This is a genomic window from Mycobacteriales bacterium, from assembly GCA_035995165.1.
Classification (GTDB): Bacteria; Actinomycetota; Actinomycetes; order Mycobacteriales; family CADCTP01; genus CADCTP01.
Map to the genome: position 1 here is coordinate 1 of DASYKU010000078.1, position 49,331 is coordinate 49,331.

The following is a 49,331-nucleotide window of genomic DNA, read 5'->3' on the forward strand; positions in this document are numbered from 1 at the left end:
CGTGCTGCTGCCGGGAACCTCGTTCCTGGAGAAGGACGGCACGTTCACCAACGCCGAGCGGCGGATCAACCGGGTCCGCCCGGTGATGGCGCCGAAGACCGGCAAGCACGAGTGGCAGATCGTCTGCGAGGTCGCGCAGGCTATGGGCTACCCGATGACGTACGAGCACCCGCGCGAGATCATGGACGAGATCGCGGTGACCACGCCGACGTTCGCCGGCGTCTCCTTCGACCTGCTGGACAAGGTCGGCTCGGTGCAGTGGCCGTGCAACGCCGCGGCCTGCGGGCCGTGATCGCCGAGCGGATGCCGGTCGGGGTCTGCTACACGACCTTCCACCACCCGGTCACCGGCGCCACCGTGGTCACCACCGAGCACTCGGACTGGGCCACGAACTGCCCCGAGTACAAGGTGACCGCGGTGCAGGTGGAGCTGGTCACCGCGCGGCAGCAGGCGGCTTCGGTACGCGCCGCGGTGCCGGTGGCGGGCGCGTGAGTCACCCGACCGTCCCGCCGGCGGTTCGCCTGGCCGGCGACATCGCCGCGCAGTTCCGGGGCGTCCCGGCCGAGGCGGGCGCGGCCGCGGTGGCCGGCCACATCCGGCAGTTCTGGGACCCGCGGCTGCGCCGGCAGCTGCTGGCGGAGGTCGCGGCCGGCACCGAGACCGACCCTCTCGTCGTCGCGGCGGCGGCCTCCTGCGCGCCTGAGAGAGTCGGGTCCCGCCGGCCGCCCCTGACGCCGGCGGCCGCCTCCTGCGCGCCTGAGGGAGTCGCGTCCGCCGTCGGTGTCAGGAGCGGCGGCGGACGAGGGGGAGGACGATGTCGTCGACGATCTCGAGGACGACCTCGTCCGCGACCGGCCGCAGGGTGAGCATCAGCTCGTTGCGGAGCAGGTCGAAGGCGAGCGTCTTGACCCGCGGGGTGAGGATGACCGGGTCGATCTCACCGCGGGCGACGGCCCGCTCGTAGACGACCTCCACCGTCGTCCGGCCGCCGATGATCTGCTCGCGCAGCTGGGCCGGCGTGGACCGGGTCTCGTCGAAGAACTCGGCCATCCGCATGCTGAACATCGCCGCGACCTCGGCCCGCTTGACCGACGCCTCGCGCAGGTAGGCGATCAAGTCCCCGCGCAGGCTGCCGGTGTCCGGTATCGCGACGGGGTTGCGCTCGCCGTAGTGCCGGACGGCGGCGACGGCCAGGTCCCACCGGTCCGGCCAGCGCCGGTAGAGCACGGGCGTGCTGGTCCGGGCCCGTTCGGCCACCGCCTCCATCGTGAACCGGCCGAACCCGGCGCTGGTCAGCTCGTCCCAGGCCGCGGTGAGCAGCGCGTCCTCCAGCGCGGCCCCGCGCCGGCGGGTCGCCGTCCGCTCGCTCATAAGACGTACTTCCGTTTCTTATTGACCTCGACCGTCCCCCGTTCTTAAGATGCGTACGCACATCTTAAACCTCGGAAGGTGGTGGCGGTATGGCTGGGACGCTGACCGGGGAGGCGCCGCGGGCGGGCGGCCCGCAGCGGCTGGACCCGGAGTTCGTCACGCTCGCGGCGGTCGTGCTCACCGGCGTCCTCGCGGTCGTGTTCGACACCACGATCGTCAGCGTGGCGCTGCGGACGCTCGCGGCCGACCTCGACGCGCCGATCGCCACGATCCAGTGGGTCACCACCGGCTACCTGCTCGCGCTCGGCATCGCCGTCCCGCTCACCGGCTGGCTGCTGGCCCGCTTCGGCGGCAAGCGGGTCTGGCTGGCCGCGCTCGCGCTGTTCCTGGCCGGCTCGGTCGCCGCCAGCCTGGCGCCGACCGCACCCGCCCTCATCGCCGCGCGAGTCGTGCAGGGCCTTGGCGGCGGCCTGATGCTGCCGGTGATGCAGACCCTGCTGGTCCGGGCGGCCGGCGGGCGCGGGCTGGGCCGGGCGACCGCGGTGATCGCGCTGCCGGCGCTGCTCGGGCCGGTGCTCGGGCCGATGCTCGGCGGGCTCATCCTCGAGCACGCCTCCTGGCGCTGGATCTTCTGGGTCAACGTCCCGTTCTGCGTCGCCGGGCTGCTGCTGGCCTGGCGGTTCATGCCCGCCGACGCCGGTGACCGGTCCCGCCGGCTGGATCTCATCGGCCTGGCGCTGCTCTCGCCCGGCGTCGCCGCGGTCCTCTACGGCCTGTCCCGGGTCGGCGTGACCGGCGGGTTCGGCGCCGCCTCCGTGCTCGTCCCGCTGGCGGCCGGGATCGCGCTGCTGGTCGCGTTCACGCTCTACGCGCTGCGGGCGCGGCGGCCGCTGCTGGACCTGCGGCTGTTCCGGGTCAGGTCGTTCAGCGCCTCGACCGGGCTGATGTTCCTGTCCGGTTTCGTCCTCTACGGCGCGCTGCTGCTGATCCCGCTCTACTTCCAGGACGTCCGCGGGCACGACGCGCTGCGGACCGGGCTGCTGCTGGCCCCGCAGGGGCTGGGCGTGCTGGCCAGCCGGGGACTGGCCGGCTCGCTGACCGACCGGATCGGGGCCCGCTGGATCGTGGTCGCCGGGCTGCTGGTGACGGCCGCGGGGACGGTCCCGTTCGCGCTGGCCGGCGCCGCCACGAGCGAGTGGGTGCTGGTCGTGGCGCTGGTCGTGCGCGGCGCCGGGCTCGGGGCGGTGACGCTGCCGATCTTCGCCACCGCGTACGAGGGGGTGGACCGGGCCCGGGTCGCGGACGCGAGCATCCTGACCCGGGCGGCCCAGCAGGTCGGCGGGTCCTTCGGCGGGGCCGTGCTCGCGGTGGTGCTGGCCGGGCGGCTGGCGGCCCACCCGGGCGCCGGGGCGTACCAGGTGACGTTCTGGTGGACGATCGGCTTCACGCTGGCCGCGGTCGTGCTCGCGTTCGGCCTGCCGTACCGGCGCCCGGCACCGTGAGCGGAGGTGCGGCGCGGCGGTGTCTGGACCGCAGCGCCCGCGGCGCCCACGGGTGGGGCGCGCAGGGAAGACGCCGCCGGGGGCGCCGGACCGGGAGCGAACCGACGACTCAGTGAGCGGAGGTGCGGCGCGGCGGTGTCTGGACCGCAGCGCCCGCCAGCGACCCGCGGCGCCCACGGGTGGGGCGCGCAGGGAAGACGCCCCCGGGGCGCCGGACCGGGAGCGAGCCAATTGGCGCGGTAGGGTCGCTGACCGCCGATCCCGGTGCCGGAGGTGGCCGTGTCGCTCGTCCAGATCGCTCAGCATGCCGACGACCTCGGCCGGTCGGCCGCGTTCTACACCGACCTCCTCGGGGCCGGTCCGACCGCCACGTACGACCCGCCGGGGCTGGTGTTCTTCGACCTCGACGGCGTCCGGCTGCTGCTGGACGCCGCCGCGCCGAGCGCGCTGCACTACTACGCGGTCGCCGACATCGACGCGACCGTCGCGCGGCTGCGGGCCGCCGGCGTCCCGGTCGAGTCCGAGCCGCACGTGATCTTCTCGCACGCGGACCCGACGCTCGGCCCGGCCGGCACCGACGAGTGGCAGGCGTTCGTCCGGGACCCGGCGGGCAACCTGGTCGGGCTGGTCGAGCTGCGCCCGGTCACCAGTCCGACGGCGGGGTGAACTGGCTCACGACGAACCCGGCCCCCTGCGGGTCGCGGAGCACCGCGGTCCGGGTCCAGGCGTCGTCGGCGGGCTTGCCGACCACGCTGCCGCCGAGCTTCTCGGCCGCGGCCACGCTCTCGTCCCGGTCGGCGACGGTGAAGGAGACCTGCCAGCGCGCGGTCCCCTCGGTCGCCGGGGACAGCCAGGCGATCGCGTCGGCGAACCCGGCCGGCGCGTTCGCCTGCCGCGTCCGGATCTCGGGGTCCACTGTGGACTCCAGGTGGTCGCCGTAGCCGGGCTGCCGCCAGAGCGCGCCCCCGCCCGTCTCGTCGGCGGGGTCGAGCTCCCAGCCGAACAGCGTGCCGTAGAAGGCCTCGGCCGCGGCCGGGTCGGTGCTGTCGAGGTGGCTGAAGTTCCAGCTGCCGGGGGCGTTGACGAGCTGGGCCCCGAGCCGCCGACGAGGCTGCCAGAGCCGGAACACCGCGCCCTGCGGGTCGGCGCAGGTCGCCCGGCGGCCGCCCGGGCCGGCGTCCTCGGGCTGGTCCACCACCGTGCCGCCCCACTCGGCCGCGCGGGTGGCGGTCGCGTCCGCGTCCGTCACGGCGACGTACGTGTTCCAGGCCGGCGGGCCCGTACCGGGTCCGATGGCGGCCACGTCCCGGCCCTCCAGGGTGGCGATGAGGTAGGTCCCCGGCGCCTCGGGCGGCATCGCGTCGGTGAAGGCCCAGCCGAACAGGCCGCCGTAGAAGGCCTGGGCCGCGTCGGTGTCGGGCTGCTCGGTGTCGATCCAGCAGGGGACACCGGCGGGATAGGTCCGCTGATCCGTCATGCCGGACGGCCTACCCATTCCGGGCGTGCTTGTCGCTCACAAGCGTACTGGAGAGGTCTCCGGTACGGTGGGGAACGTACTGGAGACCTCTCCACATAGCCCCTGGGAGCCGACGTGCGTTACGTGAAGCTGGGCAGGACCGGTCTGGACGTGTCCCCCATCGCGCTGGGCGCGATGACGTACGGGGAGCCGGATCGGGGGCACCCGGTCTGGTCGCTGGGCGAGGCGGAGAGCCGTCCGCTGATCCGCCAGGCGGTCGAGGCCGGGATCAACTTCTTCGACACCGCGAACATGTACTCGCAGGGTTCCAGCGAGGAGATCCTCGGCCGGGCCCTGGCCGAGTTCGCCGACCGCGACGACCTCGTGATCGCGACCAAGGTGCGGCACCCGATGCGTACCGGCCCGAACGGGAAGGGCCTGTCCCGCAAGGCGATCCTGACCGAGATCGACCACAGCCTGCGCCGGCTCGGCGTCGATTACGTGGACCTCTACCAGATCCACCGGCTGGACAACGGCACCCCGATCGAGGAGACGCTGCAGGCGCTGGACGACGTGGTCCGGGCGGGCAAGGCGCGCTACCTGGGCGCGTCCTCGATGCACGCGTGGGAGTTCAGCAAGGCGCTGCACCTGCAGCGGGAACACGGCTGGGCCCGGTTCGTCTCGATGCAGGACCACTACAACCTGCTCGCCCGCGAGGAGGAGCGGGAGATGTTGCCGCTGTGCGCGGACGAGGGCGTCGGCACGATCCCGTGGAGCCCGCTGGCCCGGGGCCGGCTGACCCGGCCCTGGGGCGAGGCGACCGCGCGCTCGGAGACCGACCCGTTCGCCGGGCTGATCTACACATCACCGGACAGCGACCGGGCGATCGTCGAGGCCGTCGGGAAGGTCGCCGCGGACCGGGGCGTCACCCGGGCCCAGGTCGCGCTGGCCTGGCTGCGGCACAACCCCGTCGTGGTCGCGCCGATCGTGGGCGCGTCCCAGGCGTCGCACCTGGCCGACGCGATCGCCTCGCTGGATCTCTCCCTGACCGCGGAGGAGGTTGCGGCGCTGGAGGCGTCGTACACGCCGAGGTACGACTTCCAGGGCATCTCCGAGGACGCCGAGCTCGCCCGTATCTCCGCCCGGGTCGGGATCCGCCCGGCTCAGTAGTGCTGCCGCAGGCGTGGTGGCACCGGCGTACCGGGGTCGCTGCGGGAGGCGGCCGCCCTTCGGGGCGGGCTCTACTTCGCCGCCGCCGGCGGGCTGCTGGCGGCGGTCCGGTCCGGTGGGACCGCGTTCGAGCACGTGTACGGACAGCGGTTCTTCGCCCACCCCGACGCCGACCCGACGAGGTGTTCGCGCCTCGATGTCGGACCGGGCCGAGTACGAGGCCCGGTCGGTGGTGGCCGCGTACGACATCGGTGGTCTGGCCGAGCTGGTCGACGTCGGGGGCGGCCGGACGGCATCGCCTCGCGGCACGCGGTCAGGATCCGGACCGACTCCGCGTCGCTCCGGTCGTGCAGGCTCCGGCACAGGACGTACGCGTCGCCGGGCGGGACCGCGGTGAAGAAGTCGCCCGTCTCCGCGGTCGGCCCGGCCGGCCGCGTCGAAGCGGGCGCGGGCCTGCGCGATCGCGGCCGACCGGTCCAGGAGGGTGCTTCTCACCGCGGGGTTCGCCCGCAGGATCGCGGTGAGCAGCACGCCGCCGGCCTGACGGTCACCCGGGTCCTCCACACCCCGTCACCCACCGGCCTCGGCATCGTCGAAGCGCGGTGACCAGGTCTTCAGTCTGAACTGGACAGCCCCAACTGTTCAATCTAGGCTGATCGTATGGCGGAGATCTCTGAGGGGGCGGTGCGGGTCGCGGGGGACCTGCGGGTGCTGGTGGGGCGGTTGCGGCGGCGGTTGCGGGAGGTCGCCGACGTCGGCGACCTGAGCCCGTCGCAGGTCTCCGTGCTCAGCCGGCTGGAGAAGGGCGGCGGCGCGTCGGCCAGTGACCTGGCCGCGCTGGAGCGGGTCCGGCCGCAGTCGATGGCGGCCACGCTGGCCGTGCTCGACCAGCACGGGTTGATCCGCCGCGACGCCGACCCCGGGGACGGCCGCCGGCAGCTGGTCTCGCTCACGGTCGCCGGCCGGGAACGGGTCGAGGGCACCCGCGCCGCCCGGGAGGAGTGGCTGGCCCGGGCCCTGCAGGACCGCTACACCGACGCCGAGCGGCGCATCCTGGTCGACGCGCTGGCGCTGCTCGACCGCCTGACCCAGCCGTGACCGGACCCGCGGACCGGCTGGGGAGCCGGGAGACCGGGCTCGCCGCCCGGCTGCGCCGGGACACCGGGGTCGAGGACGGGCCGCGGCGCCCGGACACCATGCCGGGGGTCGGGCTGCGGAGCCGGGACGCCGGCCCTGCGGACGGGGCGCACCGCCTAGACACCGGGCCTGCGGACGGCCCGGACGGCCCGGACCGTCCGGACCGTCCGGACACCGGGATCGCGGACGGGTTGGGGAGTCGGGACACCGGGCTCGCGGCACGGCTGCGCCGGCCGGGGGCCGGACTGATGGCGCGGGTGCGGGGATCGGGCGACGGGTTCGACCGCCGGCTGATCGCGCCGATGATCCTGGGCGCGATCCTCAACCCGATCAACTCCTCGATGATCGCGGTCTCCTTGATCCCGATCGGGATCGCGTTCGGGGCACCGCCGGCGGAGACGGCCTGGCTGGTCTCCGCGCTCTACCTCGCCACCGCGACCGGGCAGCCGGTCGTCGGCAAGCTGGTCGACGCCTACGGTCCGCGCCGGCTGTTCCTGATCGGCACCGCGCTGGCCGGGATCGCCGGCCTGCTCGGCACGCTCGCCCCGAACCTGCCCGTGCTGGTGGCCTCCCGGGTGCTGCTCGGCTTCGGCACCTGCGCCGGCTACCCGGCCGCGATGTCGCTGATCCGGCGCGAGTCCGAGCGCACCGGGATGGAGAGCCCGAGCGGCATCCTCACCCTGCTCGCCGCCTCCAGCCAGACCATCGCGGTGGTCGGGCCGACGCTCGGCGGGCTGCTCATCGGGCTGGGCGGCTGGCGGACGATCTTCGCGGTCAACATCCCGCTGTCGCTGGCCGGCATCGCGCTCGGCCTGCTGCGGCTGCCCCGGGCCACCGCGGCCGAACGGCAGAAGTCCACTGTGGACATACCGGGGATCGCGCTGTTCGCCGGGATGCTGACCGCGCTGCTGCTGTTCCTGATGGAGCTGCGGCCGGACCGCTGGTGGCTGGCGGTGCTGACGCTGGCGGCGGCGGCCGCGTTCGGGCTGCGCGAGCTGCGGGTGCCGGAGCCGTTCCTGGACCTGCGGGTGCTCGGCAGCAACGGCCCGCTGCTGGCCACGTACGGGCGGAACCTGCTCACCTTCATCGTGTCGTACGCGTTCCTCTACGGCTTCACCCAGTGGCTGGAGGACGGCCGCCGGCTGTCCCCGTCGCAGGCCGGGCTGGTGCTGTTGCCGATGTTCCTCACCGCGATCGTGGTGACCACGCTGACCGGGCGGCGCAAGGAGGTCCGGGGCAAGCTGGTGGCCGGCAGCACGGCCCAGCTCGTCGCGTGTGGACTGTTGCTGCTGCTCGGCCCGGCCAGCGGGGTCTGGCTGCTGGTGCTCATCGCGGTGATCGTCGGCATCCCGCAGGGCCTGAACAGCCTGGCCAACCAGAACGCGCTCTACCACCAGGCCGACCCGGACCGGATCGGCTCCGCGGCCGGGTTGCTGCGGACCTTCACCTACCTCGGCGCGATCGTGGCCGCGGCTGCCAACGCCGCGGTGTTCCCGCACGGCGCCGACAGCGCCGGCCTGCACCACCTCGCCGTCTTCGCGCTCGTCGTGTCGGGGCTGCTGCTGGCGGCCTCGCTGCTGGACCGCTCCCTGCGCCGGATCTGACCTCGCCTGGTAGGAAGCAGGGATGCGGGCGTGGGTGGTGCGGGAGCCGGGGCCGGTCGACGGCGGCCCGCTGGAGCTGGTCGAGCGGGACGAGCCCGAGCCGGGACCGGGCCAGGTCCGGGTCCGGGTCAGCACCTGCGGCGTCTGCCGGACCGACCTGCACCTGGCCGAGGGCGACCTGCCGCCGAAGCACCCGGCCCAGACGCCCGGCCACGAGGTCGTCGGTGTGGTCGACGCGCTCGGCCCGGGCGCGGTCCGGTTCGCAGCCGGGCAGCGGATCGGGGTGCCCTGGCTCGGCGGCACCGACGGCCGCTGCCGGTTCTGCCGCCGCGGGCAGGAGAACCTCTGCCTGGAGCCGGCGTTCACCGGCTGGGACGTCCCCGGCGGGTACGCCGAGGCCTGCCTGGTCCGGGAGGAGTACGCGTACGCGCTGCCCGACACCGTCTCCGACGAGCAGGCGGCGCCGCTGCTGTGCGCCGGCATCATCGGCTACCGGGCGCTGCGGGCGGCCGCGGTCCGGCCCGGCGGTGCCCTGGGCATCTACGGCTTCGGCGGCTCGGCCCACCTCGCGGCCCAGCTCGCGCTGCACGAGGGGATGCGGGTGCACGTGCGGACCCGGGGCGAGGCCAACCGCGCGCTCGCGCTGGAGCTCGGCGCGGACTCGGCCGGCGACTCGGCCGACCCGCTGCCCGAGCCGCTGGACGGCGCGGTCACCTTCGCCCCGGCCGGCGAGCTCGTCCCGGTCGCGCTGCGGGCGCTGGACCGCGGCGGCACGCTCGCCGTGGCCGGCATCCACCTCTCCGACGTGCCGGTGCTGAACTACGACCGGGAGCTGTTCCAGGAGCGGCGGCTGCGCAGCGTCACCGCGAACACCCGGGCCGACGGGGAGGAGTTCCTCCGGCTCGCGGCCCGGCACGGGCTCGTCTCCACCACCCACCCGTACGCGTTCGAGCGGGCCGACGACGCCCTGGCCGACCTCGCGCACGGCCGGTTCGCGGGTGCGGCCGTCCTGCACCTGCCCGGCTGACCGAACCGCCGGAATCCACCCGAACCAGGGACCCGCGGGACAGCCGCACGCTCTAGGCTGGCCGCGAACGTCCGGTCCGGGTGGAGGCGCGACGCAATGGAGCGTGTGCTGTCCCGGCGGACGCTGTTGCGGGCTGCGGGCGTGGCCGGTCTCGGCGTACCGCTGCTGGCCTCCTGCACGTCCCCGACCGCCCCGGCGAGCCCGGCCTCCCGGCGGACGGACCCGGTATCGGTGGCGATGCACCTGCACAGCTCGTTCAGCGAGGGCACCGCGAGCATGGCCGCGCACCTGGCCCAGGCCGAGCGGCTCGGCGTGGACGTGCTGTTCTGGACCGACCACGACTTCCGGATCTCGGCCCAGGGCTACCGCAGGCGGCTCGGGCTGGCCGGCTCGCAGGACGCCGAGCACGGCGTGCGCTGCGTCTGGCAGCAGCGGTACGAGGGCAATTCCGCCGGGGCGGTCACCTTCGCCGACGGCGCCGCCCAGCTGCGGGCCGCGGGCAGCGGCGCGCTCTGGTACGACGCGACCGCCTGGAACTCGACGTACAGCGCGTCGCTGGCCGACACCACGCTGGAGGTCGAGGTCCGGCCGGGGGTCGTCGGTCCGGACGGGTACCCGGCGCTGCAGATCGACCTGTCGTACCACCCGGCCAGCGGCGGCCGGCCGGCCGGGCAGTACCGGCTGACGTACCGGATCGGGGCGAGCGACCAGATCGGCTGGCGGGCCGACGGGCTGCAGGGGCAGGTCGACGTCCCGGCCCCGGCGGGCTGGTCGACGGTCAAGCTGCACCCGGTCGACGACATCGGCGGCCTCTGGCCCGACCTGATCGCCGAGGACAACTCGCTGCACCGGCTGCGGGTCGGCGTGGTCGGCACGGCCAGCCCGCAGTTCCGGCAGGTGACGATCGAGCGGGGCCGGCGGACCCGGCCGCTGGCGCTGATGCGCGACGTGATGTCCCGCTACGCCGACCGCTACCCCGACCGCCGGCAGTACGCGGCGCTCGAGGTGTCGCTGGTGCGTCACCTCAACTGGTTCGGCGGCCAGCTGGTGATGCCGAACTACGGCGAGCAGGCTCCGATCAAGGACGACTCGATCCCGGCCGCGGAGCAGATGGTCCGGCTGATCCACCGCTACGGCGGGCTGGCCTCCTACAACCACCCGCTCGGCGGCACCGCCGAGGCGACGGCCAAGCACATGGTGGAGACCAAGGCGCTCGGCGCCGACATCGTCGAGGTCGCCTACGCTGGACCGTCCACTGTGGACGCCATGCTGCACGTGCTGGACGCCTGCGCCCGCAACCTGGTCCTGATCACCGCGAACGGCGTCACCGACGACCACAGTGGCACGGACTGGTACTCCGACGCCAAGTCCAACTGGATCACCCGGCTGTGGGCCCGCTCGGACGAGCTGCCGGACCTGCAGGATGCGCTGCGCGCCGGGCGGGCCTGGGCGTACAAGCCGAACGGGTGGACCGGGGCGATGGAGATCACCGCGTCCGGCTCGCCCGGGATGGGCGGGGTCGCGGTGTCCGCGGACGCCGCGGTGCCGGTCACGGTGACCGCGACCGACCTGCCCCGGGACGGGACGCTGGAGGTGGTCACCGGCAAGGCCGACCGGGTCGCGCCGGAGCCGGCGATCGTCTCGACCCGGGCGCGCGGCGGGCGGCACTCGCTGGACCTGCCGGCGGGCAACTACGTCCGCGCGGTGGTCCGGGATGCGGACGGGCGCATCGTCGGGCTCGGCAACCCGCTCTGGGCGCTGCCCGACGCCACCGGCGTCCCGGCCGAGCGGCAGCTGCGGGCCTGAGCGCGCCCCGGGCGGCGGGCAGTGGTGCGCCTCACCGTGGTGACGCCGTCCGGGCCGGTCCCGGTGGGGGAGTATCCGAGGCGGAGTCACCGGACCGGACGGAGCTGATCGTGACCGACTGGCAGGAGCCCGGCGCGCACGAGGTCGCGGCGGGGATCTACCGCATCCCGCTGCCGCTGCCGATGGACGGCCTGCGCGCGGTCAACGTCTACGCGGTGACGCACGGCTCGTCCGTCACGATGATCGACGCCGGCTGGGCCATCGAGGAGTCCCGGGTCCAGCTGGAGCAGTCGCTGAAGCGGATCGACCTCGGGCTGGCCGACGTGGACCGGTTCCTGGTCACGCACGTGCACCGGGACCACTACACCCAGGCCGTCACCGTACGGCGGGAGTTCGGCACCCGGATCAGCCTCGGCATCGGCGAGCGCGGCTCGATCGAGGAGCTCAACGGCGACCGGCCGGAGGGCCAGGCCCAGGTCGACCTGCTGACCCGGTACGGCGCGAGCGCGATCCTGCCGGAGCTGGCCGCGAACGGCTGGGGCGGCAAGATCGATCCCACGTTCTGGGAGCCGCCGGACGACTGGCTGACCGACGGGCAGGACCTGCCGCTGGGCGACCGGGCGCTGCGGGCCGTGCACACGCCCGGGCACACCCAGGGCCACCTCGTGTTCGCCGACCTCGCGGCCGGGCTGCTGTTCGCCGGCGACCACGTGCTGCCGCACATCACCCCCTCGATCGGGTTCGAGGCCAAGGTCGGGGACTCGCCGCTGACGGACTACCTGCGCTCGCTGGCCGCCGTACGGGCCATGCCGGACCTGCGGCTGCTGCCCGCGCACGGGCCGGTCACCGAGTCCGTGCACGAGCGGGTGGACGAGCTGCTGGCCCACCACGAGGACCGGCTGGCGGCCTCGCTGGCCGCGGTGCGGGCCGGCGCGGCCACCCCGTACGAGGGCGCGCAGGCGCTGGGCTGGACCCGGCGCAACCGGTCCTTCGCCGAGCTGGACGCGGGCAACCAGATGCTCGCGGTCTGCGAGACCGCCGCGCACCTGCTCGTGCTGGTCGCCCAGGGCCGGCTGCGCCGGTCCACAGTGGACGGAGTCGAGCACTTCGCCGGCTGAGTTACCGTCGCAGCGTGACCGAGCTCTCGTACGAACCGCTGACGCCGGTGTCCTTCCTGGACCGGGCCGCCGCCGCGCACGGCGACCGGGTGGCGGTGATCGACGGCGACGAGCGGTGGACGTACCGGGAGTTGCGCGAGCGCTGCCGGCGGCTGGCCGGGGCGCTGGCCCCGCTGGCGGGCGGCAGGCCGGTCGCGGTGCTGGCGCCGAACACGCACGTGCTGCTGGAGGCGAACTTCGGGGTGCCGTGGGCGGGGGTGCCGCTGGTCGCGGTGAACACCCGGCTGTCCGCGGGCGAGGTGCGCTACATCCTCGAGCACAGCGAGGCGTCCGTCCTCGTCCACGACCCGGACTTCGACGCGCTGGTCGCGGTGGCCGCCGAGGGCCTGCCGATCCGGCGGATCCGGGCCGGGGAGGAGTACGAGGCGCTGCTGGCCGGGGCGGAGCCGTTCGCGGTGACGACCGACGACGAGCGGTCGCTGCTGTCGATCAACTACACCTCGGGCACCACCGGCCGGCCAAAGGGCGTGATGTACCACCACCGCGGCGCGTACCTGCAGGCGCTGGCGATGGTCGGGCACACCGGCCTGTCGCCGTCGGCGGTGCACCTGTGGACGCTGCCGATGTTCCACTGCAACGGCTGGTGCTTCCCCTGGGCGGTGACCGCCGCGGCCGGGACGCACGTCTGCCTGCGCCGGGTCGATCCGGCGCAGGTCTGGCGGCTGATCCGGGACGAGGGCGTCACCCACCTGAACGGGGCGCCGACCGTGCTGTCCATGCTCGCGTACGCGCCGGATGCCGCGCCGCTGGACCGGACCGTGCGGGTGGCGACCGGGGGAGCGCCGCCGTCGCCGGCGATCCTGCGCCGGATGGGCGAGCTCGGCTTCGACGTCACCCACCTCTACGGGCTGACCGAGACCTTCGGCCCGGCCATGATCTGCGACTGGCGCCCGGAGTGGGACGAGCTGGACCCCGATGCGCAGGCCCGCCTCAAGGCCCGGCAGGGCGTCGGCAACATGATCGCCTGTACGGCCCGGGTGATCGCGGCCGACGGGACCGACGTACCGGCCGACGGGCAGACCGTCGGGCAGATCGCGCTGCGCGGTAACAACGTCATGCTCGGCTACCTCAAGGACCCGGAGGCGACCGCCGCGGCCGCGCCGGACGGCTGGTTCCGCACCGGCGACCTCGGCGTGCTGCACCCGGACGGGTACGTCGAGCTGAAGGACCGCAGCAAGGACGTCATCGTCTCCGGCGGCGAGAACATCGCCTCGGTCGAGGTCGAGCAGGCCATCGCCGACCACCCGGCGGTGCTGGAGGTGGCCGTGATCGCGGTGCCGGACGAGCGCTGGGGCGAGGTGCCGGCGGCGTACGTCACGCTGCAGGACGGCGCCGACGCGACCGAGGCCGAGATCATCGAGCACGTGCGGGGCCGGCTGGCCCGGTTCAAGGCGCCGAAGACCGTCGTGTTCGGACAGCTGCCGAAGACCTCCACCGGCAAGATCCAGAAGTACCTCCTGCGCGACGCGGCCTGGGAGGGCACCGGCCGGCGGATCTAGGGATACTCGCCCGGTGCAGGAGACCCCGCGGTGGTTCCGCGCCGCGCTGGCCCAGGAACCCGAGCACCGCGACACCACGGTCGGCGGCGTGCCGATCCGGCTGCGCTGCTGGGGGCGGGAGGACCGGCCCGGGCTGGTGTTCGTGCACGGCGGCGCCGCCCACTCGGGCTGGTGGGACCACGTCGCGCCGTTCTTCGCCGGCACCCACCGGGTCGTCGCGCTGGACCTGTCCGGTCACGGCGACAGCGGCCGGCGCCCCGCGTACGGGATGGACAGCTGGGCCGAGGAGGTGCTGGCCGCGGCCCGGGCCGGCGGGATCGCCACGCCGCCGCTGGTCGTCGGGCACAGCATGGGCGGCTGGGTCGCCGTCACCGCCGGGGTCTCGTACGGGCCGGAGCTGGACGGGATCGCGATCATCGACTCGCCGCTGATCGAGCCGCCGCCGGAGGAGGAGGTGTTGCGGCGCCGCCGGCGCGGCACCACGGTCTACCCGACCCGGGAGGCGGTGCTGGCCCGGTTCACCACGCTGCCGCCGCAGGAGGTCCTGCTGCCCTACGTCCGGGACCACATCGCGGAGCAGTCGGTCCGCCCGGTCGAGGGCGGCTGGACCTGGAAGTTCGACCCGGGCCTGTTCGCGGAGCGGCCGCCGCTGCGGGATCTGCTGCCGGCGCTGCGCTGCCGGGCCGCGTTCATCCGGTCGGAGTTCGGGTTGGTGCCGCCGGAGATGGCCGGCACGATCGACGCGCTGCTCGGGCACCGGGTGCCGATCGTGGAGCTGCCGGACGCCGGCCACCACCCGATGTTCGACCAGCCGCTGCCGCTGGTGACCGCGCTGCGGATGCTGGTCCAGCAGTGGGCGGTGAGCTGACACCGGCTCATGAGGTGAACAGAAGGTGAACGGTATGGGACCGTTGTCCCATGACCTCGGGGTCTCGGCCTGACCGGATCACGGCATTGGCCACCGTCGGCTTGGTCGAGTCCCACCTCGACGCCTGGGCGGCCGAGTATGGGCTGGCCGGCGGCGCCTGGCAGCGGGTGTTCGGCCGGCTCAAGCCGGCGCGCTCGCCCTGGGCCGTGCTCGCGTACGAGGCCGCGGGCGGGCCGACGGTCCGGGTGCTGCTGCACGAGCCCGGTCCGGACGCGCCGGCCTCGGCCGCCGCGGCCGGTGTGCTCGGGCTGATCGAGATCGCCACCTGCGAGGCCGATCCGGCCCTGCCCGGGCTGCCGGACGTGCTGACCGCGCTCGACGAGCCGGCCGTGGTCCGCTACCGCCCCGGCAACCGGTGCACGGTCCGGGGCCGGACCGAGGACGGGGTCCGCTTCGTCAAGGTCATGTCCGAGGGGACCGACGACCAGCGCGACGCCCGCGAGCTCTGGGCCGCGACCCGGGACGGGGCGCTGTCGGTCGCGGTGGCCGAGCCCGGCGGCTGGCACCCGGCCACCCGCTCCAGCTGGTACGGCGTGGTTCCCGGCGGCCCGATCGCGTCCGACCTGCTCGGCCCGGACGGGGCCGAGGTCGCGCACCGGATCGGCGGCGCGCTCGGCGAGCTGGCGGTGGCGCCGCTGTCCCCGGTCGTCACCTGCGGACCCGAGGACCAGCTGGCCCGGACCGGGCGGGCGCTGGCCCGGACCGCGGCGGTCGCGCCGGCGCTGGCCGAGCGGCTGGACGAGGCCGGCCGGGTGCTGGCCCGGGCGCACGGCGAGCTGGCGGACCGGCCGCTGGTGCCGGTGCACGGCGCGCCGCACATGTACCAGTGGCTGGTCGACGACGGCCGCCTCGGTCTCGTCGATTTCGACCGGTACGCGCTGGGCGAGCCCGAGCTGGACCTGGCCACCTTCCTGGTCGAGCTGGAGACCGAGTCCGAGCGGGAGCGGCCGATGGCGGAGCTGGAGTCCGCGGTCGTGGCCGGGTTCCGGACCACCGGCGGCGACGTCGACGAGCGGCGGCTGGCCCTGCACACCGTGCACAAGCGGCTGGCCAAGGTGGCGCGGACGGCGGCGGCGCTGCGGCCGGACGCGGAGCAGCGCGCGACCCGGCACCTCGACCGGCTCCGGCCGGCGCTCGCCGCTCTCGCCTGAGCCCGCCACCACCGGGCTGCGGCCTGTGCCGGTCGCGGGGGTAGCCGCAGCTCTGCTGCTCGGGCCAGCGTGCGTGCCCCCGATCGGAGGCATCTCGTACTGGTGAGTTGTCCGGACAGCTGTGATCAGAGCGACAGCATGTCGTGTCGAGGAGAACCTGCTCCTCAGCACGGGTAATCTCCCCTCATGGTCGCAGGATCGCCCCGTCCGCCGTGTGCGGTCGGGCCTGCTCCGCGCTACCCGATCGAGTCGGTCGACAGCGCCCTGCGGCTGCTGCTGCTGTTCGCCGAGAGCCCGCGGATCCGGCTCACCGACGCCAGCACGTACCTGGGGGTGGCGTCCTCGACCGCGCACCGGCTGCTGTCGATGCTGCAGTACCGCGGGTTCGTCCAGCAGGACGCCACCCGCGCGTACGAGCCGGGGCCGGTGCTGCGCGGGCTGTCCGTCGCCGCGCACCGCCAGCAGGACCTGACCGGGGTGGCGCGGCCGGTGCTGGAGCGGCTGCACGCCGAGCTGGACGGGACCATCCAGGTCGGCCGGCTGGACGGCCGGGACGTCGTCTTCGTCGAGGCCGTGCACAGCGTCAAGGTCGCGCCCGGGCCGGCCTCCGCGCCCGCGCACTGCACCTCGCTGGGCAAGGTGATGCTCAGCCAGCTGGAGCCGGACGAGCTGCGCACGCTCTACCCGCAGGAGCGCCTGGACCAGCTCACCGCCCGGACGATCGCCTCCCGCAGCCGGCTGGAGGAGGAGCTGCGGATCGCCCGCCGCCGCGGCTTCGCGGTCAGCGACGAGGAGTTCCAGCTCGGGGTGACCTCGGTGGCGGTGCCGCTGCCGGGGCTGGCCGGCATCCGGTACGGCGTGACCGCGGCGCTGCCGGCCCGGCGGATGACGCCGAACACGCGCGGGGGAGCGGTGCGGGCCCTGACCGCCGGCGCCGCCGAACTCTCCACGCTGGTCTGAAACCTTGGGTGGGTCCCGGTCGTTCGGGTAGGTAGCAGGGACCTCGAGGAATAGGAGACTCCGTGGCCAAGAAGGGCCTCTTCACGGTGGCGGCCGCGTTCGCCGCGAGCCCGATGGGCCGGCGGCTGATCGGGCAGGCCAAGGCGTACGTGCAGAGCCCGCAGGGGCGGGCCAAGATCAACGACCTGAAGAACCAGGTGACCCAGAAGCGGACCGGCCCGGGCTCGACCGGGCAGACCGGGTCGACCGGGCGCTGAGCGCAGGGGGGTGGCCCGGTGCGGGCCACCCCCCGGCGCGCTACTTGCGGGTGACGGTGAAGGACTTGGTCAGGGTCGCCGTCGACGAGTCGCCGGCGTACAGCTCGATGGTCCCGGGCTCGACGACGAACTTGCCCGCGTTGTCGTAGAACCCGAAGTCGGACTTGTCGACGCTGAACGTGACCGTGCGGGACTGGCCCGGCTTGAGCGTGACCCGCTCGAACCCGCGCAGCCGGCGGACCGGCTGGGAGATCGACGCGACCGGGTCGTGCAGGTAGAGCTGGACGACCTCGTCACCGGCGCGGGTGCCGGTGTTGGTCACCTTCACCGACGCCGAGACCGACCCGTTCGGCCCCACCCTGGTCCGGTCGAGCCGGAGGTCGGTGATCGAGAACGTGGTGTAGCTCAGCCCGAAGCCGAAGGAGTACAGCGGGTCGCAGAACGGCAGGTCCCGGTAGCGCGAGTCGAACTTCTGGGTGACGTCGCAGGGCCGGCCGGTCGGCTCGTGGTTGTAGTAGATCGGCACCTGGCCGAGCACCCGCGGGAACGAGACCGGCAGCTTGCCGCCCGGGTTCACGCGACCGAACAGCACGTCCGCGGTCGCGTTGCCGGCCTCGGTGCCCGGGAACCAGGCCTCGAGGATGGCCGGCGAGGCCGCGTCCACCGGCGAGAGCGTCAGCGGCCGCCCGTTGAACAGCACCACCACGAACGGCTTGCCGGTGGCCTTGACCGCGTCGATCAGCGCCTGCTCCTGGCCGGGCAGGTCGATGGTCGTCCGGGCCGCCGCCTCGCCGCTCATCTCGCGGGTCTCGCCGAGAGCGAGCACGATCTGGTCGGCGCCGCGGGCCGCGGCCTGTACCGCCGGGACGTCCAGCGCGCTGCAGGCGTCGTCGTCCCGGGCGTCCGGCGGCTCGACGTTCTTCAGCGTGCAGCCCGGGGTGAACGTGGTGTTCGGGGCCTGCGCCTTGATGCCGGTGAGCAGGGTGACCGCGTCGGCGTCCTGGCCCTGGCCCCACCACGGGCCGAGCATGTCGTGCTGGTCGTCGCCGAGCGGGCCGATGACCGCGGTCTTCTTGGCCGGGTTCAGCGGCAGCACGTTGCCCTGGTTCTTCAGCAGCACCATCGACTTGCCGGCGGCGGCGCGGGCGCTGGCCCGGTCGGCCGGGGTGACGAAGGACGCCGGGTTCTGGGCCTTGGCCACGTCGACGAACGGGTGGTCGAACAGCCCGGCGCGGAACTTGACCCGCAGGATGCGGCGGACCGCGTCGTTCAGGCGCTGGATCGAGATGTCGCCGGAGGCGAGCAGCTGCTGGCCGTGGTCGCGGATCTCGGTGGAGACCATCTCCTGGTCGGTGCCGGCATTCAGCGCCATCGCCCCGGCCTGGGCGCCGTCGGCGGCGACGCCGTGCCCGCACGGCCCGGTCGCCGGGTTCACCGGCGGGCAGGCCCGGGTCTCGTCGACCGCGGTGAAGTCGGACTCGATGAAGCCGTCGAAGCCCCACTCGCCCTTGACGATGTCGTTCTCGGTGTGCGAGTTCGCGCACCCCGGTACGCCGTTGATCGCGTTGAACGAGCACATCACGGTGTCCGCGCCCGCGTCGATCGCGGCCTTGAACGGCGGCAGGTAGATGTTGCGCAGCCGGCTCTCGGACATGTCGGTGGTGTTGTAGTCCCGGCCGCCCTCGGGCTGGCCGTACGCGACCAGGTGCTTGACGCTGGCCGCGACCTTGTCCGGGGCCGCGTACGAGCTGCCCTGGTCGCCCTTGACCCGGGCCGCCGCGTACACGGAGCCTAGGTAGGGGTCCTCGCCGTTGCCCTCGGAGATCCGGCCCCAGCGGGGCTCGTGCGAGACGTCGACCATCGGCGAGTAGACCTGCTTGATCCCGACGGTGGCGGTCTCGCGGGCGCCGACGGTGGCGTCGGCCTGCGCGACCGCGGGGTCGAACGCGCTGGCCGCGCCGAGCGGGGCCGGGAAGATCGTCCGGTAGCCGTGGATCGTGTCGTAGGCGAACAGGATCGGGATGTGCAGCCGGGACTGGTCGACCGCGACGTGCTGGAAGTGGTTGATCTTGACCGGGTCGGTGAGGCTGAAGACGCCGCCCACCCCCGCCGCCGCGTCGGCGTCGGTGATCTGGCCGTCGGAGAGCAACTGGACCTGCTGCAGCTTCTCCTTCACGGTCATCTGCGCGATCAGCGCGGTGATCTTGCGTTCGATGCCGTTGCTGTCGCCGGACTGCTGCCGGGCCGCGGCGAGCGCCGCCTCGTCGCTCGACTGGTCCGCCGCCCGGACGGCACCGCCGCCGGCGAGCGAGCTCAGCACGAGCGCGACCGCGGCCACCAGGGTGGTTCGCCGGGCCGTCATGCGCCTGACTGTCATGGCCACTCTCCTGCCACGCGGCCGTCCCCCGTACCGGCCTCGGTGCCGGTCCCGTCGCCGCGGCCACGTGAGGGTTGCGCGGGTGGGCAGATTGAATCGGCCTGCTCCGCCGGATGACAAGAGCCCCTGCAACCGGATCGTGACTTGTGGGAAATCCACCCTTCCCGTGAGATGTGCCCAAAGCGCGACTTGCCGGGCTGAGCCGACACGCCCCGGCGCACGTGCGAAGTGAGGGATTCACATGGGCCCCGGAACACGCACAGCGACCCTCCTGGCTGTGGTCACGCTCGTGGTGGCCGGATGCGGTGGCGGCGGTGACAGCTCGGGCGGCGGCGGGGACGACAACTCACTGACCGTCTGGACCATCGAGGACGTGGCCGATCGCGTCACCGCGCAGAAGAAGATGGCCGCGGAGTTCACCCAGCAGACCGGCATCAAGGTCAACGTCGTCGCGGTGGCCGAGGACCAGTTCGACCAGACGATCGCCGCCAACGCGGCCGCGAACACGCTGCCCGACGTGATCGCCGCGCTGCCGCTCTCGCCGCTGCGGACGCTGGAGTCCGGTGACCTGCTCGACACCGGCACGATGAAGAAGATCGTCGACACGCTCGGCCCGGACACGTTCGCGCCGCGCAGCCTGGAGCTGACCCGCGACGGCGACAAGCAGCTCGGCGTGCCGAGCGACGGCTGGGCCCAGCTGCTGGTCTACCGCCGCGACCTCTTCGACAAGGCCGGGCTGGACGCGCCGACGACGTACGACGCGATCGAGAAGGCCGCGAAGACGCTCGACGGGCAGAACGGCGTGGCCGGCATCGCGCTGGCGACCGCGCCCGGAGCAGGCTTCACCGAGCAGACCTTCGAGTACCTCGCCGAGGCCAACGGCTGCGAGCTGGTCGACAAGGACGCCAAGGTGACCCTGAACTCGCCGGCCTGCGTCCGGGCCTTCGACTTCTACAGCCGGCTGGCCAAGGACTACTCGGTCAAGGGCAACCAGACCGACGACTCGACCCGGGCGACGTACTTCGCCGGGAAGTCGGCGATGGTCATCTGGTCCTCCTTCCTGCTCGACGAGATGGCCGGGCTGCGCAAGGACGCGCTGCCCAGCTGTCCGGAGTGCACGAGCGTGCCGAGCTTCCTGGCCCAGAACAGCGGCGTGGTCACCTCGATCAAGGGCCCGGACGGCAGCCAGGCCTCCAGCTTCGGCGAGGTCGTGTCCTGGGCGGTGACGAACACCGCGCCGAAGGACCAGGCGGCCAAGTTCGTCCAGTTCATGATGTCGGACAAGTACGAGGACTGGCTGGCCATCGCGCCCGAGGGCAAGGTCCCGACCCGGCAGGGCACCAAGGCCGGGGACACCTCCTACCTGAAGGCCTGGCAGAAGCTCAAGGCCGGGGTGGACACCAAGGCCCCGCTCTCGGACTACTACGACCCGGACGTGCTGCAGAAGATCCAGACCGCGCCGGAGACGTTCAGCCGGTGGGGCCTGTCCGAGGGGCAGGGCGCGCTGGTCGGGGCCATGCAGGGCCCGCTGCCGGTGCCGAAGGCGCTGTCCGACCTGATCAACGGCAAGGGTGACGCGGCCGGGGCGGCGGACGGTGCCCAGAAGGCCGTGGAGGACCTGCAGAAGGGCACCAACTAGGTGACCGCGCTGGAGGAGCGGACCCCGCCGGCGCCGGAGCCGCCGCCGCCGCCCCCGCGCCGGCGGCTGTCGGCACTGCGCCGGCAGGAGGCCCGGACCGGCCGGCTGCTGCTGTCGCCGACCGTGCTCATCGTGTTCGTCGTGGTCGTGCTGCCGATCGTGTGGGCGGTCTCGCTGTCCTTCCAGCGGGCCCGGCTGCTCAACATCCGACGGGTCGGTCTCGTCGGTGGCTACAACCTGGACAACTTCCAGCGGGTGCTGCAGTCCGACGGGTTCTACTCGACGCTCTGGACGACGTTCGTCTACACCGCCGGCGGCACGATCGGCTCGATCGGGCTCGGGCTGGTGGCCGCGCTGGCGTTGCGCCGGCCGTTCCGCGGTCGCGGCGCGGTCCGGGCGGTGATGCTGCTGCCGTACATCACCCCGGTGGTGGCGGCGACGTTCGTCTGGACGGTCGCGCTCGACCCGCAGGCCGGGATCGTCAACGCCTGGGGGACCCGGTTCCTGGGCTGGGACGAGGCGATCCCGTTCCTGTCCACCCCGCAGGGCCACCTGCTCGGGGTGCCGGTGCCGACCGCGCTGCTGGTGGTGATCGCGTTCGAGACCTGGCGCTACTTCCCGTTCGCGTTCCTGTTCCTGGTCGCCCGGATGCAGGCCATCCCGGGCGACCTGGACGAGGCCGCCCGGGTCGACGGGGCCTCGATCTGGCAGCGGTTCCGGCACATCGTCTGGCCGCAGCTGCTGCCGGTGGTCGCGGTGCTGGCCGTGCTGCGGTTCATCTTCACGTTCAACAAGTTCGACGACGTCTACCTGCTCACCGGCGGCGGCGCGGGAACCGAGGTGGTGAGCGTCCGGGTGTACGACTTCCTCACCGCCCGCAAGGACGTCGGGCTGGCCGCGGCCCAGGCCGTCGTGCTCGCGGTGATCCTGGTCCTGCTCGTGGTGGTCTACCTGCGGGCGTCGTCCCGGGCGGAGCGGTCGGGATGACCGCGACCGCCACCTCCACTCCTACCGCCACCCGGTCCCGGCGGCCGCGCGGCACCGAGGAGAAGGTCTGGGGGACGGTCCGGGTCCTCACGATCGTCTTCCTGGTGCTGATCACGGTCCTGCCGTTCTGGTACATGGTCGTGCTCTCGCTGCGGCCGATCCAGCAGGTGCTGCTGGATCCGGGCCGGATCTGGGTGTCGTTCTCGGAACTGACCGCCGGGTCGTACCGGGCGGTGTTCCGGTCCGGGGACGAGGGCGGCCAGGGCTTCCTGGTCTTCCTGCGCAACTCGGCGATCGTCTCGGTGGTGACCACGGCGGTGACGCTGCTGGCCGCCATCCCCGGCGCGTACGCGGTGAGCCGGCTGCGCTTCGGCGGCCGCAGGCTGGTCAGCGGGCTGTTCCTGATCGTCTATCTGTTCCCGCCGATGGTGCTGGCGATCCCGCTGTTCGTCCTGTTCACCCGGATCGGCCTGCGCGGCAGCCTGTTCGGCCTGGCGCTGGTGTACGTGGCCCAGACCGTGCCGGTGGCGATCTTCATGCTGCGCAACTACTTCGAGACGATCCCGGAGAGCCTGGAGGAGGCCGGCCTCATCGACGGGCTGACCCACCTCGGCGTGCTGCGCCGGATCAGCCTGCCGCTGGCGATCCCGTCGGTCACCGCCACCGCCCTGTACGTCTTCATGATCGCCTGGAACGAGTTCCTGTTCGCGCTGCTGTTCCTGCTGGAGCGGCCGGACCGGTGGACGGTGTCGCTGGGGCTGTCCCGGCTCTCGGGCTCGATCGAGGTGCCGAGCACGGTGCTGATGGCCGGGTCGGTCGTGCTGACCGTGCCCATCGTGATCCTGTTCTTCATCGCCGAGCGACGGCTGGTGGAGGGGCTGACCGCCGGCGGCGAGAAGGGATAGTTGACACGGTCCTCTAGTCTACTAGTCATCTAGTGGATTGGAGTTCTGTCGTGATCGAGTTCTCCCTGGACAGCCGGTCGGGGGTCTCCCCGTACCTGCAGCTGGTCCAGCAGGTCCGGCAGGCGATGCGGCTGGGCCTGCTGCACGAGGGCGACCGGCTGCCGACCGCGAAGGACGTGGTCGCCCTCCTGGCGATCAACCCCAACACGGTGCTCAAGGCGTACCGGGAGCTGGAGCGGGACGGGCTGGTCGTGGCCCGGCAGGGGGTGGGCACGTTCGTGGCCCGGACCCTGACCGACGACTCGCTGGCCATGCACGCGCCGCTGCGCCGGGAGCTGGCCCGCTGGCTGGCCAAGGCCCGGCTGGCCGGGCTGGACGAGGAGAGCATCGAGGCGCTGTTCGCGAGCACCTTTCGGGCCGCCGGCGCGCAGGACATAGCGTGACCGCCGTCGTGAGCGCGCGCGGACTCGGCAAGCGCTACGGGCGCCGCTGGGCCCTGACCGACTGCACCCTCGACGTCCCGGCCGGGCACGTCACCGGACTCGTCGGCCCGAACGGCGCCGGCAAGTCCACCCTGCTCAACCTGGCCGCCGGCCAGCTCGCCCCGACCACCGGGACCATCGAGGTCTGCGGCGGCCGGCCGGCCGGCGGTCCGGCCCAGCTGGCCAAGGTCGGGTACGTCGCCCAGGACACCCCGACGTACTCCGGGCTCAGCGTCCGCGACCACCTGCGGCTCGGCGCCCGGCTCAACCCGGGCTGGGACGCGACGCTGGCCCGGTCCCGGGTCGAGCGGCTCGGGCTGGACCCGGCCCAGAAGGCGGGCCGGCTGTCCGGCGGGCAGCGGGCCCAGCTCGCGCTGACCATGGGCCTGGCCAAGCGGCCGGAGCTGCTGATCCTGGACGAGCCGGTGGCCAGCCTCGACCCGCTGGCCCGCCGGGAGTTCCTGCAAGCGCTGATGGAGGCGGTCGCCGAGCACGGGTTCAGCGTCCTGCTGTCCTCGCACCTGGTGGCCGATCTGGAGCGGGTCTGCGACCACCTGCTGGTGCTGGTCGACTCGACCGTACGGGTAGACGGCGAGGTCGAGACGCTGCTCGGCACCCACCACCGGCTCACCGGACCGCGCCGCGACCCGGCCGCGCTGCCAGCGGACCAGCGGGTGGTCTCGCAGAGCCACACCGACGTGCAGAGCACGTTCGTGGTCCGTACCGCCGAGCCGGTGCTCGACCCGGCCTGGACGGTCGGGGCGCTGAGCCTGGAGGACCTGGTGCTGGCGTACATGAGCCCGGGCGAGCCCGCCCGGCCGGTCCTGGAGGTACTGCGATGACCTGGCTGACCTGGCGGCAGTTCCGCGTCCAGGCCACGACGCTGTACGCGGCCGTCGCCGCCTGCGTGCTCGTGGTCATGATCACCGGCTCGCGGCTGCCCCGCACCGGCACGAACGTCTTCGACCTGCTCACCCCCGGCGACCGGCGGCTCTACTTCACCGGGCTGATCGTGATGGCGCTGGTCCCGGCGCTGGTCGGGGCGTTCCTGGGCGCGCCGATGGTGGCCCGGGAGCTGGAGGCCGGCACCCATCGGCTGGTCTGGAGCCAGAGCGTCACCCGGACCCGCTGGCTGGCGACGAAGCTCGGTCTGGCCGCGCTGGCCGTGGCGGCCGCGGTCGGGGCGCTGAGCCTGGCCGTGACCTGGTGGGCCGCCCCGCTGGACGGGTCGAGCGGGGCGGCCCGGGGCTCGCTGCCGGCCCGGCTCACCCCGGTCTCGTTCGCGATGCGCGGTATCACCCCGGTCGCGTACGCGGTGTTCGCCCTCGCGCTCGGCGTCGCCGTCGGGCTGGTGCTGCGCCGGTCGGTGGCGGCGATCGCGGTGACGCTGGCGGTGTTCACCTTCGTGCAGATCGCGATGCCGCTCTGGGTCCGGCCGCACCTTCTGCCGCCGACGACTCAGTTCGTCACGATCAGTGAGTCCACGATCGCCGGCATCGGGTTCCACGACTCGGACCCGGTGCCGACCCTCGAGGTGCAGCGCGTCAACGCCGGCGACTGGGTGCTGTCCGACCGGACCGTGGACGGCGGCGGCCGGGTCGTCCCGGTGCCGGCGTCCTTCACCGAGTGCGTGCCAGGACCGCCCCGGCCGGACGAGGCGGAGACCCGGGCGAAGCCGCGGCTGGACACCTGCCTGACCCAGCTCGCTGCGGCCGGCTACAAGCAGAAGCTCGTCTACCAGCCGGCCGACCGGTTCTGGACCCTGCAGTGGGCCGAGACCGGGGTGTTCCTGGCGCTGTCCGGGCTGTTGACCTGGTTCTGCTTCCGGTGGGTCCGGCGGGTCTGAGAGGCGTCCGCGGGGAGCCGGTAGAAGCGCCAGGAGCCGGCGTCGGTGACGTCCTCGGGCCGGGCCCCGGCGAACCCGGCGGCCCGCGCGTACTCGTCCAGGGTGGCCGGGCGGGCCAGCGGCTCGGTGTGGAGCGGGCTGTCCTGGTCCAGCAGCACCTCGGCGTGCGCGGCCGGCAGCGTGTACGTCCCCCGTCCCGGTCCGGGACGCCTCGGCCAGCTCGGTCGCGGTGGCCGGGCGTCCCGGAGCGCCGTGTACCGGCCCAGCTCGTGGCCGAGCCAGTGCGCCGCCTCCACGATCTGCCCGACCAGCCCGCTGCGACAGCACGGCGGCCCGGTCCTGCGCCGTCGTCATGGGGACGGTCATGCTCGACTTTGCCTTCCCGTGGGCCAGGGTGCGTGATCAGCCGTACGACCCGTACGCCAGGATGTGCGCCGTGGGAATCCTCATCAGGATCGTGCTCAACGCGGTCGCCGTCTGGGTTGCGACGCTGCTGGTCGGCGGGGTGAACGTGACGACGGACGACACCGGCAAGAAGGTGCTCACGCTGGTGGTGATCGGCGCGATCCTCGGCCTGGTCAACGCGACGATCAAGCCGGTGGTCAAGCTGCTGTCGCTGCCGCTGGTCATCCTCACGCTCGGGCTGTTCGCGCTGGTCATCAACGGGCTGCTGTTCTGGCTGGTGGCGGCGGTGAGCAACGCGGCCGGGGCGCCGTTCGAGGTGGACGGGTTCTGGGCCGGGTTCTGGGGCGCGATCGTCGTCAGCATCGTCAGCTGGCTCCTGTCGATCGTCGTGCCCGACGGCGACGACTAGCCGCACCGTCGCTCCGCTCGGGCGCTGCTGGCGCCCTCCTCCGCGACTGAGGCTTCTGTCGGTGCCGGCTGGGACAGTGCCGGCATGACCGCAGCGACGCCGCGGGCCGAGCGCCCGCACATGCCCGGGTACGGCACGCTCCCGCCGGAGGAGGGGACCGGGCTGCTGCCCTGGTCCTGGGCCGAGCAGCAGCTGACGGCCGCCCGCAACCTCTGGGTGGTGACGCTCTTCCCGGACGGCCGGCCGCAGCAGTCCGCGGTCTGGGGGACCTGGCACGCCGGGGGTGTGCTGTTCAGCTGCGCCTCGACCTCGGCCAAGGCCCGCAACATCGCCCGGGACCCCCGGGTGTCGGTCTCGACCGAGGACGCCAACGACCCGATCGTCGTCTCCGGCACCGCGGCCGAGCTGTCCGGGACCGAGGACCTCACGGCGGCGGTGGCCGCGCTCAACGCCAAGTACCCGGGGTCGTACCGGGTGCCCGAACAGGGGCCCAGCGGCTTCTACCTGGTCACTCCCGGGCGCGCGTACGGGCTGCGGCACGACGACTTCGCCGGCTCGCCGACCCGCTGGACGTTCTGACGCTCCGTTGCACTGGTCGCGTTCGGTGATGTCGTGCGAACATGTGTTCGGGTCGAGCGTCGAAAATCCAGTCCGGGGGACGCGTGACCGACCAGCCCTTCATCCCGATCGTGCGCGAGCCCGCGCTGCCGCGGCTGTCCGCGGCCCGGCGGGCCATCGAGGCCGAGATCCCGCGGCTGCGGGAGCTCCCGCACGTCCGGGACGACATCCTCGCCGCGCTGTACGGGGCGCGGGCGCTGGTCGCCGACGACGAGCACGGCCGCGAGCACGGGGTGGTCATCCAGGCCGACGGGCTGCTCTGGGCCGAGCTGGACGACCTGGCCACGATCGTCGAGCCGGTGCTGGACCCGCGGCGGCACGCCGGGCCGGGGACCTGGCACCCGGACTGCCCGCAGTGCCGGGGAGCGCAGGCGGCGGCCCGGATCCGGACCCACCGGCGCTACCGGACGGTCTCGCCCCGCCGGAGCTGAGCACGCGGCGGGCCGTCCCGGGCCGCAGGACACGCCCCGGCGCGCAACCGCATGATCGTGCGGGCGTGTCCCGCTGGCGTGTCCGGGTGATCGCCAGGCACAATGATCCGCGCAGAAGGACGTCCGATACGACGCAGGCCGCTGGGGAAGGCGCACCTCGTCCGACCGGAGGTTCCTTGTGCCGACCCGTGGCGTTGTCTACGTCCACTCGTGCCCACCTGCCGTGGTGCCGCACGCTGAGTGGGCCATCTCCGGAGTGCTCGGCACCCGGGTGACTTTGTCGTGGACCGCGCAGCCCGCCGCACCGGGCCAGCTGCGGGCCGAGAGCGCGTACACCGGCAAGCCGGGCACCGCGAGCAAGATCGCGGCGGCGCTGCGGTCCTGGTCGATGGTGCGGTTCGAGGTGACCGAGGACCCGGCCGAGGGGTACGACGGGGAGCGGATCTCCTACGTCCCCGGCCGCGGCGTCTACCGCACCTCCACCGGCGCGAACGGCGACATCGTGGTGGGGGAGGAGCAGCTGCGGGCCCTGGTCGCGACGGCCCGGACGGCCGAGGACTACGCCCACACGCTGGACAACCTGCTCGGCGCCGCCTGGGACTCCGAGCTGGAGCCGTACCGCCACGCCGGCGACGGCGCTCCCATCACCTGGTTGCATCAGGTGGTGTGAGCAGATCCTGAGCACCGACAAGGGCCGGTCCTCGTCGTCGAGGGTCCGGCCCTTGTCGGCGTGCGTTCTAGAGGGGGATGTTGCCGTGGGCGCCGCGCCCGGGCGGGGCGACGGCGAGGGCCTCGGCCAGCACCCGCCGGGTCTCGCTCGGCACGATCACGCGGTCGACCGCGCCGATCTCCAGCGCCCGGCCGACCCCGCCGGCGCCCTTCTCGTGCTCGGCCGCGAGCTGCGCGTGCAGGGCCTCGCGCTCCCCGGGTGGCGCGGCGGCGAGCTTGCGCCGGTGCAGGATGCCGACCGCCGCGGAGGCGCCCATGACCGCGACCTGCGCGTCCGGCCAGGCGTAGACCGCGGTGGCGCCGAGGGACCGGGAGTTCATCGCGATGTACGCGCCCCCGTACGACTTGCGGGTGATCAGCGTCACCCGCGGCACGACCGCCTCGGCGAACGCGTGCAGCAGCTTGGCCCCGCGCCGGACCACGCCGTCCCACTCCTGGCCGACACCGGGCAGGTACCCCGGCACGTCCACGATCACCAGCAGCGGCACCCCGAACGCGTCGCACATCCGCACGAACCGCGCCGCCTTCTCGGCCGAGGTCGAGTCCAGGCAGCCACCCAGCCGCAGCGGGTTGTTGGCGACCACGCCGACCGTCCGGCCGCCGAAGCGGCCCAGCGAGGTGACCACGTTCGGCGCCCACTTGGCGTGCAGCTCGACGATCTCGGTGCCCTCGTCCAGCAGCCCGGTGATCAGCGGGTGGACGTCGTACGCGCGCTTCGGGTTGTCCGGCAGCAGCTTGCCGAGGTCGCTGTCCGGGATGTCGGTGGCGTCGACCCGGCCGGGCCGGGCCAGCAGCTCGGCCAGCGCCCGGCCCTTCTCCAGCGCGGCCTCGTCCGAGGACGCGACCACGTGCACGACCCCGGACCGGCGGCCGTGCGTGTCCGGGCCGCCGAGCCGCTCCATGTCGACGTCCTCGCCGGTGACCGAGCGGACCACGTCCGGGCCGGTGACGAACACCCGCCCGCCCGGGCCCATCACGACGATGTCGGTCAGCGCCGGACCGTACGCGGCGCCGCCGGCGGCCGGGCCGAGCACGATCGAGAGCTGCGGCACCCGGCCGGAGGCCCGCACCATCGCGGCGAAGACCTGCCCGACCGCGTCCAGCGCCTCGACGCCCTCGGCCAGCCGGGCGCCGCCGGAGTGCCAGAGCCCGACCACCGGGACGCGCTCGCGGACCGCGGTGTCGATGGCGTCGACGATGTGCCGGCAGCCCTCCGACCCCATCGCGCCGCCCATCTTCTGCGGGTCGCTGGCGAAGGCGACGATCCGGCCGCCGGCGACGGTGCCGGAGGCCACGTACACGCCGCTGTTGTCGAACGGGGCGAGCGGACGCATCGAGCCCGGGTCCAGCAGCGCGGACAGCCGCACCGCCGGATCGCGCCAGTCCGGCGCGTCCGCCGTCAGTTCCAGAGCGGGTGAAGCCACGACGAGCTCCTGACGTCAGATCTGGCGGACGACGAGGGCCACGTTGTGACCACCGAAGCCGAAGGCGTTGTTGACGGCGACGGGTACCGGCAGCCGGCGGGCCTCGGTCGAGACCACGTCCAGCTCGACCCCGTCGTCCAGATTCTCAAGGTTGCGCGTGATGGGGACCACCCCGTCACGGACACTGAGCACGGTGGCGATGGTTTCGACCGCGCCGGCCGCACCCAGGAGGTGGCCGAGCATCGACTTGGGCGCGCTGACCAGCGGATGGTCGCCCACCGCGGCCCGGATCGCGGCCGCCTCGGCGAGGTCGCCGGTCGGGGTCGAGGTCGCGTGCGCGTTCACGTGCACCACGTCGGCCGCGCTGACGCCGGCGTCGCGGAGCGCGAGCGTGATCGCCCGGGCCGCGCCGCTGCCGGTCGGGTCGGGCGCGGTGATGTGGTAGCCGTCGGAGGTGATGCCGGCGCCGGCGATCTCCGCGTACACCCGGGCGCCGCGGGCGGCGGCATGCTCGGCGCTCTCCAGGATCAGGATGCCGGCGCCCTCGCCGAGCACGAACCCGTCCCGGCCCTTGTCGAACGGCCGGGAGGCCCGGTCGGGCTCGTCGTTGCGGGTCGACATCGCCCGCATCTGCGCGAACCCGGCCATCGGCAGCTTGTCCACCACGGCCTCGGTGCCGCCGCAGACGACGACGTCGGCCCGGCCGAGCCGGATCAGGTCCGCGGCCAGCGAGATCGCCTCGGCGCCGCTGGCGCAGGCGCTGACCGTGGCGTGCACCCCGGCCCGGGCGCCGAACTCGAGGCTGAGCGAGGCGGCCGGCCCGTTCGGCATGAGCATCGGCACGGTCAGCGGGGACACCCGCCGTACGCCGCGCTCCTCCAGGACGTCGTCCTGGCCGAGCATGGTGGTGGCGCCGCCGATCCCGCTGCCGACCACGACGGCCAGCCGCTCCGGGTCCACGCCCCGGACGGTCTCGTTCGGCACCCCGTCCTTGCTCTTGGGCACCGGGTCGAAGCCGGCGTCGGCCCACGCCTCCCGGCCGGCCACCAGGGCGGCCTGCTGGCAGCGGTCCAGCCGGCGGGCCTCGACCCGCTCCAGCTGCGAAGTCGGCTCGACCGTCATCCGGGCCACCAGTCGGGCCGGGAAGTCGCGGGCCCACTCGTCCTCGAGCAGGCTCACCCCGGAGTTGCCGGCGAGCAGACCGTCCCAGGTCGAGGCCACGTCCCCGCCGAGCGGGGTGGTGGCGCCGAGCCCGGTGACGACGACGATCGGCCGCTCGCTCATGCCGAGGCCTTGGCCTTCTCGATGAAGCTGACCGCGTCACCGACCGTCTTGAGGTTGGCCAGCTCGTTGTCCGGGATCTTCACGCCGAAGCGCTCCTCGGCCGCCAGCGCGATCTCGACCATGGACAGCGAGTCGACGTCCAGGTCGTCGGTGAACGACTTCTCCTCGCTGACGTCGGCCGGCAGCACGCCGGCGACCTCCTCGAGGATCTCCGCCAGGCCGTCCTTGATCTCTTCGTTCGCCACTGCGTCTCCTTCGTGTGTTCTCTTCGGAATCCGTGGGGACCTAGGGGCAGAGCACGACCTGCCCGGCGTACGTCAGCCCGGCGCCGAAGCCGAGCAGCAGCACCGGGTCGCCGGAGCGCACCTCGCCCCGCGCGGCCATCCGGGCCAGCGCCAGTGGGATCGACGCCGAGGACGTGTTCCCGGCCTCGACGATGTCGTCGGCGACCCGTACCCCGGGAGCGCCCAGCCTGCGGGCGATGGCCTCGACGATACGCAGGTTGGCCTGGTGCGGGATGAACGCGGCCAGCTCGGTGGCCTCGATGCCGGCCCGCCGGCAGGCCTCCAGCGCCACCGGCGCGAGCGCGGTGGTGGCCCAGCGGAAGACCGCCTGGCCCTCCTGACCGAGGAACTGGGTCCGGCTCGGGATCCGGATCAGCTCGGCGGACTCGCCCGCGCTGCCCCAGGCCACCGGCCCGATGCCGACGTCCTCGACGGTCGCGGCCGGTCCGACCACGGCCGCCCCGGCGCCGTCGGCGAAGATGATCGCGGTCGAGCGGTCGTTCTGGTCGACCCAGTCCGAGAGCTTCTCCGACCCGACCAGCAGCACGTTGCGGGCGGCGCCGGCGGTGACCGCCGACGCGGCCGCGGACAGGCCGTAGACGAAGCCGGCGCAGGCGCCGTTGAGGTCGTACGCGCCCGGGGCCGTGATGCCCAGCCGGCTGGCCACCTGGGCCGCCGCGCTCGGGATCGGGGTCGGCATCGTGCAGGTCGCGACCACGACCAGGTCGATGTCGTCCGGGGCCAGCCCGCTCGCGGCCAGCGCCTTGCCGCCGGCGGCGACGGCCATGTCCTCGACCGACTCCTGCGGCCCGGCGATCCGCCGGCTGGCGACACCGACCCGGCTGCGGATCCACTCGTCGGTGGTGTCCATCCGGGCGGCCAGGTCGGCGTTGGTGACCACGGTGGCGGGCTGGTGCTCGCCCAGGCCGAGCAGCCGGGCCCCGGGTACCGCGGGCCGGACGTTCATCGGGCCTCCTCCTCGGTGCCGGGCACCAGGCGGGCCAGCGGCTCGCCCGCGTCGACCAGGTCGCCGTCCTCGATCAGCCACTCCACCAGTACGCCGTCGTAGCCGGCGCTGACCTGCAGGTCCTCGCGCTTGGTCCGGACCGCGCCGAGCCGGCTGCCGGCCTGCACCCGGGTCCCCTCCGGGATCCCGTCGGCGGCGAACGTGCCGCCGGCCGGGGCCATCACCATCCGCCAGTCCGGGGTGTGCTCGCCCTGGCCGCCGGTGGTCGCCTTGGCCAGCAGGGCCTGGGCCGCGGGCAGGTCGTCCGGCGTACGCAGCTTGACCGTGTCCACGCCGGGCAGCTCGCGCCGGGCGATGCCGGCCAGCGTGCCGGCCGGGGGCAGCTCGATCAGCGCGGTCACGCCGAGGTGGCGCAGGGTGGCCTGGCAGAGGTCCCAGCGCACCGAACGGGTCAGCTGGGCCACCAGCCGGTCCACCACCTCGGTCCCGCGGTGCACGGCGGTGCCGTCGGCGTTCGACAGCAGCAGCAGGCCGGGGTCGGCGACCGGGACGCCCGCGGCGAGCGCGCCGAAGTTCTCCCGGGCCGGCTCCATGTACGAGGTGTGGAACGCGCCGGCCACCGGCAGGGAACGCACCTTCCCGCCGCCCGGCGGCTCGGCCGACAGCTTCTCCAGCACCTCGGTGGCGCCGGCCGCGACGACCTGACCGGCGCCGTTGACGTTGGCCGCGGTCAGCCCGAGGGCCTCGATCCCGGCCAGCACCCCGTCCGGGTCGCCGCCGAGCACGGCCGACATGCCGGTCGGGGCGAGCGCGCAGGCAGCGGCCATCTCGGCGCCGCGGACCCGGGCCAGCGCGATCGCGGCCTCGGGGGAGAACACGCCGGCCAGCGACGCGGCGACCAGCTCGCCGACGCTGTGCCCGGCGGTGACGATGTCAGGGCTGGACGCGGGCACGTCCAGCTCGGCGGCGGCGGCCAGCGCGGTCGCCACCAGCAGCGGCTGGGTCACCGAGGTGTCGCGGATCTCGTCCGCGTCGGCGGTGGTACCGAGCCGGATCAGGTCCAGTCCCGAGACGGCCGACAGCCAGCGCAGCCGGGCGGCGGCGCGAGGCAGGTCGAGCCACGGGACCAGCATTCCGGGCGACTGAGCGCCCTGGCCGGGGGAGAGGAGGGCGAGCACTCCTCTACCGTCGCGCGTCGTACGGGCCTGGTGCGAGAGTGGCGCGCACGAAGGTCGCGGGGGAGACCTTGTAGGAACCCCACAATCTCAGCGCGTGTCGCACCCGCGCGGGCGTCCCCGACGGTGGACTTCCTCCTTACCCCCGCCCCGCCAGCGCACCCCCGTTGACCTGGATGATCTGGCCGCTGACGTGCCCGGCGGCCGGGGTCAGCAGCCAGCGGATCGTCTCGGCCACGTCCTGGGGGCGGCCGGGGCGTCCGGTCGGGGTCTGCCCGATGAGCCGCTCACGCCGCTGCGGGGTCATCGAGTCGCGGAAGAAGCCGGTGTCCTCGACGTACCCGGGGGCGACCAGGTTGGCCGTCCCGCCCCGCCCCAGCCGGGACGCGAGGTCCCAGGTCCAGGGGTGCAGACCGGCCTTGGCCGCCCCGTACGACCCGCCGCCGCGCAGGGCGGCGATCGAGCTGAGGTTGACCACCCGGGCGTCCGGCGTACGCAGCCGGGGCAGCAGCGCGGTGGTCAGCAGTACGGCGGTCAGCACGTTCGTCCGCCACTCGTCGGCCCACTCGGCCGCGACCTCGGCCAGGGTGCCGTCCGGCAGCGCGGACGTGCCGCCGGCGATGTTCACCACCGCGTCCACGTCCGGCCCGGCCAGCTCGGCGGCCCGGGCGACGGCCCGCTCGACCTGCTCCGGGTCGGCCAGGTCCGCGGTCACGGCGTGCACGACCGCACCCGGCACGGCCTTCCCGACCTCCTCGACGGTCTCGGCCAGCGGGCCCTCCCGGCGGCCGAGCACGACCACGGTCCAGTCGTCGCGGGCGAGCGCGGCGGCGGTGGCCCGGCCGATGCCGGTGCCGCCGCCGGAGACGTACGCGACCCTGCTCATCCGTTGTCCCTTCGGTTCAGTTCTCCAGGCGGCCGAGGACGAGCGCGAGCTGCAGCGTGAGCAGGTCGCGCGGGTCCGTCGGGGTCCGGCCGCAGACCTCGGCGACCCGGCGCAGCCGGTACCGCACGGTGTTGGGGTGCACGAACAGCGTCCGGGCCGCGCCCTCCAGCGTGCTGCCGCTCTCCGCGTACGCGGTGACGGTGTCCAGCAGGGCCGAGCCGGCCTCGGACAGCGGCCGGTAGACGTCCTCGACCAGCGTCCGGCGGGCCTCCTCGTCGCCGGACAGCGCCCGCTCGGCCAGCAGGTCCGCCGCCAGCACCGGCCGGGGGGCGGCCGGCCAGCCCGGCACGGCCCTGATCCCGGCCAGCGCCGCCCGCGCCGACGCCCCCGCGGCGCCGAGGTCGGCCACGGTCGGCCCGATCACCACCGGCCCGGACCCGAACTCGGGCAGCAGCGGCCGGGTGCCGGCGACCGCGTCCGCCACCCCGCCGAGCACCACCACCAGCCGGTCTCCCGGTACGCCGGCCAGTACGTCGACCCCGGCGTGCCGGGCCGCCCGCTGGACCGCGTCCAGGATCTGCTCCGGATGCCCCTTGGGGGCGGCTCCGATCACGACCGCGACCGGGGTCATCGCGGCCCAGCCGAGCGCGCTGGCCCGGGACAGCAGGGTGTCGTCCACGTCGCCGCGCAGCAGCACGTCGACGACCAGCGCCTCCAGCCGGGCGTCCCAGGCGCCGCGGAGCTCCGCCACCCCCGCGTACACCCCGGCGGCGGCGAATGCGATCTCCCGGCTGTAGCGCAGCACGGCCTCGCGCAGCTGGGCCTCCTCGCCGGGGGCGCCGAAGCTCTCGACCTCGCTCTCGACCACCTCGACCGTGACCCGGACCAGCTCGACCGCCTGCTGGAGGTTCACCGAGCGGGCCAGCTCCTGCGGCCCGGCCCGGAAGACCTCGGTGGTCAGCCGGGGCGCGTCGCCGGGGGAACGCAGCCACTCCACGAACGAGGCGATGCCGGCCTGCGCGATCAGCATCACCCAGGACCGCTGGTCGGCCGGCATGTCCCGGAACCAGGTCAGGGTCTCGTCCATCCGGGCCACGCTCTTGGTCGCCAGCGCGCCGGACGCGCGCTCCAGCCGGCGCAGCGTCGCGGCCGGTGGTGGCGTGGTGGTCACGGCCCCCACCCTGCCACGATGGGTGCGTGACGTCCCCGCGCGACCCCGTCGACGATCTACGCCGGATCGCCTTCCTCATGGAGCGGCGGCACGAGGCGACCTACCGGGTCCGGGCCTTCCGCCGGGCCGCCGACGTGCTGTCCGAGATCCCGGTCGACTCGCTGCACCGCCGCGTCGAGCTGGGCACGCTGCGGCAGCTGCCCGGCATCGGCGAGAAGACCGCGGCCGTGGTCGCCCAGTCGCTGTCCGGCGAGACGCCGGACTACCTGGTCGGGCTGGAGGACGGCGCGGGCGAGCCGGTCAACGAGCGCGCCGACGGTTCCCGGCTGGACGCGCCGACGCCGGCCGGCGTCGCGCTGCGGCACGCCCTGCGCGGCGACCTGCACACCCACTCGCTCTGGTCCGACGGCGGCTCGCCGATCCGGGAGATGGCGATCGCCGCCCGCGACCTCGGCCACGAGTACATGGTGCTGACCGACCACTCGCCCCGGCTGACCGTCGCCAACGGGCTGACCGCGGAGCGGCTGCGGGCCCAGCTGGTCGAGGTCGCGCTGCTCAACGAGGACCTGGCGCCGTTCCGGATCCTGACCGGGATCGAGGTCGACATCCTCGACGACGGCGCGCTGGACCAGACCGGCGAGCTGCTGAGTCAGCTCGACCTGGTCGTCGCGAGCGTGCACTCCAAGCTGCGGATGCCGAGCGGGCCGATGACCAGGCGGATGCTGGCCGCGGTCCGCAACCCGCACACCGACGTGCTCGGGCACTGCACCGGCCGGATGGTGACCGGCTCCCGGGAACGGCCGGAGTCGGAGTTCGACGCCGCGGCCGTGTTCGCGGCCTGCGCCTCCGAGGGCGTGGCGGTCGAGATCAACTCCCGGCCGGAACGGCTGGACCCGCCCAAGCGGCTGCTCCGGGAGGCGGTCGAGGCCGGCTGCGTGTTCTCCGTCGACAGCGACGCGCACGCGCCCGGCCAGCTGGACTGGCTGCCGTACGGGTGCGAGCGGGCGGTCGACTGCGGCGTCCCGACGGCGCGGGTGGTCAACACGAAGACCGCGGACAGGCTGCTGGCCTGGACCGACAGGTGAGCGGGAGGTCGGGCGCGGCGGTGTCTGGACCGGGGCGCCCGCCGACCCCGCGACGGCGCTCAGCGGAGGGGCGCGGAGGGAAGCCGCCGCCAGGAGCGCCCGACCGGGAGCGAACAAGGCAAGCACAGTGATCGTCCGGGCCGGGTCCCGGGGCTCGACCGTGACCGACTGGCTCGACTCCCGGCACTCGTTCTCCTACGGCGCCGCGTACGACCCGGCCAACACCCACTTCGGGCTGCTGCTGGCCTGCAACGAGGACCGGCTGACGGCCGGGTCCGGCTTCCCGTCGCATCCCCACCGCGACATCGAGGTCGTCACCTGGGTGGTGTCCGGGGTCCTCGCGCACGCCGACGATGCCGGTCACCGGGGCTCGGCCCGGCCCGGCGTCGTGCAGCGGATGAGCGCGGGTGACGGCGTCCGGCACAGCGAGTACGCCGTCGGCGGGCCGGCCCACTACGTGCAGATGTGGCTCCGGCCGGCGACCGTCGGCGGGCCCCCGGCGTACGACACGGTGCCGGTCGGGCCCGGGCTGACCGAGGTGACGCCGCTGCGGCAGCCCTCCGCGACGCTCGTCGCCGGGCGGCTGGAGCCGGGCGGGTCCGTGACGCTGGCGGCGGAGTACCTGCACCTGCTCGTCGTGAGCGGGAGCGCCAGGATCGGGACCGACGAGCTGGGCGCCGGGGACGCCCTGCGGCAGGCCGGTGACGGGCCGGTGACGGTCCGCACCGATACCGGGACAGAACTGCTCGCCTGGCGGATGCGGTCCGGGCTGCCGGTCGGGTAGGGAGAGGGTATGGAACCCGCTCGCGACCTGCTCGCCGCCGCCGTCGACCTCCAGCCCGGGACCGTGGCGTTGCGGCGCCGGCTGCACCGCCGCCCCGAGGTCGGCCTCACCCTGCCCGAGACCCAGGCGACCGTGCTCGACGCGATCGCCGGGCTGCCGCTGAAGGTGACCACCGGGACGGCGGTCACCTCGGTCGTCGGCGTGCTCGAGGGCGGCCGCCCCGGGCCGGCCGTGCTGCTGCGCGGCGACATGGACGCGCTGCCCATGCCGGAGGACACCGGCCTGGAGTTCGCCTCCGAGATCCCCGGTGTCATGCACGCCTGCGGGCACGACACGCACGTCGCGATGCTGGTCGGCGCGGCCAAGCTGCTCTCGGCCCGGCAGGACTCGCTCGCCGGCCGGGTCGTGTTCATGTGGCAGCCGGGGGAGGAGGGCTACGGCGGCGCCCCGGTGATGATCGAGGAGGGCGTGCTGGACGCGGCCGGGTCGCCGGTGGAGTCGGCGTTCGCGCTGCACATCACCACCCAGCAGCCGTCCGGCGTCGTCGCGGTCCGGCCCGGGCCGGCGATGGCGTCCTCGGACACCATCCGGATCGTGGTCACCGGTCGCGGCGGGCACGCCTCCAACCCGACCGCCGGGCTCGACCCGGTCCCGATCGCGGCCGCGATCGTGCAGGGGATCCAGACGATGGTCACCCGTGAGGTGAACGTCTTCGACCCGGCCGTGGTCACCATCGCCAAGATCACCGCCGGCACCACCGACAACGTCATCCCGGAGACCGCGGAGATGCTCGGCACGATGCGGACGCTGTCGGAGCAGACCCGGGCCTCGGTCAAGGAGCGGCTGCACCGGCTGGCCCCCGGGATCGCGGCGGCGTTCGGGGCGACCGCGGAGGTGACGATCGAGGAGGGCTACCCGGTCGTGGTCAACTCCCTGGCCGCCGCGGACCTGGTCCACTCGACCGCGCTGGGGATGCTCGGGCCGGACCGGGCGCTGCTGGAGAAGGACCCGATCATGGGCGCCGAGGACTGGTCGTACGTGCTGCAGCGGGTGCCCGGGGCGATGACCTGGCTCGGCGCCTGCCCGCCCGACCTGGACCCGGCGTCCTCGCCCTCCAACCACTCCAACCGGGTCGTCTTCGACGAGAACGCCATGGCCGTCGGCGTGGCCACCCACGCCGCCGTCGCCCTCGCCGCCCTGGAAGCCAAACCCGCCGGCTGGTGAACCGTGAACGCCGAACGGCCCGGCTCCCGTGGGGGGCCGGGCCGTTCGCGTACCACGACCTAGCTGTCGCCGCCGGTGTTGCCCGCGCTCGCGGCGCTCACCTCGGTGAGTTTGTACGAGTCGACCGCCTGCTGCAGCGTCTCCTGCTTGACCTCACCGCTGGCGACGAGCCGCGAGAGCACCGCCACGACCGTCGACTCGGCGTCGACGTGGAAGTACCGCCGCAGCGCACCCCGGGTGTCGGACCGGCCGAACCCGTCCGTGCCCAGCGAGCTGTAGTCGCCCGGCACCCAGCGCGAGATCTGGTCCGGCACCGAGCGCATCCAGTCCGAGACCGCGACCAGCGGGCCGGCCGAATCGGACAGCGCCGACGTCACGTACGGCACCCGGGCCGGGACCGACGGGTCGAGCAGCGCCGCCGCCTCGGCCGCGACCGCGTCCCGGCGCAGCTCGTTCCAGGAGGTCACCGACCAGACGTCCGCGGCCACGCCCCACTGCGACGCAAGCAGGTCCTGCGCCTTCAGCGCCGCCAGGACGGCCACCCCGGAGGCCATGATCTGCGCCTTCGGCCCGTCGGAGGCGGCGGCCGCCCGGTACTTGTAGATGCCGCGGCGGATCCCCTCCGCGTCCACGTGGTCCGGCATCGCCGGCTGCCGGTACGGCTCGTTGTAGACGGTCAGGTAGTAGAAGATGTCCTCGCCGTGCGGGTGCTCGTCGGTCGAGCCGTACATCCGCCGCAGCGCGTCCTCCACGATCACCGCGATCTCGAACGCCCAGGCCGGGTCGTACGCGACGCAGGCCGGGTTGGTCGAGGACAGCAGCATCGAGTGCCCGTCCTGGTGCTGCAGGCCCTCCCCGTTCAGCGTGGTCCGCCCGGCCGTGGCGCCGAGCATGAAGCCCTTGCTGAGCTGGTCGGCGGCGGCCCAGATCGCGTCACCGGTCCGCTGGAACCCGAACATCGAGTAGAAGATGTAGATCGGGATCATCGGCTGGCCGTGCGTCGCGTACGCCGAGCCGGCGGCGACGAACGAGCCCATCGAGCCCGACTCGGTGATGCCCTCGTGCAGGATCTGGCCCTTGACCGCCTCGCGGTAGGACAGCAGCAGCTCGCGGTCGACCGGGTCGTACTTCTGGCCGAACGGGCTGTAGATCTTGGCCGTCGGGAACAGCGAGTCCATGCCGAAGGTACGGGCCTCGTCCGGGATGATCGGCACGAACCGGTGCCCGATCTCCTTGTCCTTCATGAGGTCCTTGAGCAGCCGGACGAACGCCATCGTGGTGGCGACCGCCTGCTTGCCGGAGCCCCTCTTCAGGTCGCCGTAGACCTCCGTGGCCGGCAGCGTCAGCGGCTTGGACCTGGTCACCCGCCGCGGTACGGACCCGCCGAGCGCGGCCCGCCGCTCCTTCATGTACTGGATCTCGTCCGACTTCTCCCCGGGGTGGTAGTACGGCGGGAGGCCGTCCTCCAGCGCCGAGTCCGGGATCTCCAGGTAGAGCCGGTCGCGCATCTCCTTGAGCTCGGGCTTGGTGAGCTTCTTCATCTGGTGGGTCGCGTTGCGGCCCTCGAAGTCCTTGCCCAGCGTCCAGCCCTTGATCGTGTGGGCCAGGATGACCGTCGGCTGCCCGGTGTGCTCGGTGGCCGCCTTGAAGGCCGCGTAGACCTTCCGGTAGTCGTGGCCGCCGCGGGGCAGGTTGCGCAGCTGGTCGTCGGAGAGGTTCTCGACCATCCGGCGCAGCCGCGGGTCGGAGCCGAAGAAGTCCTCCCGGATGAACGCCCCGGGCGAGGTCGAGTACGTCTGGAACTGGCCGTCGGGCGTGGTGTTCATCTTGTTGACCAGCACGCCGTCGGTGTCGCGGGCGAGCATCTCGTCCCACTGCCGGCCCCAGACGACCTTGATCACGTTCCAGCCGGCGCCGCGGAAGTACGACTCCAGCTCCTGGATGATCTTGCCGTTGCCGCGGACCGGGCCGTCGAGGCGCTGCAGGTTGCAGTTCACGACGAAGGTGAGGTTGTCCAGCTCCTCGCGGGCGGCCACGCCGATCGCGCCGAGGGACTCCGGCTCGTCCATCTCGCCGTCGCCGAGGAACGCCCACACCCGCGAGTTGCTGGTGTCCTCGATCTCGCGGTTGAGCAGGTAGCGGTTGAAGCGGGCCTGGTAGATCGCGTGCAGCGGGCCGAGGCCCATGCTCACGGTGGGGAACTCCCAGAAGTCCTGCATCAGCCGGGGGTGCGGGTAGGACGGCAGGCCGCCGCCGGGGGCGGACAGCTCCTGCCGGAAGCCGTCGAGCTGGCGCTCGCTCAGCCGGCCCTCCAGGAACGCCCGCGCGTAGATCCCGGGCGAGCCGTGGCCCTGGAAGTAGACCTGGTCACCGGACTGGCCGTGGTCCTTGCCGCGGAAGAAGTGGTTGAAGCCGACCTCGTACAGGCTGGCCATCGACGCGTACGTCGCGATGTGGCCGCCGACGCCGAGCTCCGGCCGGTTGGCCCGCGACACCATGATCGCCGCGTTCCACCGGATGTACGCGCGGATGCGGCGCTCGATGTACTCGTCGCCGGGGAACCAGGGCTCCCGCTCCGGCGGAATGGTGTTGATGTAGTCGGTGCTGCGCAGCGCCGGCACGCCGACCTGGCGCTCCCGCGCGCGCTCGAGCAGCTTGAGCATGAGGTAGCGGGCCCGGCCGCGGCCGGCGACGTTGATCACCGAGTCCAGCGACTCCAGCCACTCCCGGGTCTCCTCCGGGTCGAGGTCGGGTAGCTGACTTGGCAGGCCATCGGTGATGACACTGAAGCGGTCACTGGTCACAGGCCTATTGTCCATCTTTACCGCCGGGTAGCCGAGTCGGGTACCGCAGATGTTGACCGCGGCCGGTCCCGGGCGCTGTTGCTGCCGTCCTCACCTCGGGACGGTATTTTGTCCGGCATGCGCCTGACCCGCCTGCCGGTCGTGCTCTCGGCCGCCGCCCTGTTGTCCGGCCTCGCCGGATGCGCGACGAGCATCGAGGGCTCCGGGACGATCGCGTCCGACGTCGTCACCGACGCACCGACGGCGTCCCCGACCTCGGACGATCCGACCAGCAGCCCCACCCCGGACCCCACCACGGACAGCCCGACGCCGGACCCCACGCCGACGACGAACCCGGTCACCACCCGGGAGCGGGCGCTGTGCGTGCTGGAGCGGGCCGCGATCGCGAACGTCAACAGCTCGTTCAACGGATCCAAGGATCGCAGCGGGCAGATCCAGATCCTCAAGACCGGCGCGGCCACCATCCGCGGCCAGATCAGCCGGTCCGGGCTGCCGGCCGCCGACGGCATCCGGCGGTCCGGCCAGGGCGTGCTCGACCAGCTGAATCGCCTGGCCACGGACGCGGGCGAGGGCAATTCGCCGAGCACGAACGCGTACAACGTGGCGACCCAGAAATTCCAGACGGCCTGCAACTCGATCTCCTGACCTGCGGGAGCAGGGCGTACCGGCACATCGGTGCGGCGACACGATCTCCCCGCCCGGAGTGGCGTACTTGCGCGCGGACCTGGGAATGTGTGGACTACCGGCACACAGACCGTGGTGACCGCATACTGAACGGGAGGACCGAGGGGTGAGCACGACCGTGGACCAGGCAGGAGGGCGCGGCCTGGCCGAGCGGCTGGGAATCGAGCCGGGCATGGTCGTGCAGGAGCTCGGTTACGACGAAGACGTCGACCATGAGCTGCGCGACGCGATCGAGGACCGGTCCGGCAACGAGATGGTCGACGAGGACGCGGACGACGTCGTCGACGTGGTGCTGCTGTGGTGGCGGGAGGACGACGGCGACCTGGTCGACGCGTTGGTCGACGCGCTGCGCCCGCTCGAGGACAGCGGCACCGTCTGGCTTCTGACGCCGAAGTCCGGGCGCGAGGGGCACGTCCCGCCCTCCGACATCAGCGAGGCCGCGCCGACGGCCGGGCTGTCCCAGACCTCGAGCATCAGCGCGGCCCAGGACTGGGCCGGGGCTCGGCTGGTGACGCCCAAGACGGGACGTCCCAAGCGCTGACGACCCCCTGACGACCCCCTGACCAGGCCACTCGGCCTGGTCAGTGGGCGCTCGGCCGCTCGGCGGGCGGTTCGGCCTGGCCAGCGGCGGGCGGCGGCTCGGCGGGCGCCCAGGCGCCCCGCCGCTCAGCGGCCGAGGCGGTTTGGTGGCCGCTCAGCGGCCGAGGCGGAGGAGGCGGCCGGCGCCGCCGACCCAGCGGGCGGCGGCTCGCAGGGCCGGCCCGCCCGGCAACCCCGGCACCTCGTCGACGATCGGCGCGAGCCGCAGGAGGTCCGGCAGCCCGTGCACCCGTACCGCCCGGCTGGCGAGCAACGGCGGCACCGCCCGCCGCCCCGCGGACGCGTCCAGCAGCACGTCGGGCGCCGCCTCGACGGCGGCGCCCGGCGGCCGCGCGGTGACCGGCTCGGTCCGCCAGCCGCCGTCGGCCGTCCGGACCTGCCAGCCCGCCCGGCCCGTCCAGGCTGTCAGCGCGGTCCGCAGCCCGCGCCGCGCCGCGAACGCCCCGGTCACGTCGACCAGCGCCGCCAGCCCGGCGTCCAGCAGCACCTCCGGCGGGTGGATGCCGAGGTCCAGCGCGTGCACGGCCAGCTCGTACCCGCCGGCGTTGACGACGGTGAGCAGCGGCAGCGCGCCGACCACGGACATGACGGTGGCCCGCCCGAGCGCGTCGGGACCGTCGGGGCCGGCGTCGTCGTACCAGTCGGCGACCCGCTGCCGGGACCGTTCCAACGCCGCCAGCACGTCGGCCCGGGAGGCGCCCCGGTGGGCCGCGACGACCGCCGCGTTGGCCGCGTCGGTGTCGCCCTGTCCGGCCGGCCTGCCGGAACGGGCCTGGGCCAGCAGCCGGTCCAGCGTCGTCACGTCGTCCCAGTCGCCGATGTGGACGGCGACGTCGTGCCCGGTCCAGCCCGGCAGCCGCGACGGCCGGTCCAGGTCGGCGGCACCGGCGACGGCCAGGAACCCGTCCCAGGCGGCCAGCACCCGCGCCCGCTGCTGTCCGTACGGATGCTCCGCGAGCCCGGCCGGGCTGGCCTCGGGCGCCGGGGCAGGGCGTGACATGCTGCCATCGTGCCGGATCTGCCGGCCCCATTTCTGCGGAGGAGACCCGTATGCCGGTCGAGGTCGGCCAGGAGGCCCCCGACTTCACCCTGCAGGACCAGAACCGCGAGCAGGTGACGCTGAGCTCGTTCCGCGGTCAGCAGAGCGTGCTGCTCGTCTTCTTCCCGTTCGCGTTCAGCGGGATCTGCACGAACGAGCTCTGCCAGGTCCGCGACGAGCTGCCGAGCTTCGAGGGCGACTCGGTGCAGGTGATGGGCATCAGCATCGACCACCCGTTCACGCTGAAGAGCTGGGCGGCGCAGGAGGGCTACCTCTTCCCGCTGCTGTCGGACTTCTGGCCGCACGGCGAGGTCGCGAAGGCGTACGGCGTGTTCAACGACATCGCCGGCATGGCCAACCGGGGCACGTTCCTCATCGACAAGCAGGGGGTCGTGCGGTTCGCCGAGGTGAACCAGCCGGGCGAGCGGCGCGACCAGTCCGCCTGGCACGAGGCGATGGCGCAGCTGCCGGCCTGACCCAGGTGGCCGCGGGCTCGCACTTCACGTGGGCCCGCGGCGTCAGGTCGCCGCGGGCTCGCGCTTGACCGGCGCCGGCTCGCGGCGCCGGGCCCGGCGGTCCAGCAGCAGCAGGATCACCGGCCCGGCCAGTGCGAACCCGCTGAACAGGAACCACTGCACGACGTACGCGAGGTGCTGGGCGACGAACGCCCCGCCGGCCGGATTGCTCAGGTCCGGCGCCGGCACCGGGGTGAGCCCCTGCTCGGCCGGCACGGAGGAGATCAGCTCCCCGAAGGCCGAGTACGCCGGTTCGCCGTTCCGGGACGCGAGCGCAGGTACGTCGATCCGCTCGATCTGCCGCGCGGGCAGGTTCGTCCCGAGCCCGCCGGATTCGCTGGACAGGATCCGCGCGATCACCTGAACCTGACCCACCGGCGGGTCCGGCGGTGTCGGGGTCAGCGTCGCCGCCCCGGTCGCCGGCATGAACCCGCGGTCGATGAACAACGTCCGCCCGGACGAGGTCCGCAGCGGCGTGATCACCAGGAAGCCCGGGGTGTCGTTGACCTGCCGCTGCCGGGCCAGGACCTGCTGCGTCCCGTCGTACGTCCCGGTGGCGGTGATCGTCCGGAACCGCACGGTGTCGTCGACGACCCGCCCCGGCGTGAGCACCTGGTCCACCGGCACCGCCGGCAGCGCCGCCGCCGTCCGCAGCTGGTCGTCCGCGAGCTTCTTCTCCCCGAACCGGTGCCACTGCCAGACGCCCGCCGTACCGCACAGCCCGCCGAGCACCAACCCGAGGCTCACCAGGGCCAGCACCCGCAGCGGTCGGGTCGTCCGTCCAGACACGCTCCGACACTACGGCCCACCCCTTGTCCGCGCCCGCCCGGTACCCTCACCACCGCCCACTTCTCCGGGCGCGTAGCTCAGCGGAAGAGCACCCGCCTTACAAGCGGGGGGTCGCTGGTTCGAACCCAGCCGCGCCCACCACCGTCTGGACCTGCGGTTTCGGCGTGTCGCAACCGTCGGACGCGATCGTGGACCCGATCCGAGCCGTCGTGGGATCATGGGTACATGAGGAGCGAGCCACTGGACGACGCGGCTGCCCACCTCTCCGAGTTGGCGGAGGAGGTGGAGTCGACCCATGGACATCTCAGGATCACGCGGTCGGGCCGCGCCAGTCTGGTGCTGCTGACCGAGGACGAGTTCGCCTCCATGCAGGAAACCGTCGCGCTCGCGGGTGACTCGGCGGCGCAGGAGGAGATTGCCGGGGCCGAGGCAGCATATTCGGCCGGCGACTTCGTGACCGGGGACGCGTTGCGCGCTCAATTCGGACTGCCGCCGCACGTTGCCTGAGCCCTATGAGTTGAAGGTCGCCGGTCCGGCGGTGCGCGCTCTGGCCAAGATTCCTGACCGAATCGGACTCGCGCTGGTCGAATTCATGACGGAGCGTTTGGTGGACAATCCGCATCGGATCGGCAAGCCATTGATGGGCAAGTTCGCGGGTCTGTACGCCGCGCGTGTCCGCGACTATCGGATCCGGTACCGTATCGAGGAGAGCACGAGAACGGTCGTGGTCCTCCACGTGGCGCAGCGGGCAGACGCCTACCGGCCGGAGTAGGCAAGATCGTTCAGTCAGCGACCGCCTGTTGTCGTTTCGCTTGCGGCGGACCTGCTGAGACGGCTGGCTGGACAGCGTCGGGGCCGGGACGCCTTACAAGCGGGGGGTCGCTGGTTCGAACCCAGCCGCGCCCACCCTCCTGACCTGCGTGTCTTCCGGTGATGGCCCCCGATACGGACGGGGACATCCGCCGCTGGTCTCGTTTACGGTCTCATTCGGGGGAGGCTGTGGTGCTCCAGAGGCGAGAACGTATGGTCCGAGCGTGGAGCGGTCGATCGAAGACGTGCGACGTCTGGTGAGCCAGGAGGAGGGCCAGACGCTTGAATTCCGACGTTCGGCCCTGATGAATCTTCGGATTCTAAGTCGGATTCTTGCGGCGCTCGCTAATAGCTCCGGAGGTACGGTCGTCCTCGCCGTCGACGAAACTCGCGCAGATCGAATTGTGGGTGTAAGCGACCCTATTCGAGAAGAGCAGGCTCTACAAAAGGCGATCGAACGGCTCGATCCAATACCGGAGTACACCGTGCAGCGGGTGTCGGTTGATGGCCGGGTGTTGATCGTCGTTGACATCCCGGCCAGCGGACTGACCCTGTCTCCAGACGGCGCGTTTATCCGAGTGGGCGACAGGTCAATCGCTGCCCGCGGATGTCGTGCGCCGTCTCGCTCAAGAGGCGGCTGTCAGCCGGCCGGAGTCAACGCTAGAGACCCTTAGCTCAACGATCGCGACACAGACTCAACTGTTGGAGAGTCAGCTCGAACAGCTCACCGAACTCCGGCAGCAGCTAACGAAGCAAGGCGCCCTAATGGACGAGCAAGGGCAGCGAATGATCCGGCTTGAGCGTGGCTCTCACTGGTCACGCCAGTTATTCTGGTGCGTCGTCGGCGTCGTGCTTGGCGCCCTTGCGGGGGTTCTCGCTACCGCTTGGCTGACGTAGATTGACGTCCCACAGAAGTGCACCAACTTGACTCGTGATATCACGACGAATTCCTGCCGTTAGATGCTGGTATCGGACAGTCATCGCACTCTGCGACCAACCCATCAATCCCATCACGGCGCGATCGGGCACTCCGAGCAAGAGAAGGACTGTGGCGGCCGTGTGACGGGCGTCGTGCAGTCGGGCGTTCCGTACGCATGCGGCCCGCGAGGAGTGATTTCCATTCGTCGTGATCGGCTCGCGGATCGATTGGGCGGCCCACAGGCTGAGCCAATACCCACCCGCCTCTTTCCACAGGTGGCCCGCTCGCCGGCGTTCCAAGTCTTGCGTTTCTTGGTGGGTGCGCAGCAGCTCGACCAGGGGATCCGGCAAGCCGACTCCGCGGCGGCCGGCTCGGGACTTGACTTCGGCCACCACCAGGCCGCCGCCGTGGCGGTCCGGACAGTCGGCGCCGCGCTTCTTGCCGCACGTGCCGCCGCAGCCGTGCTGCCAGGGCCGGCGCTGGAGCGCCCGCCGGACGATGAGCGTCCCGGCGTCGAGGTCGACGTCCCGCCGCTGAAGGCCCAGCGCCTCGCCTTTCCGGAGGCCGAGCGCGAGCGCCACCGCGAACCGGGTGCCGTTGCGGCGGGCGAGTGCGGCGGCGAGCAGCTGGCGGACTTCGTCCACGGACAGCGGCTCGACCTCGGCCTCGGCCAACCGCGGCGGCTTCGCGAGCTGACCGGGTTGCGGGCGACCGAACGAGCCAGGCGGGCCGAGCACGCTCCGCCTTGCGCGACAATCGGCCACCGCACGGCGTCGGAAGCATGCCGATTCGTAGAAAGGCGAAGCGCGCCCTCCCGAGACATCCCCGGGAGGGCGCACTTTGAGCGCGGCGTGTCGTGTCTGCTCGTCCGGTGCCTACTTGTCCCACACCTGCATCTCGGCGAACTGCAGCCGGTAGATCCCCGGCTCGTACACCGTGGCGGCCCGGCCGAACTGGGACACCTGGATGCGCACATACCGGCCCGTGTAGCCGGCGCCGAACGTGTAGGTGCGAGGGGTGCCGCCGTCCGCGCTCTGCCCGGTCAGCCGGTCGACGGTGTTCCAGTTGATGCCGTCGCCGGACAGCTGGATGCTGAACGCCGAGGGGAAGCCGAGGCCCGTCATGGACGGGTCCTCACCGGGGACGGCCGTGCGGGGGAACAGGACGACCCGGCCCACCGAGGTGACGCTTCCCAGGTCGACAGTCACCGCGTCCGTGGACTGGGCCGTGGCGTGGGCTTGGCTGGTGTATCCCTTCGCGCCGACCAGGCTGGTGCTGATCCCGTCGGTGAGGTGCTGCAGTCCCCAGTCGGAGTTCTCCAGGGTGGTGCTCGCCGTCGCGGGACGGTGGAGGGAGACCGGTGTCGGGGCGGCGGACTGCACCGTGACCTGGAGGTCGGGCGCGGAGGGGCACTGCATGCTGTCCTGGTAGCGGTCCACCACGACGTGGAGGCCGGGCGTCACGAACGTGATGTAGCCGTCGGGCGAGATGTCGGCCTTGTTGTCATCCGTGGCCAGGGTGTCGTAGACCCGATCCTGCACGTGATCGCCCTGGACGTCGACGGAGTAGTCGGTGGGCTCGCCGGCCTGCACCGTCGTGGGGCCGTCGATCAGCCTGACCGGGCACGAGACGGCGGCGGAAGCGGGCATGGCCGTCGCGATCGCGAGGCCGAGGACGATCGGGGCGACGGCGCCGCCGAGGATGAGGGCTCGCCCGCGGCGCGGAGCCCGGGGAGCGGTGTCGTTGTTCCGGTGCATCAGGATTCCTTCACGATGAGGGTTGGGTGGCCCCGTTGTCGGAGCCACCTGGACCTGCGCCGCGCCGGCACGACTGTCTGGAATCACCAGTTCGCGCGGCGCCGGCTGCGCAGTGCCGAGTCAGTCGACGGGTCGGTAGGCCCTACGGCGCGAGGGTGATGATGCGAACGGCGTCGCTGGCGCCGCGATGCGGCAGACGCTCGTCCCGGTGGCGGGTCGATGCATGGTGAATCCCTTCGGACGGATGACGCGACGGCCCGCTGGTCACCGATCCGGATTGCCCAGTCAGGTGAGGTGTCTCCGGCGGCCCAATGAGCTGTCGTCTATTGGTCCGTCAAGACTGTCGACGTCGGCCCGCGCCGTCTGTTCGCCACCGAACCGTGCGACTGTACGGTTCCCGACACTCCGATCGCGGCGGTGAGCGTCTCTGAAGGCTTGCATCGGGAGTGAGACGGGACACCAGGTCCGGGCATTTCACCGAAGGTGGCCATGCGGAGCCGAGACACCTCAATTGTTCCGGTCACCAGCAAGAAATCGACGGCAGTCTGGCTCGTAGTCGAATTTCACTATCCGATCACGGCGACCCTTGCCGTGCACCCGCAGTTCCCGATTGTTCATGTCGAGATCGCTGCGATCAGTCGGCGAACGTCTTTCCGTTACAGGACTTCGACAGCGACTCGAGTTCCTCCTCGTAGCGCTCCAGCAGGGACGCCATCCAGGTACGGATGTCGTCGGCGGTGACGGCGGCCCAGGCGCCCGTGCCGCCGTGGGCCAGGAGATGGGCGGCGGCGAACCACCGGGTCGACTCGACGTAGACCCGGATCGGCTTCGGCGACTTGGCGCGCGGAGTTCGCCGAGCCCTTGCGCAGCCGGGTCGCGACGATCAGCGGCGCCCCGCCCGGCGTCGACAGCGCGGCCAGCAGCGTTCAGACCCTTCACCCCGGAGTAGCCGTAACCGGCACCCGCGCTTGGCGTATCCCATCCCGGCGACCAGCGCACTCACCTTCGCCCCGCCGTGAACGCCCTTGTCCGTCGGCACCGTCAGATGCTCATCGACCAGAACCCGCAGACCAGCTCGGTCGGCCAACGCCAGCACCGGAACCAGCCCGCCCGCCGACACGAGACTCGGATCATCGAACCGCGCTCGACCTGCTCGGACAGCCGAGTGCTCGGCAGCGCAGCGGAGACGGCGTGTACGCCGGCCATTCGTCGGGCACGGTGGTCTCGGTCTTGGTCTCATTCGTGGTCGTTCGCGT

At 73.1% G+C, this 49,331-nt stretch carries 48 protein-coding genes, 1 tRNA gene and 1 pseudogene; 34 read left to right on the forward strand and 16 right to left on the reverse strand.

Going from position 1 to position 49,331, the window contains the following annotated elements; genetic code table 11:
• Positions 1 to 292, forward strand: a 292-nt coding sequence (locus VGP36_12665) for a molybdopterin-dependent oxidoreductase (GenBank protein ID HEV7655568.1), incomplete at its 5' end; no start/stop codon positions are given.
• Entirely contained in the window at positions 259 to 492 is a 234-nt protein-coding gene (locus VGP36_12670) for a hypothetical protein (protein ID HEV7655569.1), read from the forward strand. The genes VGP36_12665 and VGP36_12670, both read left to right, overlap by 34 nt.
• 291 nt (positions 493 to 783) lie before the next feature.
• On the opposite strand, the gene VGP36_12675 is transcribed toward VGP36_12670, so the two are convergent.
• Entirely contained in the window at positions 784 to 1,371 is a 588-nt protein-coding gene (locus VGP36_12675; protein HEV7655570.1) for a TetR/AcrR family transcriptional regulator, read from the reverse strand.
• An 89-nt stretch (positions 1,372 to 1,460) separates the two neighbouring features.
• Here VGP36_12675 and VGP36_12680 point away from each other — a divergent pair, with 89 nt between their 5' ends.
• Together VGP36_12680 and VGP36_12685 are read left to right on the forward strand one after the other, a co-directional pair.
• On the forward strand, positions 1,461 to 2,873 hold the full coding sequence (locus tag VGP36_12680) for an MDR family MFS transporter (GenBank protein HEV7655571.1): 1,413 nt from the start codon (positions 1,461 to 1,463) through the stop codon (positions 2,871 to 2,873).
• 273 nt (positions 2,874 to 3,146) lie between these two features.
• Positions 3,147 to 3,539, forward strand: a complete 393-nt coding sequence (locus VGP36_12685) for a VOC family protein (protein HEV7655572.1) — start codon at positions 3,147 to 3,149, stop codon at positions 3,537 to 3,539.
• Here VGP36_12685 and VGP36_12690 read toward each other — a convergent pair.
• Positions 3,517 to 4,350: a VOC family protein gene (locus VGP36_12690; protein ID HEV7655573.1), complete on the reverse strand. Its 834-nt coding sequence runs from the start codon at positions 4,348 to 4,350 to the stop codon at positions 3,517 to 3,519. The genes VGP36_12685 and VGP36_12690 overlap by 23 nt on opposite strands.
• A gap of 114 nt (positions 4,351 to 4,464) precedes the next feature.
• Between VGP36_12690 and VGP36_12695 the strand changes: the two genes are divergently transcribed.
• From VGP36_12695 to VGP36_12745, 11 genes are all read left to right on the forward strand, one after another.
• The gene (locus VGP36_12695) at positions 4,465 to 5,499 is read left to right on the forward strand and encodes an aldo/keto reductase (GenBank protein ID HEV7655574.1); all 1,035 of its coding nucleotides are present in this window, start codon (positions 4,465 to 4,467) and stop codon (positions 5,497 to 5,499) included.
• Between the two features lie 660 nt (positions 5,500 to 6,159).
• A complete protein-coding gene (locus tag VGP36_12700; protein HEV7655575.1) occupies positions 6,160 to 6,597 on the forward strand; it encodes a MarR family transcriptional regulator in 438 nt (145 codons plus the stop codon).
• Complete coding sequence (locus VGP36_12705) at positions 6,594 to 8,240, forward strand: MFS transporter (protein ID HEV7655576.1); 1,647 nt, start codon at positions 6,594 to 6,596, stop codon at positions 8,238 to 8,240. Before VGP36_12700 ends, VGP36_12705 begins: the two co-directional genes overlap by 4 nt.
• A gap of 22 nt (positions 8,241 to 8,262) precedes the next feature.
• Positions 8,263 to 9,267: a zinc-dependent alcohol dehydrogenase family protein gene (locus VGP36_12710; protein HEV7655577.1), complete on the forward strand. Its 1,005-nt coding sequence runs from the start codon at positions 8,263 to 8,265 to the stop codon at positions 9,265 to 9,267.
• A gap of 96 nt (positions 9,268 to 9,363) precedes the next feature.
• The gene (locus tag VGP36_12715) at positions 9,364 to 11,073 is read left to right on the forward strand and encodes a hypothetical protein (protein HEV7655578.1); all 1,710 of its coding nucleotides are present in this window, start codon (positions 9,364 to 9,366) and stop codon (positions 11,071 to 11,073) included.
• Between the two features lie 110 nt (positions 11,074 to 11,183).
• A complete protein-coding gene (locus tag VGP36_12720; protein HEV7655579.1) occupies positions 11,184 to 12,191 on the forward strand; it encodes an MBL fold metallo-hydrolase in 1,008 nt (335 codons plus the stop codon).
• Between the two features lie 14 nt (positions 12,192 to 12,205).
• The gene (locus VGP36_12725) at positions 12,206 to 13,750 is read left to right on the forward strand and encodes an acyl--CoA ligase family protein (GenBank protein HEV7655580.1); all 1,545 of its coding nucleotides are present in this window, start codon (positions 12,206 to 12,208) and stop codon (positions 13,748 to 13,750) included.
• A 13-nt stretch (positions 13,751 to 13,763) separates the two neighbouring features.
• Positions 13,764 to 14,618, forward strand: a complete 855-nt coding sequence (locus VGP36_12730; GenBank protein ID HEV7655581.1) for an alpha/beta hydrolase — start codon at positions 13,764 to 13,766, stop codon at positions 14,616 to 14,618.
• 50 nt (positions 14,619 to 14,668) lie between these two features.
• Positions 14,669 to 15,829 carry a phosphotransferase gene (locus VGP36_12735; protein ID HEV7655582.1) on the forward strand — a complete coding sequence of 387 codons (1,161 nt, stop codon included), beginning with the start codon at positions 14,669 to 14,671 and terminating at the stop codon, positions 15,827 to 15,829.
• Between the two features lie 186 nt (positions 15,830 to 16,015).
• A complete protein-coding gene (locus VGP36_12740) occupies positions 16,016 to 16,789 on the forward strand; it encodes an IclR family transcriptional regulator (GenBank protein HEV7655583.1) in 774 nt (257 codons plus the stop codon).
• 62 nt (positions 16,790 to 16,851) lie between these two features.
• A complete protein-coding gene (locus VGP36_12745; GenBank protein ID HEV7655584.1) occupies positions 16,852 to 17,046 on the forward strand; it encodes a hypothetical protein in 195 nt (64 codons plus the stop codon).
• 40 nt (positions 17,047 to 17,086) lie between these two features.
• Here VGP36_12745 and bglX read toward each other — a convergent pair whose 3' ends face one another.
• Complete coding sequence (gene bglX, locus VGP36_12750; protein HEV7655585.1) at positions 17,087 to 19,408, reverse strand: beta-glucosidase BglX; 2,322 nt, start codon at positions 19,406 to 19,408, stop codon at positions 17,087 to 17,089.
• A 292-nt stretch (positions 19,409 to 19,700) separates the two neighbouring features.
• Here bglX and VGP36_12755 point away from each other — a divergent pair, with 292 nt between their 5' ends.
• Genes VGP36_12755 through VGP36_12780 form a run of 6 tightly spaced genes read left to right on the forward strand, consistent with a single transcriptional unit; the run spans position 19,701 to position 25,282 of the window.
• Entirely contained in the window at positions 19,701 to 21,062 is a 1,362-nt protein-coding gene (locus VGP36_12755) for an extracellular solute-binding protein (GenBank protein ID HEV7655586.1), read from the forward strand.
• Entirely contained in the window at positions 21,063 to 22,049 is a 987-nt protein-coding gene (locus tag VGP36_12760) for a sugar ABC transporter permease (protein HEV7655587.1), read from the forward strand.
• Positions 22,046 to 22,954, forward strand: coding sequence for a carbohydrate ABC transporter permease (locus VGP36_12765; GenBank protein ID HEV7655588.1), 909 nt, complete (start codon positions 22,046 to 22,048; stop codon positions 22,952 to 22,954). The genes VGP36_12760 and VGP36_12765 overlap by 4 nt, the downstream gene beginning before the upstream one ends.
• A 50-nt stretch (positions 22,955 to 23,004) precedes the next feature.
• Positions 23,005 to 23,397: a GntR family transcriptional regulator gene (locus VGP36_12770; GenBank protein HEV7655589.1), complete on the forward strand. Its 393-nt coding sequence runs from the start codon at positions 23,005 to 23,007 to the stop codon at positions 23,395 to 23,397.
• Complete coding sequence (locus VGP36_12775) at positions 23,394 to 24,278, forward strand: ABC transporter ATP-binding protein (protein ID HEV7655590.1); 885 nt, start codon at positions 23,394 to 23,396, stop codon at positions 24,276 to 24,278. Before VGP36_12770 ends, VGP36_12775 begins: the two co-directional genes overlap by 4 nt.
• Entirely contained in the window at positions 24,275 to 25,282 is a 1,008-nt protein-coding gene (locus VGP36_12780; GenBank protein ID HEV7655591.1) for an ABC transporter permease subunit, read from the forward strand. Before VGP36_12775 ends, VGP36_12780 begins: the two co-directional genes overlap by 4 nt.
• Here the strand turns inward: VGP36_12780 and VGP36_12785 are convergent.
• Positions 25,171 to 25,578: a hypothetical protein gene (locus VGP36_12785; GenBank protein ID HEV7655592.1), complete on the reverse strand. Its 408-nt coding sequence runs from the start codon at positions 25,576 to 25,578 to the stop codon at positions 25,171 to 25,173. The two genes, VGP36_12780 and VGP36_12785, sit on opposite strands and share 112 nt — an antisense overlap.
• A 131-nt stretch (positions 25,579 to 25,709) precedes the next feature.
• Here VGP36_12785 and VGP36_12790 point away from each other — a divergent pair, with 131 nt between their 5' ends.
• From VGP36_12790 to VGP36_12805, 4 genes are all read left to right on the forward strand, one after another.
• Entirely contained in the window at positions 25,710 to 26,096 is a 387-nt protein-coding gene (locus VGP36_12790) for a phage holin family protein (GenBank protein ID HEV7655593.1), read from the forward strand.
• 84 nt (positions 26,097 to 26,180) lie between these two features.
• The gene (locus VGP36_12795; protein HEV7655594.1) at positions 26,181 to 26,675 is read left to right on the forward strand and encodes a pyridoxamine 5'-phosphate oxidase family protein; all 495 of its coding nucleotides are present in this window, start codon (positions 26,181 to 26,183) and stop codon (positions 26,673 to 26,675) included.
• 83 nt (positions 26,676 to 26,758) lie between these two features.
• Positions 26,759 to 27,145 carry a hypothetical protein gene (locus tag VGP36_12800; protein HEV7655595.1) on the forward strand — a complete coding sequence of 129 codons (387 nt, stop codon included), beginning with the start codon at positions 26,759 to 26,761 and terminating at the stop codon, positions 27,143 to 27,145.
• Between the two features lie 178 nt (positions 27,146 to 27,323).
• Positions 27,324 to 27,815, forward strand: coding sequence for a DUF3145 domain-containing protein (locus tag VGP36_12805; protein HEV7655596.1), 492 nt, complete (start codon positions 27,324 to 27,326; stop codon positions 27,813 to 27,815).
• A gap of 67 nt (positions 27,816 to 27,882) precedes the next feature.
• Here the strand turns inward: VGP36_12805 and VGP36_12810 are convergent, their stop codons facing one another.
• The 7 genes and pseudogenes from VGP36_12810 to VGP36_12840 all read right to left on the reverse strand — a co-directional run bounded on the left by VGP36_12810 (position 27,883) and on the right by VGP36_12840 (position 35,065).
• Positions 27,883 to 29,208 carry a carboxyl transferase domain-containing protein gene (locus tag VGP36_12810; GenBank protein HEV7655597.1) on the reverse strand — a complete coding sequence of 442 codons (1,326 nt, stop codon included), beginning with the start codon at positions 29,206 to 29,208 and terminating at the stop codon, positions 27,883 to 27,885.
• A gap of 105 nt (positions 29,209 to 29,313) precedes the next feature.
• Positions 29,314 to 30,582 carry a beta-ketoacyl-ACP synthase II gene (gene fabF, locus VGP36_12815; GenBank protein ID HEV7655598.1) on the reverse strand — a complete coding sequence of 423 codons (1,269 nt, stop codon included), beginning with the start codon at positions 30,580 to 30,582 and terminating at the stop codon, positions 29,314 to 29,316.
• Entirely contained in the window at positions 30,579 to 30,857 is a 279-nt protein-coding gene (locus tag VGP36_12820; protein ID HEV7655599.1) for an acyl carrier protein, read from the reverse strand. The genes fabF and VGP36_12820 overlap by 4 nt, the downstream gene beginning before the upstream one ends.
• A 10-nt stretch (positions 30,858 to 30,867) precedes the next feature.
• Positions 30,868 to 31,833, reverse strand: coding sequence for a beta-ketoacyl-ACP synthase III (locus tag VGP36_12825; protein HEV7655600.1), 966 nt, complete (start codon positions 31,831 to 31,833; stop codon positions 30,868 to 30,870).
• A gap of 290 nt (positions 31,834 to 32,123) precedes the next feature.
• Positions 32,124 to 33,011: pseudogene (locus tag VGP36_12830) on the reverse strand (ACP S-malonyltransferase).
• A gap of 136 nt (positions 33,012 to 33,147) precedes the next feature.
• Positions 33,148 to 33,894, reverse strand: coding sequence for an SDR family oxidoreductase (locus VGP36_12835; protein HEV7655601.1), 747 nt, complete (start codon positions 33,892 to 33,894; stop codon positions 33,148 to 33,150).
• Between the two features lie 16 nt (positions 33,895 to 33,910).
• Positions 33,911 to 35,065 (reverse strand): helix-turn-helix domain-containing protein, encoded by a 1,155-nt coding sequence (locus VGP36_12840; protein ID HEV7655602.1) that lies wholly within the window; start codon positions 35,063 to 35,065, stop codon positions 33,911 to 33,913.
• Between the two features lie 26 nt (positions 35,066 to 35,091).
• On the opposite strand from VGP36_12840, the gene VGP36_12845 reads away from it, so the two are divergent.
• The 3 genes from VGP36_12845 to VGP36_12855 all read left to right on the forward strand — a co-directional run bounded on the left by VGP36_12845 (position 35,092) and on the right by VGP36_12855 (position 38,158).
• Positions 35,092 to 36,150 carry a PHP domain-containing protein gene (locus tag VGP36_12845; protein HEV7655603.1) on the forward strand — a complete coding sequence of 353 codons (1,059 nt, stop codon included), beginning with the start codon at positions 35,092 to 35,094 and terminating at the stop codon, positions 36,148 to 36,150.
• Positions 36,151 to 36,277: 127 nt separating this feature from the next.
• Positions 36,278 to 36,934 (forward strand): pirin family protein, encoded by a 657-nt coding sequence (locus tag VGP36_12850; protein HEV7655604.1) that lies wholly within the window; start codon positions 36,278 to 36,280, stop codon positions 36,932 to 36,934.
• Positions 36,935 to 36,943: 9 nt separating this feature from the next.
• Positions 36,944 to 38,158, forward strand: a complete 1,215-nt coding sequence (locus VGP36_12855) for a M20 family metallopeptidase (protein HEV7655605.1) — start codon at positions 36,944 to 36,946, stop codon at positions 38,156 to 38,158.
• A gap of 59 nt (positions 38,159 to 38,217) precedes the next feature.
• On the opposite strand, the gene aceE is transcribed toward VGP36_12855, so the two are convergent.
• On the reverse strand, positions 38,218 to 40,977 hold the full coding sequence (gene aceE, locus VGP36_12860; protein HEV7655606.1) for a pyruvate dehydrogenase (acetyl-transferring), homodimeric type: 2,760 nt from the start codon (positions 40,975 to 40,977) through the stop codon (positions 38,218 to 38,220).
• Between the two features lie 102 nt (positions 40,978 to 41,079).
• On the opposite strand from aceE, the gene VGP36_12865 reads away from it, so the two are divergent.
• A complete protein-coding gene (locus VGP36_12865) occupies positions 41,080 to 41,607 on the forward strand; it encodes a hypothetical protein (GenBank protein ID HEV7655607.1) in 528 nt (175 codons plus the stop codon).
• 145 nt (positions 41,608 to 41,752) lie between these two features.
• Positions 41,753 to 42,187, forward strand: a complete 435-nt coding sequence (locus tag VGP36_12870) for a DUF3052 domain-containing protein (GenBank protein HEV7655608.1) — start codon at positions 41,753 to 41,755, stop codon at positions 42,185 to 42,187.
• A 153-nt stretch (positions 42,188 to 42,340) separates the two neighbouring features.
• Here VGP36_12870 and VGP36_12875 read toward each other — a convergent pair whose 3' ends face one another.
• Positions 42,341 to 43,246: a maleylpyruvate isomerase N-terminal domain-containing protein gene (locus VGP36_12875; GenBank protein HEV7655609.1), complete on the reverse strand. Its 906-nt coding sequence runs from the start codon at positions 43,244 to 43,246 to the stop codon at positions 42,341 to 42,343.
• A 50-nt stretch (positions 43,247 to 43,296) separates the two neighbouring features.
• Here VGP36_12875 and VGP36_12880 point away from each other — a divergent pair, with 50 nt between their 5' ends.
• On the forward strand, positions 43,297 to 43,761 hold the full coding sequence (locus VGP36_12880; protein ID HEV7655610.1) for a peroxiredoxin: 465 nt from the start codon (positions 43,297 to 43,299) through the stop codon (positions 43,759 to 43,761).
• A gap of 42 nt (positions 43,762 to 43,803) precedes the next feature.
• On the opposite strand, the gene VGP36_12885 is transcribed toward VGP36_12880, so the two are convergent.
• On the reverse strand, positions 43,804 to 44,589 hold the full coding sequence (locus VGP36_12885) for an SURF1 family protein (GenBank protein ID HEV7655611.1): 786 nt from the start codon (positions 44,587 to 44,589) through the stop codon (positions 43,804 to 43,806).
• A gap of 66 nt (positions 44,590 to 44,655) precedes the next feature.
• On the opposite strand from VGP36_12885, the gene VGP36_12890 reads away from it, so the two are divergent.
• The 3 genes from VGP36_12890 to VGP36_12900 all read left to right on the forward strand — a co-directional run bounded on the left by VGP36_12890 (position 44,656) and on the right by VGP36_12900 (position 45,361).
• Positions 44,656 to 44,730: transfer RNA gene (locus VGP36_12890), tRNA-Val, on the forward strand.
• Between the two features lie 84 nt (positions 44,731 to 44,814).
• Entirely contained in the window at positions 44,815 to 45,096 is a 282-nt protein-coding gene (locus VGP36_12895; GenBank protein HEV7655612.1) for a type II toxin-antitoxin system Phd/YefM family antitoxin, read from the forward strand.
• Positions 45,097 to 45,106: 10 nt separating this feature from the next.
• Entirely contained in the window at positions 45,107 to 45,361 is a 255-nt protein-coding gene (locus VGP36_12900) for a type II toxin-antitoxin system RelE/ParE family toxin (GenBank protein ID HEV7655613.1), read from the forward strand.
• A gap of 863 nt (positions 45,362 to 46,224) precedes the next feature.
• On the opposite strand, the gene VGP36_12905 is transcribed toward VGP36_12900, so the two are convergent.
• Together VGP36_12905 and VGP36_12910 are read right to left on the reverse strand one after the other, a co-directional pair.
• Entirely contained in the window at positions 46,225 to 46,992 is a 768-nt protein-coding gene (locus VGP36_12905; protein HEV7655614.1) for a site-specific integrase, read from the reverse strand.
• Positions 46,993 to 47,193: 201 nt separating this feature from the next.
• A complete protein-coding gene (locus VGP36_12910; protein HEV7655615.1) occupies positions 47,194 to 48,075 on the reverse strand; it encodes a discoidin domain-containing protein in 882 nt (293 codons plus the stop codon).
• Positions 48,076 to 49,331 lie beyond the last annotated feature (1,256 nt).

Coding starts and splice junctions, on each gene's coding strand:
- VGP36_12675 (HEV7655570.1), bottom strand. CDS start 1,371: ATGAGCGAGCGGACGGCGACCCGCCGGCGCGGGGCCGCGCTGGAGGAC.
- VGP36_12680 (HEV7655571.1), top strand. CDS start 1,461: ATGGCTGGGACGCTGACCGGGGAGGCGCCGCGGGCGGGCGGCCCGCAG.
- VGP36_12690 (HEV7655573.1), bottom strand. CDS start 4,350: ATGACGGATCAGCGGACCTATCCCGCCGGTGTCCCCTGCTGGATCGAC.
- VGP36_12700 (HEV7655575.1), top strand. CDS start 6,160: ATGGCGGAGATCTCTGAGGGGGCGGTGCGGGTCGCGGGGGACCTGCGG.
- VGP36_12710 (HEV7655577.1), top strand. CDS start 8,263: ATGCGGGCGTGGGTGGTGCGGGAGCCGGGGCCGGTCGACGGCGGCCCG.
- VGP36_12715 (HEV7655578.1), top strand. CDS start 9,364: ATGGAGCGTGTGCTGTCCCGGCGGACGCTGTTGCGGGCTGCGGGCGTG.
- VGP36_12735 (HEV7655582.1), top strand. CDS start 14,669: ATGACCTCGGGGTCTCGGCCTGACCGGATCACGGCATTGGCCACCGTC.
- VGP36_12740 (HEV7655583.1), top strand. CDS start 16,016: ATGGTCGCAGGATCGCCCCGTCCGCCGTGTGCGGTCGGGCCTGCTCCG.
- bglX (HEV7655585.1), bottom strand. CDS start 19,408: ATGACGGCCCGGCGAACCACCCTGGTGGCCGCGGTCGCGCTCGTGCTG.
- VGP36_12765 (HEV7655588.1), top strand. CDS start 22,046: ATGACCGCGACCGCCACCTCCACTCCTACCGCCACCCGGTCCCGGCGG.
- VGP36_12780 (HEV7655591.1), top strand. CDS start 24,275: ATGACCTGGCTGACCTGGCGGCAGTTCCGCGTCCAGGCCACGACGCTG.
- VGP36_12790 (HEV7655593.1), top strand. CDS start 25,710: ATGTGCGCCGTGGGAATCCTCATCAGGATCGTGCTCAACGCGGTCGCC.
- VGP36_12795 (HEV7655594.1), top strand. CDS start 26,181: ATGACCGCAGCGACGCCGCGGGCCGAGCGCCCGCACATGCCCGGGTAC.
- VGP36_12810 (HEV7655597.1), bottom strand. CDS start 29,208: ATGCGTCCGCTCGCCCCGTTCGACAACAGCGGCGTGTACGTGGCCTCC.
- fabF (HEV7655598.1), bottom strand. CDS start 30,582: ATGAGCGAGCGGCCGATCGTCGTCGTCACCGGGCTCGGCGCCACCACC.
- VGP36_12825 (HEV7655600.1), bottom strand. CDS start 31,833: ATGAACGTCCGGCCCGCGGTACCCGGGGCCCGGCTGCTCGGCCTGGGC.
- VGP36_12835 (HEV7655601.1), bottom strand. CDS start 33,894: ATGAGCAGGGTCGCGTACGTCTCCGGCGGCGGCACCGGCATCGGCCGG.
- VGP36_12855 (HEV7655605.1), top strand. CDS start 36,944: ATGGAACCCGCTCGCGACCTGCTCGCCGCCGCCGTCGACCTCCAGCCC.
- aceE (HEV7655606.1), bottom strand. CDS start 40,977: ATGGACAATAGGCCTGTGACCAGTGACCGCTTCAGTGTCATCACCGAT.
- VGP36_12865 (HEV7655607.1), top strand. CDS start 41,080: ATGCGCCTGACCCGCCTGCCGGTCGTGCTCTCGGCCGCCGCCCTGTTG.
- VGP36_12875 (HEV7655609.1), bottom strand. CDS start 43,246: ATGTCACGCCCTGCCCCGGCGCCCGAGGCCAGCCCGGCCGGGCTCGCG.
- VGP36_12880 (HEV7655610.1), top strand. CDS start 43,297: ATGCCGGTCGAGGTCGGCCAGGAGGCCCCCGACTTCACCCTGCAGGAC.
- VGP36_12895 (HEV7655612.1), top strand. CDS start 44,815: ATGAGGAGCGAGCCACTGGACGACGCGGCTGCCCACCTCTCCGAGTTG.
- VGP36_12910 (HEV7655615.1), bottom strand. CDS start 48,075: ATGCACCGGAACAACGACACCGCTCCCCGGGCTCCGCGCCGCGGGCGA.